This window comes from Xenorhabdus santafensis, from assembly GCF_033949405.1.
In the GTDB taxonomy this organism is placed as follows: Bacteria; Pseudomonadota; Gammaproteobacteria; order Enterobacterales; family Enterobacteriaceae; genus Xenorhabdus; species Xenorhabdus santafensis.
The window spans coordinates 1-57,671 of the sequence record NZ_VCDN01000025.1; the positions used below are offsets into that span (position 1 = coordinate 1).

Sequence of the window (57,671 nt, forward strand, 5' to 3'; positions counted from 1 at the left end):
TGTGACAGCCGGAGAGACGGCAAATTCTGAACAGACTATTCACTGAGTAGTTTTTCCAGAATGTTATATAAGTTTTGACCCTGTGCAGTCTCATAAAAACAGGCTTTATAAAGCAGACCAGTTGAATAAGCTAAATGAGGTAAAAATGGTGATAATTCAATCCCATGAAAATGGCGACATCTCAGTAGCAGTTGATGGATATCAGGCAACTTATGATAGGAATGGAAAGCTGAAAGAAAGTATTTGTCGCTCGAAATACGCCCCTGAAATACTTTTTATCCCCGCACCTTCAAAACAGAAAGTAGAACAGAAACAAGCAGGCATTACTGCTGAGAGTTTCAAAACCTTCGATATCAAGGCCGAGGTGACTTACGTAAATTCGTCGCTCAACATTGACCCAGCCAAGATAAGTGAAGCCAAGATAAAGGCTTCTGACGATCACATCCGCCAACTCATTCGCAAAGAGCTACAGCGGTTCGTCAATCGTGAGCGCCGGCTAGGCGGACTGTTCTCGAAGTGGTGATGCGATGCCGCCACGTATACCCAGAGCCTGCCGCAAGCTACGGAACTATCCCGGATGTAAAAGGGCAAATTTCTGCTTTTTGATGCTGTTCCTCTTGAAATCTCTCTCAATATTTTCTATTTAACCAGCGCAAATTAATTTTTTATGTACCAAGTTATGTATATTTTTCATTTGTACATATTTGTGTATATAGATGATTTTTATGTTATCAGTAAGCGACGGCTATCGATATTCCGGGGAATTAACAAGAAAAACAGCCATTCATTACCGGAGAATAACCTTTGACCGGGCAAATTCGTTTCCGACGAATTTGCCGCTCTCTAGTCATCTTGGCGCAACTTTGAAATCCATGGGGCATTAGTTTTTCGCTGGTTGTAAAATTGATGTCACTTCATTTTGCGAGATCAACTTAGCCCCTTTAGCCGCCATTTCTTCTAATGCGTGCTGACTATCATCAGCCTGAATATTGACACCACGGCAACCATCAACAATGACATAGGTTTCATAGCCCAGCATCAGAGCATCAAGTACTGTGAATTTGACGCAATAATCTGTTGCGATGCCCAATACCAGCAGCCGCTGTATATTCTGCTCTGTCAGCCATCCATGCAAACGTGTTTTACTTTGATGATCATTATCGAAGAATGCACTGTAGCTATCCAGTTGGGGGTTTTCTCCTTTGCGGAAAACTTCCTGAATGGCAGATTGATTCAACGCAGAATGAAACTCTGCGCCAAACTGGCCTTGGACACAATGCACCGGCCACCACACTTGGGGAATACCATTAAGTTCGCCCAATTCGCCAACTGGTTGCCCGGCGTTGGCTGCAAAACTCATGTGGTTTGCCGGATGCCAATCCTGACTTGCAATGATCGCGATATTGTTGTTCTGGCATAGGGCAATAACATCATTTGCGGCTTTGATAACGTCATCACTTTCTTTGACTGCCAACGCGCCCCCAGTACAGAAATCGTTCTGCAAATCGATAAGTATTAATGCGGTTTTCATCATATTCCTCGATGTATGCTTTTGCTTACACTTTGTTATTCATCGGAATAGCTCAGTTCTCCACGCAGATTTTGTTGCATCAGGTGGCGAATTTCTTCAGATGTATAAGATTGGCTCAGAAGATAATGTAATTTTGTCAAGGCGGCTTCGAATGTCATGTCATACCCGCTAATCACGCCTGACGCAGCCAGAGAATGACCGGTTGCGTAGCCCCCCATATTGACTCGACCAGAAATGCATTGTGTCAGATTAATGACGATGATCCCCCGTTCGGTTGCGTCTTTTAACGTTTTCAACAACGCGCTGCATTGAGGGGCGTTGCCGACACCATACGAACGTAAGATTAATGCCTTGACGGGTTGCATCAGGATGTTTTCAACCACTTGGCTGGATAACCCCGGATAAATTGTTACAACCCCAATGGGTTGTGATGTGATCGGGTTTACGGCAAATGCGTTATGGCTGGCTGGTATGGGTGTTGTTTTAAACGTTCGGATATTGATTCCGGCTTCCATTAAGGGTGAGCAGTTAGGGGATGAGAAAGCATCAAAACCATCAGCATGGGCTTTAATGGTTCTGTTTCCCCGGAATAATTTATTGTTGAAAAACAGGCTGACTTCATTGACAGGATAATTGGCCGCAAGATAGAGCGCGTTAAGCAGGTTTGTTTGTCCATCAGAACGCAGGGCTTCCAAAGGAATTTGTGACCCTGTCACAATGACGGGCTTGTTGAGGTTCTCAAACATAAATGATAGAGCTGAGGCTGTGAAAGCCATGGTATCTGTGCCGTGCAGGATAACAAATCCATCATAATTGTGATAATTCTGGTAAATATCATCCGCGATAATACCCCAATCGTCAGGACTCATATCAGAAGAATCAATCAAGGGATGATGTTCACGGATGGTAAACGTCGGCATTTCTGGACGGTGAAATTCGGGCATCTTGGCGAGTTGTTGCTGTAAGTGGCCGGAAACGGGAATGTAGCCATTGGGGGAGTGCTGCATCCCGATTGTACCGCCAGTGTAAACAACATAGATGGATTTTTTCTGCATATTAACCTGCGTATTACGTCTCAATAAATATTTTTAGCCGATTATATACCTGTCGTCTTTCAAGTTGCAGCTTTGTCTCTGTACTCCATCTTGAAATCCAATGGGGGTGGGCGATATATAGAATAAAAAAAGCCTGATGGTGAGATCAGGCTTCAAATTTATACAAGAATTTACCCGTTGTTCTTAACGAATGTCGGCGCAATTCAGGCAGAATGAATAAATGTTCTTTGGATCATTCATGTTGTTATAAAACACGGCTTGCTTTTTCATGTCTTGCGCCATTTGGGCAAACGGTGCAGGTAACATTGATTGCAATACATTCGGCAGCAATGCTTGGGCGGATGACGTCATTCCCAGCAACATTCTTTCTGTAAATGATAACTCAGGCTGCATCCAGTTCAGGGACGCATCTTTGATGCCCGCCAACTCTGCGGCTTTTTTAACGGCATCATCAAAATCACCAAGCTGATCGACCAAACCATGTTTTTTGGCATCTAAGCCACTCCAGACTCGACCTTGTGCGATTTGATCAACTTCTTCCAGTGACTTATTCCGAGATTTAGCAACCAGTCCGATGAATTTGCTGTAGCCATTTTCGATAGAGAGTTGCATCAGGTCAGAGAATATTGGGTTGATCCCTTTTGTTACCGAAATATCTGCCAGTGGCGTAGTTGAAATACCATCTGTATTTACGCCAAGATAATCCAACCCTTTCTCAATAGTCTGGATGACACCAAAAATACCAATAGAGCCTGTCAAGGTATCAGGATCGGCAATGATGTAATTTGCTGGAGTGGAAATCCAGTAACCTCCAGAGGCTGATGCGCCGCCCATCGAAACAACGATAGGCTTGGCATTTTTGCCATTATTTTCAGCGTCGCTGCGGATCGCAACCAGTTCACTGCGAATAGCCTCAGATGCAGTGACGCTACCACCAGGGCTGTTTACCCGCAATACGATAGCTTTTATGTTGGGATTTTGGCGGGCTTCACGTAATTGCTCCACCGTGCTATCGCTTCCTATGGAATCCGGTAATTGTTTACCATCTATAATCGAACCTTCAGCAACAATGACAGCAATGTTGCCATTCTGGTTATCTGAGTCCTGTATCGATTTTTGGGCAATATAGTCATAGATACTGATGTAGTTGAAATGCTTTTGTTCTGCATCCCAACCAAACTTCGCTTTCATTTTATTTTCAACTTCACTGCGTGACGCAATATGATCCACCAATTTATTTTGATAGGCATACACTGCAGAATCGCCACCGGCTTTGCGGAGTTTTTCAATAAGATTAGCTGCGCCGGGGAAAACCTGGTTGGCAGGAATTTTCCGATTGACGGCAACCGTATTTAAATAACTATTCCATATTTCATTAAGCCATAGGCTGTCAGCTTCACGTGCCGCATCCGACATATTGTTCCGCAGCATAGGCTCCACGGCAGATTTGTAAGTTCCGACACGGAAAATATGGGTAGAAACTTTCAGCGTGTCCAATAAAGATTTGTAATACAAATGGTTGGTTGAGAAACCATGAATATCAATCATCCCTTGTGGAGACAAATATATTTCATCAGCATAACTGGCTAACAAATATTGCGATTGGCTGTAAGCTTCACCAATGGCAAAAACGCGTTTGCCTGTTGCCTTGAATTCGTTGATAGCCTTACCGATATATTTCAAAGATGGTTGATCCGCCCCTATGAAATCGCTCAGCTTCAATACCATTCCGGTAATTTTGGGATCATTTTTGGCCCGGCGAATACTGTCAACCACATCAAATAGAGATGTTTCTTGATAATTATTGCTGGCAGGGCTGAAAAGGTTTTTGCCTACTTGCTCAAGTGGGTTTTTGACGGCTGTCTGATCAACGACAATGCCGGATAAATTAACATACAATGCCCCACTATATTTATCGCCAGATTTGATCTGTTGTTGATAAATAACTACGCCAGAAGCAATGACTATAATAAGTAGGAAAAAAATAATATTGGAAATCAGCTCACGGACAAAATTTAGCAGCTTCCAACACCATTTAAATAGAGCTGCTATAAAATTCCATAAAGTACGCATATCGTCTCCGGTTATGGGGTCAAGTTGAGGTATCCTAATCAGCTCGTTTGTAAATGTCAGCTGGAAATCATGCAAATGAACAGAAAAAATCGTTTCTATGCTTTCATTCATTAACGAATAAACAGAGAATGTGGTGCCGTGACAGATTATCTTACTCAGGAGAACATCATGAATGCTTTGGAACTTTTGTTAAATCGCCGTTCAGCATCACGTTTAGTGACACCGGCCCCCGCAGGAAATGAACTACAACATATTATAGCAGCAGGAATGAGGGCACCTGATCATGGGGCACTGCGTCCTTGGCATTTTGTTGTGATGCAGGGAGAAGGCATTGATAAGTTTAGTCAGCTTCTTGAGAAAGCAGCAATTGAAGGGGAACTGGGCAGCGAAGTGGCAGAAAAAGCGAAAAATGCACCTTATCGCGCCCCCATGATTATCACGGTGATTGCCAAGGTGGTTGAGCATCCGAAGGTTCCAGCATGGGAGCAGGTTGTGGCGGCTGGGTGTGCTGTTCAGGCCATGCAGATGGCGGCTGTTGCTCAGGGGTTTGGCGGAATATGGCGTTCTGGCTCATGGACAGACGATCCCGTTGTGCGTTCAGGCTTGGGATGTGAAGAGAATGACAAAATTGTCGGGTTCCTCTATTTAGGTACTCCAGAATTGAGAGCACCAACAAAAGTGGCAACTCCCGATTTGACGAACTTTGTCAGCTACTTCTAACTGGGTTACTGTTAACTGGAGAGTATGATGTCAACTGAAATCCGTCTGACTCAATATAGCCATGGTGCCGGATGTGGCTGCAAAATCTCCCCTAAAGTATTGGGAACGATCCTGCATAGTGAACAGGCAAAATTTCTCGATCCCAATTTACTGGTCGGCAATGAAACCCGTGATGACGCCGCTGTTTATGATATCGGTAATGGTACAGGCATCATTAGCACCACGGATTTTTTTATGCCGATCGTTGATGATCCGTTTGATTTTGGCCGTATTGCAGCAACTAATGCCATCAGTGATATCTACGCAATGGGTGGTAAACCTATTATGGCAATTGCTATTTTGGGGTGGCCTGTTGCCAAATTGTCTCCGGAAATTGCACAAAAAGTCATTGAAGGTGGCCGGGCGGTTTGTAAAGAAGCGGGTATTTCTCTTGCAGGCGGGCATTCGATTGATGCGCCGGAACCTATTTTCGGTCTGGCCGTGACTGGAATTATCGATATTGAGAAAGTGAAGCGCAATAATCAGGCAAAAGCAGGAAGTTCCCTGTACCTGACTAAACCCTTGGGGGTTGGTGTATTGACCACAGCCGAAAAGAAAGGCCTGCTTCACCCAGAACATCAAGGCGTTGCGAAAGAAACAATGTGCCGGTTGAATAAAGCCGGGGCTGATTTTGCGAGCATTCATGGTGTGACGGCAATGACGGATATAACAGGCTTTGGCCTGTTGGGGCATTTGAGTGAAATCTGCGAAGGTTCTGGGGTTCAGGCCACAGTCAAATTTTCACAGGTGCCAAGATTGCCGGATGTTGACTATTATATTGACAAAGGTTGCGTACCCGGTGGCACTGGACGCAACTTTGACAGTTATGGGCATTTGATTGGAGAAATGACAGATAGCCAACGTCAGCTCCTGTGTGACCCTCAAACTTCGGGTGGTTTATTGCTGGCGATTTTGCCAGAAGATGTAGAGAAGGCGAAAGCCATTGCACGAAACCACGACATTGATCTGATAGCTATTGGTGAGCTGAATGAACCACGCTCAGACAGGGCATTAATAGAAGTTGTTGAATAAATTCCATGCGTCTTTTTATTGCAGAAAAACCCAGCCTCGCGAGAGCTATTGCAGATGTTTTACCGAAACCTCATCGGCGTGGGGATGGGTTTATCGAATGCGGAAATAATCAGTTTGTGACCTGGTGTGTCGGCCATCTTTTGGAGCAAGCTGAACCAGATGCTTACGACAGTCGTTATGCTCGCTGGGTATTGGCTGATTTGCCGATTATTCCTGAAAAATGGCAGCTAAAACCACGGGAAGCCGTGGCGAAGCAATTGAATACCATTAAATCTTTGTTGGAAAGGGCAAGCGAAATTGTTCACGCCGGTGACCCTGATCGTGAAGGGCAATTGCTGGTGGATGAGGTGCTGGATTTTTTGGATCTGGAAGCCGGAAAAAAGCAGAATGTCCAACGTTGCCTCATCAACGACCTGAATCCACAGGCGGTAACGAAAGCGGTAGAGCGGTTAAGGAGTAATCGGGAGTTTATTCCGTTGTGCGTTTCCGCACTTGCCAGGGCCAGAGCAGATTGGCTGTACGGCATCAACATGACCCGTGCTTATACGTTGTTGGGAAAAAACGCGGGTTATCAGGGCGTCTTATCCGTTGGACGTGTCCAAACACCTGTTTTGGGGTTGGTTGTTCGCCGCGATGAAGAGATAGAAAATTTTGTGCCGAAAGATTTTTTTGAAGTCAAAGCACATATTGTTACACCAAATGAAGAACGGTTTACGGCAGTATGGCAGCCAAGTGAATCTTGCATTGATTTTCAGGATGAAGAAGGGCGGGTTATCCATCGAAATCTGGCTGAACATGTTGTCGCGCGCATTACTGAACAGCCTGCCAATGTCACTGCGTATCAGGACAAGCGGGAATCTGAAACAGCGCCTTTGCCGTTTTCGCTTTCTTCCTTGCAGATAGAAGCAGCCAAGCGCCATGGTTTAAGTGCTCAGGAAGTTCTTGATGTTTGCCAACGACTTTATGAAACCCATAAATTAATTACTTATCCGCGTTCTGATTGCCGTTATCTGCCAGAAGAGCACTTTGCAGGGCGCCATGCAGTTTTGAATGCCATTTCAGTTCATGCCTCCCATTTTCTTCCACAAAATGCCTTGGATATGGAAAGAAAAAATAGGAGTTGGGATGATAAGAAAGTTGATGCACACCATGCAATTGTCCCTACCGCACGTAGCAGTCAAGTCAGGCTGACGGAAAATGAAAGCCATGTTTATGGCTTGATTGCCAGACAATATCTGATGCAATTCTTTCCGGATGCAGTATTTCGTAAATGTACGATTGAACTTGATATTGCTGGTGGGAAATTTATCGCGAAAGCACGTTTTCTGGCGGAAGCAGGTTGGCGAACTTTGCTTGGCAACAAGGAACGGGACGAAGAGAATGAAGGGATGCCATTACCTGTGGTTGCCAAGGGCGATGAGCTTTGGTGTGAAAAGGGTGAAATAGTGGAAAGGCAGACCCAGCCACCAAGACATTTCACTGATGCAACATTATTGTCTGCAATGACGGGTATAGCCCGTTTTGTGCAGGATAAAGCCCTTAAGAAGGTGTTGCGGGCAACGGATGGCTTGGGAACAGAAGCAACCCGGGCAGGTATTATTGAGTTATTGTTCAAACGAGAGTTTTTGTACAAAAAAGGGCGTTATATACACGCCACACCTGCCGGTCGAGCTTTAATCCATGTGTTGCCGGATATGGCGGTATTGCCTGATATGACCGCGCATTGGGAATCTCGATTGACGCAAATCAGCGAAAAGCAATTTCGCTATCAGGATTTTATGCTGCCTCTTCACGATACTTTGCAACAATTAATCTGGCAGGCAAAACAGCATCGTAATTTGAAAGCGTTCAGGGATTTGCCTCCTGCCCCTGCGAAAGGGAAAAAAGGAAAACAGTCAAAACCGAATAAAAGCAAGGCAAAGGCTGATGCAGGTAAGAACAGCCAAAAATAAACAGGCATAAAAACGATAACACAGCACCATGATTGGTGGTGCTGTGTTTCAATTGACACTTATATAGTGATGACTAGATAGCAAATTTTGCCCAAACAGGGGCATGATCAGACGGTTTTTCCATGCTGCGGATATCGTAATCAATACCCGAAGCGACACATTTTTCAGCCAATAAACGGCTGGCAAGCAGCAAATCGATGCGCAAACCACGGTTATCATCGAATCCTTTTGAACGATAATCGAACCACGAAAATTGATCATTAATTTCAGGGTATTGTGCGCGGAAAGTATCAACCAGTCCCCAGTTTTTCAGGCGTTCCATCCATTCTCTTTCTTCAGGCAAGAAAGAACATTTTCCTGTTCTTAACCAGCGTTTCTGATTATTTTCCCCGATCCCTATGTCCAGATCGGTTGGGCTGATATTCATATCTCCCATAATGAGAACGTGGGATTCTTGAGAGTGATTATTTTCCAGATACGATTGTAGATCTTGATAAAACTTCTCTTTTGCCGGGAATTTAACCGGATGCTCGCGGCTTTCACCCTGGGGGAAATAACCATTGATGACGGTTAATAAACCGAAGGGGGTATCAATATCAGCCATAATAATGCGGCGTTGGGCATCATCATCATCGGTAGGGAAACCTTTACGAACATTTACCGGTTTTTGACGGGTCAACAGGGCAACGCCATAGTGTGATTTTTGACCATGATAGAAGACGTGATAGCCTAATTTGCTTACCTCTTCTAATGGAAACATTTCATCATGGACTTTGATTTCCTGTAATCCGATAACATCGGGTTGGTGTTGTTCGACGATGGCGGCGAGTTGATGGGGGCGTGCCCGCAACCCATTAATATTAAACGATACAAATTTCATATTGTTATAATCACCTTAAGAATATGCTATTTTTTAATGTTAACAGATATAAATAAAGATGTAACTATTTATTAATTAATAAATTTTTCCTTATAAGCTTGATATATGGCTATTTTACTCGTATCTGTCATACTGTATTAACTATAATATCTCAGTTATCCAAAATTTTAAGTGTCGAATCGTTTTTAAAATAATAAAAATCGCAAAAATAATACATAGTAAATTAATGGATATATAATAATCCACTAGTTATAATCTGTTATATTAAACATATGATATTATAATTTCACGATAGGTTTTTTATCCTTTGAATTTATTTTATGTCATGCGTTACAAAAATTAATTAATGAAAAAGTAGAAGAGTTAATCAATCTCTGATAGAAAATTGAACTTGTAGGCCTTGGTTATATTTACCAATGGTTTGCAATCACGATGGAATATTCATCATGATATAGATGGACTTATTTAGTCCATCTAAACCGCATTATTGCATCAGGGACTGGCATTTTATATAAATGCCATTTGAAAAAGATCTATTTTTATTGTACAAAATTATACCTTCATAATATCAAGCTTGATTTAGCGGTTACCTGATGAGAAGGCCATTTCAAGGAAATTATTTTAGCCACAAGTTACATAGGAACGGTGAATTATGTTTTTTTCTCGTAAATTAGAAGCATTCATGGCGGTGGTGGAAATGGGTTCTTTAAGCAAAGCGGCAAGAGTGATGAACCGTACGACTCCCCCAGTCGCTAAATCAATTAAAGACTTCGAAGCGACGTTAGGAAAGCGCTTATTTAAAAGGGAGAAGTTTGGGATGATTCTGACTAAAGACGGAGTGGAGTTATATAATGACCTGAAAGAACTCTATTTGAAAGAGAAGGAAATTACAAAGAAACACATTAGCGGGAGTATTTGTAATGTTGTAAATATATACCATGATTGGGGTAAGAAAAAGCATCTGATCTCTCTTTATAAAGCAGCGGACAGAAATAATGCTCAGGTAAATATATTACGCTTCAGTTATGATAACATTGATGAAATAGTTGATTATGAGGGCAATACGATAATTTTAAGTTCAGAAAAAATACTTAGTGACCGATTCAGTCTTGTACGGAAAATTGATGGACCAAATTTGGGGATCTGCTGCCGTAAAGAATTATTGGATGAGGTGAATGGAGATTTTACTCAATTGCTGAAAAAGAGAACGTGGTTATGTGATCCAGTACTCTATAAAAGTAATTTGGTAAAGAATTTAGAAGAAGAAATGGTAAAGAACGGAGAGAAAATTAATATTAGACAGATGGACAATATGGAATGCTGTCTTAATTTTATTCAGTCAGATGATTATATTTTCATTACAGATTCTCACTCCGGTGCTTTGGAAGAGGGAGAAAGCTTAGGTTTCATGCCAATTCCACGACCTGATGCCATTAATCAGTGTTATGTCTATAAATCAAAATCTCATTCAAGCGTGTTAAATCGTTTTATCGACTCTGTTAGCGATATGGAGTAACTGCTTGTATCTAGCGGAGCGAACTGTCAGATCCCTCAGCTCCGCTATTGGTAATTGTAAATGCATTATTTTCCAAAATGATGATTGATTCGACAATTTATGTAATCAGTAAGTTGTTTGCTCTTTTTGTAATGCATTGAAAGCTTGAAATGGATTTTTGATAGTGGTGAGGAAAGATGATTTATCATTTTGTTCCTCACCCTTAGCTGAAATTATATCCATAATTCGTTTCGTTATTTTTCTGTTCCTAATTCCCGTCTACCCGCATTGTTATTTTTGTATTAAATTCAATCCATAGCCAAAAATTCTTGTTTTTCTTCAAAAGGAAAATATTTTGATATGTTTTGTGGAGACAAGAAAGAACAATCCATTAGCAATGAATTAAATGAATAATAGTAAGAATGAACAGTCGTTGGGATAAACAATAGTAAAAGTAGTTAGAGACAGAAACAGTAATGACAGGGATATTGGTTTTTTAAATGGATTAAGGGATAAATCTTTGATGGTGGTGGGGGAAGGATTCGAACCTTCGAAGTCTGTGACGGCAGATTTACAGTCTGCTCCCTTTGGCCGCTCGGGAACCCCACCAGATATTTGAATTGTACGCTGTCGTTAGCAGCGGACGGCATAATACCAAATAAGCCGCCGCTGTAAAGTAGATAATTGCAAATATAGTATCGCTTGGCGTTTTTTTAATCCCAACGATCAAGTTACAGCCAAAAAAAGGCAATTTAAAAGATAATGGATATCACTGTTTATCAAAGAATAACAGTGCGGTTGCCATATACAAATACTCGTTGAGAGAAGACCCAATGCAACGCCTGGCTCAGAACATTTTTCTCAACATCCTGTCCTGCCCGCATCATTTCTTCAGCAGTATAAGTATGATCCACATTTATTACATCCTGAGTAATAATCGGGCCTTCATCCAAGTTGTCATTCACATAATGGGCTGTAGCCCCAATAATCTTCACTCCACGCTCATAAGCTTGATGGTAAGGACGGGCACCGATAAATGCCGGTAAGAATGAGTGGTGGATATTGATTATCTGATTCGGATAATGTTGAACAAATGCAGGCGTTAAGACGCGCATATATTTAGCGAGTACAACGTAATCAGGTTGATACTGATCAATCTGGGCCATCAATGCGTCGTCGTGCTGCTCACGCGTTAAGCCTTCATGGCTGACATGGTGGAATGGAATGCCGAATTGCTCCACTAACTGCTGTAATGTTGTATGGTTGCCAACAACGGCGGCAATTTCAACATCCAGCCCGCCATAAGCGCTTTTCACCAAGATATCGCCAATACAATGTGCTTCTTTTGTTACCATGATAACAATGCGGCGACGACCCGCTGTATTTAATTCCCGATTAGAGCCTGCCGGTAAAGCATCATCCAAGTCGGCTAAAAGCGTTTCATCATTGAAAATGCCTTCCAATTCCGTGCGCATAAAAAAACGGCCAGTACGATGATCAACAAATTCATTGTTTTGAACGATATTTAATTGATGTTTATAACAAATGTTTGTGATCTTGGCGATTAGCCCTTTGGCATCAGGGCAAATTGTGCGCAAGATTTTTTTTTGTATGTTTGTGTTTTGCATGGATTGCAAGATCCTTAAATTTCTTCACTGTGTGTGAATTATTATGTTTAATATTTTTACCCTTCGTCTTTCAAGTTGCCTCTTTGTTGGCTGTACTCATTCACCCCGGTCACCGTTTTTATAAACATACGGTTATCTATGCTCCCGGGGATGAATTCACTTGCCGCCGCGATGCAACTTGAAATTCATTGGGTATAGAAAGGTTTAACCACAGCACTTCTTGTATTTTTTGCCTGAACCGCATGGACAAGGGTCATTGCGACCTGTCTGAGGATGAATACCATCTATATAAAACCAATTTTGGTCAATACGCAAAAAACGTGAGCGCTCATGAATCAATTGCCTATCTTGCTTTCCCTGTTCAATAAAGCAAGCTGAAAATTCGACATAGGCTTCGTTATTATGATTACCCTGACTGGTTTTCAAAACATTTAATCCCAACCATTGTACACCCGCAAAACTTTGTTCTATTTCCGTGCGCCAATTTTCAGCCTGACAATCAGGATGCCAGGTTGAGATAAGATAATCTGCATTCTGTGTGACATACGCGCTATATCTGGAACGCATCAGAGTTTCGGCATCTGGGGCAGGATAGCGTTTTTCGATATAGGGACTACAGCAATGAATAAAAGGTGAATTACTGCCGCAGGGACACATTTTTGTCAAAATAACTCCAATTGTTTAAGGTGGTTGCTGTTAATATGAACGACATTGCAAAGATATGTAAGAGTATAAATTGTACGGGACTATTGGGATATCATCGCGTGATGATACTCGAATATGGGCAATGGTCGCAACGCTTGGTAAGGGGCTGCCGTTATGGAAAAGGTACTGAGAGGAAAGAGGATATTAGTTGTCGAAGATGAGCCATTTTTTTGCACTTCACTCGTGGATTACCTAAATTCTCTGGGAGCAATAACAATGTGTGCATCCAATGGACAGGCCGCTCTACAGAAAGTAGAGAGCGAGATAAAGCCTGAGCTGATCTTTTGCGACTTGAATATGCCTGTCATGAATGGCCTGGAATTTATTAGCCATATGACGACAAGAGGAATGACAATCCCTATCATTATTGTTTCTGCAACAAAAAAAATGATGGAAATAGATAGTGCGTTGCGTCTTGGCGCAAAAGATATTTTGTTAAAGCCGCTGACTAATTTCAATGAGATAAAGAGAATCGCATTGGATTATTTATATCCCAAATTGTTTTCTTCCGAAGCCACCGATCGAAACTGTTTATCCCAAGAATTAGCCAGATTAAAACAAAACACGGCAACTGTATGGCGTGTATTAAAACAGTTCCAGCCGCCTGTTTCTCAGGTTATTGCTAACTGCAGAGTAAATTATCGCCTGTTAAATGCGGTAGATAAAATGGGATTGATCTTCGATATTGCCGCGCTTTCTGAAAGGGAGGTCATGTTTTATTGCCTTGATATCAGTCATGCAAAAGATAGAGACGCTGCTTCTGCTCTGTTATTGAGAGTGGCTTTCAATAATTTATTGAGAAACAAAAAACTTCATAAAAAAAATGGTTTGCTTGATATGCAGAACATTATGAATTGGTTAAATCAGATATTGAATGACGCTAAGGGAGAAACGCCATTTTCATTGCTGCTGGGGTATTACGATACACAGAATAAGACCATTTTATTGTCGTCTGTTGGATTGAACGCACATATTAAATCGGGTAATTATCAAAAGCAGTTAGATAAAGGCAGCCCTTTTCGCCGATTGGAGGTTGTCCGTGCTAGCCATAACAACGAACGCAGTTCTTTTTGGCAATGCAGTGTATGGAATAACAGGAATCAAATAAAATTGATGTTTTCCCCCACTTCTTATCAATGATTCTATACTCAATGGATTTCAAGTTGCAGTTAACAAAGCTGCAACTTGAAAGAAAAAGGGTATATAACAATTATGTATCATTTTAGTGTGGTACTAAATATAGAGTTGCGGAAATGAGAATATAAGCCCGTGCTCTGTATATCTGGTTGAATTAGCTGGTATACTCGTGCGCGTTATTTTTATGGGTACGATTTTCTTTATACATACAATTTTTTCGAGAGTGAATGCTATTGTTTAAGCTGTTCTGACGTTTTGCAGTGACAACATGGCGTAGGAGACAATGTAATGCCGGCAGTAAACAAAAAAGTAAAAAAAGCTGTAATACCCGTTGCGGGTTTGGGAACTCGGATGTTACCCGCGACTAAAGCAATACCAAAAGAAATGCTTCCCCTAGTGGATAAACCGCTGATCCAATATGTCGTCAATGAATGTATTAAAGCGGGTATTAATGAAATTATTCTGGTTACTCATTCATCCAAGAATTCGATAGAAAACCATTTTGATACTAGCTTTGAGCTGGAAGCAATCCTGGAAAAAAGGGTTAAGCGCCAATTGCTGGATGAAATACAATCTATCTGCCCGAATCATGTAACGATCATGCAAACGCGTCAGGGAATTGCAAAAGGATTGGGGCATGCGGTTTTGTGTGCTAAGTCACTGATTGGTGATGAGCCATTCGCGGTTATTTTGCCAGACGTTATTTTGGATGAATACAGCTCTGACCTGTCAAAATACAATTTGAGTGAAATGTTATTGCGTTTTAATGAAAGCGGCATCAGCCAGATTCTGGTGGAGCCTGTGCCTGTAGAAAGCGTTTCGAATTATGGCATTGTTGATTGTCTAGGTGAAAATTTACACCCAGGTGATAGCAAACCTATTGCTCGAGTTGTTGAAAAACCAAAACCAGAAGAAGCTCCGTCAAATCTTTCTATCGTTGGCCGATATGTATTATCTGAAAAGATATGGCCATTATTGGCAAAAACAGCCCCAGGGGCGGGTGATGAAATACAATTAACCGACGCCATAGCCATGCTGATGGAAAAAGAGTCGGTTGAAGCTTATCACCTGCGCGGACGTAGTCACGATTGTGGCAACAAATTGGGCTATATGCAGGCATTTGTTGAATATGGCATGAAACATAAGGAATTGGGTAAATCATTCACGGATTGGATCGTGACCCTACAAAATCAGATTAAAGAATAATCCATTCGTAATTTAAGGTGTGATATGAAAGTTACTGTATTTGGTATTGGCTACGTAGGCTTAGTTCAGGCAACTGTGTTCGCGGAAGTTGGGCATGATGTACTTTGCGTTGATGTTGATGAAAACAAGGTTGAGAACCTGAAAAATGGTCAGATCCCTATTTTCGAACCGGGTCTGGTGCCTCTGGTAAAGAAAAATCATGCTGAAGGCCGTCTGAATTTTACAACGGATGCTAAAGCTGGTGTTGCTCATGGCAAATTACAGTTTATTGCAGTTGGAACACCTCCTGATGAAGATGGCTCAGCCGATCTTCAATATGTCACTGCGGTAGCCCGAACCATTGCAGAAAATATGGATAGTTACAAAGTTGTTGTGGACAAATCAACGGTACCGGTAGGGACGGCAGATAAGGTCAGGGCAGTGATGCAAAAAACTCTGTCCCAACGTAATGTCGAATTGCCGTTTGATGTTGTCTCCAATCCTGAATTTTTGAAGGAAGGGGCGGCAGTTGCTGATTGCATGCGTCCTGAGCGTATTATCATTGGATGTGATAACGAAGATGTGGTTGATGTGATGCGGGAACTGTATGAACCCTTTAATCGTAATCATGATCGTATGATAGTCATGGATATCCGCAGTGCTGAACTGACAAAATATGCAGCTAACTGTATGTTGGCGACAAAAATCAGTTTCATGAATGAAATTGCTAACTTGGCAGAAATGCTGGGTGCTGATATTGAAAATGTACGTCAGGGAATTGGTTCCGACTCGCGTATCGGATACCACTTCATTTATCCAGGATGTGGATACGGTGGCTCATGTTTCCCGAAAGATGTTCAGGCATTGATCCGGACTTCTGAACAAATCGGCTATACACCAAAAATTCTTCAGGCAGTCGAATTAGTTAACGAAAAACAAAAAAATAAATTGCCGACATTTGTTAAACGCCATTTTGGCAATGATCTATCAGGTAAAACATTCGCTATTTGGGGGTTATCCTTTAAACCTAATACGGATGATATGCGTGAAGCATCAAGCCGTGTATTGATGGAAACATTATGGGAATGCGGCGCTAAAGTTCAGGCATTTGACCCTGAAGCGATGCAGGAAGCTCAGCGTATTTATGGGCAGCGTGACGATTTATCTTTAATGGGAACAAAAGAGGCCGCTTTACAAGGGGCTGATGCTTTGATTATTTGTACAGAATGGCAAAATTTCAGAGCACCTGATTTTGATGTGATTAAGGATTCATTGAAAACTCCTGTAATCTTTGATGGGCGTAATCTTTATGATCCTGAGCGTTTACAATCGCGAGGGTTTACTTATTATGGTATTGGTCGAGGCGCTTCTATCAATCCAGTCATTTGAGTTACAGTATGAAATTTTTAGTTACAGGTACTGCTGGTTTTATTGGCTTTCATGTCAGCCAGCGGTTATTGAATATGGGGCATGAGGTTGTCGGTATAGATAACCTCAATGATTATTATGATGTTAATTTGAAGCAGGCGAGATTAAATTTATTACTCCCTTATTCAAATTTCAAATTTGAAAAATTAGATCTGGCTGACAGACTTGCTATACCTGAATTGTTTACCAGACACAAATTTCAGCGTGTTATCCATTTAGGTGCTCAGCCGGGTGTCCGTTATTCAATACAGAATCCTATGGCATATATTGATGCGAATATCATCGGTCACATCAATATTCTTGAAGGATGCCGTCATAATCATGTAGAACATTTATTATATGCATCTTCAAGTTCAGTATATGGTTTAAATAAGAAACAGCCATTTTCGACTGATGATTCTGTTGATCATCCTGTCTCTTTATATGCAGCGACGAAAAAAGCTGATGAGTTAATGTCTCACAGCTATTCACATCTTTATCAACTTCCTACCACAGGCTTGAGGTTTTTTACGGTATATGGGCCATGGGGGCGTCCTGATATGGCTTTATTTAAATTTACTAAAGCTATGTTAGAAGGCAAAGCAATAGATGTTTATAATTATGGCAATATGGTGAGGGATTTCACATATATTGATGACATTGTGGAATCTATAATCAGGTTGCAAAATATAATTCCTACTTCCAATAAAGAGTGGCTGGTTGAAGATGGGCAGGTATCAGCCAGCTCTGCACCATATCGTGTTTACAATATTGGTAATGGTCAACCGACAAAACTGGGGGACTTTATTGACGCGATAGAAGTTTCATTAGGGATTGAAGCTAAAAAGAATTATATGGAGATTCAGGATGGTGATGTGTTATCAACATGTGCCGATTCCAGCGCACTCTTCAATAAGATAGGCTTTTCACCCAATACTCCGGTAAAGGAAGGGGTAAAACAGTTTGTTGATTGGTATTTAGATTTTTATCAAAAAACCGGGCAATAAAAACAAGAAAAGGAGCTAAATGCTCCTTTTTTATAAGTCGATGTTAATAAATAACTAAGTTAGTGTTAAATTTTTTTAGCATGTTGGAAAATATGAAAACGTCTTAGACGCTAATATACCAGCATACATCTACATCAGCGCATAATTAACTTAGTTATATTAAATAACAAAACAAAAATACCCTGAGTAGGGTATTTTTGTTATTAAGTCGATAAAACAATTGATTAGATCAGGAAATCGTCCAGTGATTTGCCTTCTTCTTCAATTGCTTTTTTGATGACTGCTGGAGTACGGCCTTGGCCAGTCCAGGTTTTAGTTTCACCTTCATCAAGGTAAGAATATTTAGCTGGGCGTGCAGCACGTTTAGATTTACCAGTAGCTTTACCACTTAAAGCATCTACTAAATCGCTTAATTCAATACCGTCTTTTTCCAACATTTCACGGTATTCTTGAAGTTTACGTGAACGCTCTTCTATTTGAGCGCGAGCCTGACTTTCTTCATCACGACGTTCTTCAACAACAGTCGTAAGTTTTTCCAGCATTTCTTCTAAAGTAGTTAGTTCACATTCTCTTGCTTGCGCGCGCAAGGTACGGATGTTATTTAAGGATTTTAAATTTTCGCTCATTGTCCTGGTCTCAAATTATAATGATGATAGCTGATGTAGGGATAATAATAGAATGCTATTTTATTTTCTGCAATAGTGAATTTACTTTCTAAGGCTAAAACATGCCATTTTAAAATGCAATTTTTTTGATAATCGATATATTGCGTTTTAATCCGGCTATTGGATTTCCCATTTCAATAAGAGTTGGAAGGAAGATTACTGTAAAGTTAAGTAAGTGATAAACCAAAACGTATAAAACTAATTTATGGTCAATCTGTAAGGAATGTTAACTGTTCTTATAGAAATAAGTTAGAAAGCATGTATGGGATGAAAGTTTTTTTATGGGTAATCCATTAGTTATGATTATAGTGGAGTGAATTGAGCAAAAGTAAACCACTCTGATTATTAATATGCAAAGGATGGAAAAAATATAACTATTTTTTCGAAGTTAAGTTCGTTCATTTGTCATGCAAAATGCACTTGTGTCGTTGATTTTATATCCACAAACGTGATGATTATCATGAAAATAATCTTTTCTTATTCAGCCTAATTTGTTTCTGCTACTCCGCATTTAACAATAACAAAGCGTAATCTAAATCAGAGATTGTGGTAAACTCGCCGCAATATATCACCTGATTAATTTGACAAAAGGATAGACCGGCCAATGGCTCAGCTTTATTTTTATTATTCTGCCATGAATGCAGGGAAATCAACTTCTTTATTGCAATCTTCCTATAACTATAACGAAAGAGGAATGAGGACGCTGATCTTTACAGCAGAAATTGATACTCGATTCGGTAAAGGGAAGGTTTGTTCCCGTATTGGTTTATCAGCTGAAGCCTTGTTGTTTTCGCCAGAAACAAATATTGCCGAGCTTATCAGAAGTGAAAATGAATCGGAAAAAGTACATTGTGTTTTGATTGATGAGTGTCATTTTTTGACAAAAAAACATGTCGAACAGCTTTGTGAAATTGTCGATTATGATGATATCCCGGTTCTTTGTTATGGATTAAGGACAGACTTTCAGGGCGAATTATTTAGTGGAAGCCAATATCTTCTCGCCTGGTCAGATAAAGTGGTTGAGTTGAAGACTATCTGCCATTGTGGTCGGAAAGCCAGCCGTATGCTGCGTTTTGGGGGCGATGGTAACGTTGTTTACGAAGGTAGCCAGATTGATATCGGCGGCAATGAAAAATACGTTTCTGTGTGTCGTAAGCACTATACTGACGTTATTCGTGAGGTGAAGGCCAAAAAGGATTAATGCCCTTAATTTAAAATTAAGCAGGCATAAAATTATTGAATCAGTGAAATGGAATAATAAAAAGGCGTTGGGATTACCTAACGCCTTTTAAGTTACATCAGCTTATGATTTATTATTGTTTCTTATTATTCTTTTTATTTAGTTTAACCGCTTCTTGAGTTGAGGTTTGTTCTGTGTATTCGTGTCCATAGAAAGAATCCAGCAGCAATTGTTTCAATTCTGAAATTAATGGATAACGAGGGTTGGCACCGGTGCATTGATCGTCAAATGCATCTTCTGCGAGCTTATCTATTTTCGCCAAAAAATCAGCTTCCTGAACCCCTGTTTCACGAATGGATGTTGGGATACCTAATTGGGACTTCATTTCCTCTAACCAAGCCAGTAATTTTTCAATTTTTGCAGCGGTGCGATCGCCTGATGATGTTAAACCCAAATGATCTGCAATTTCGGCATAGCGACGCCGTGCTTGTGGGCGGTCATATTGGCTGAATGCAGTTTGTTTTGTTGGATTATCATTTGCGTTGTAGCGAATTACATTACAAATTAACAGAGCATTCGCTAAACCGTGTGGAATATGAAACTCGGAGCCAAGTTTATGGGCCATAGAATGACACACTCCCAGAAACGCGTTGGCAAAGGCGATACCTGCAATGGTTGCTGCATTATGGACACGTTCGCGGGCAACGGGATTTTTTGCACCTTCATGGTAACTGGCGGGCAGAAAATCTTTCAGTAATTTCAGCGCTTGCAGGGCCTGCCCATCAGAATATTCATTGGCCAATACTGAGACATAGGCTTCCAGTGCATGAGTTACTGCATCCAGGCCACCGAAGGCACACAATGATTTTGGCATATCCATCACCAGATTCGCATCGACTATTGCCATATCCGGTGTCAGGGCATAGTCAGCCAGAGGATATTTCTGCCCGGTTACGTCATCAGTGACAACGGCAAAAGGCGTCACTTCTGAACCTGTACCTGATGTAGTCGTAATGGCAACCATTTTTGCCTTAACGCCCATTTTCGGGAACTTATAAATGCGTTTGCGGATATCCATGAAACGCAAGGCCAACTCTTCAAAATGTGTTTCTGGATGCTCATACATAACCCACATGATTTTGGCTGCATCCATAGGAGAGCCGCCACCGAGGGCAATAACGACATCGGGCTTAAACAGGTGCATTTGTTCAGCCCCTTTACGAACAATACTTAAAGTTGGATCGGCTTCAACCTCAAAGAAAACTTCAGTTTCTATACCGTGGGATTTCAGGACATTGGTCACCTGATCGGCATAGCCATTATTAAATAAGAAGCGATCTGTCACAATGAAAGCACGTTTCGCGCCATCGGCAACGACTTCTTCCAAGGCGATGGGCAGAGAACCCCGTCGGAAATAGATTGATTTTGGCAGTTTATGCCACAGCATGTTTTCGGCTCTCTTAGCGACGGTTTTTGTATTGATCAAATGTTTTGGCCCCACATTTTCGGAAATAGAGTTTCCTCCCCAAGAGCCACATCCTAAAGTCAGGGAAGGGGATAGCTTGAAGTTATATAAATCCCCAATGCCGCCTTGAGAAGCTGGCGTGTTGATCAGAATGCGGGCTGTCTTCATTTTGTCGCCGAAATATTTAACACGTTCAGCTTGGTTGTCTTGCTCGGTGTAAAGGCATGAGGTATGTCCGATACCGCCCATTTCGACCAATTTTTCCGCTTTTTCTACGGCATCCTCGAAATTTTTGCCGCGATACATGGCAAGCAAAGGTGATAATTTTTCATGGGCAAAAGGTTCAGTTTCATCAACCAATGTGACTTCACCGATAAGAATTTTAGTATTATCAGGCACATTGATACCGGCCATTTCAGCAATTTTTGTCGCAGGTTGCCCGACAATGGCGGCATTCAAATTCCCATTTTTTAGAATAATATCTTGGACAGCCTTTAACTCTTTTCCTTGTAAAACGTACCCGCCGTGGGTTGAAAAACGTTCACGGACTTGTTCATAAACTGCATCGACCACAATCACTGACTGCTCTGAAGCACAAATCACGCCATTATCAAAAGTTTTTGACATCAATATGGAGGCTACAGCGCGTTTGATATCTGCGGATTCATCGATCACAACTGGCGTGTTGCCTGCGCCGACACCAATGGCGGGTTTTCCTGAACTATAGGCCGCCTTTACCATGCCGGGGCCGCCGGTAGCCAAAATAAGGTTAATGTCAGGGTGATGCATCAAGGCATTTGAAAGCTCAACAGAGGGTTCATCAATCCAGCCGATAATATCTTTTGGTGCCCCGGCTTCAATTGCGGCTTTCATAACAATTTCTGCCGCCTTGTTAGTGGCTTTTTTCGCACGGGGATGTGGTGAGAAAATAATGCCATTGCGAGTTTTAAGGCTGATGAGCGCTTTGAAAATTGCAGTTGATGTTGGATTTGTGGTTGGAACAATGCCGCAAATCAAGCCAATGGGTTCAGCAATGGTGATAGTCCCGAACGTATTGTCTTCGGATAATATTCCACAAGTCTTATCGTCTTTATAGGCGTTATAAATGTATTCAGAAGCAAAGTGGTTTTTGATTACCTTATCTTCCACAATGCCCATACCGGATTCAGAAACAGCTAATTTTGCTAATGGAATACGAGCATCTGCGGCGGCAAGAGCTGCCGCCCGAAAAATGCGATCAACTTGTTCTTGAGAATAATTAGCAAATTCGTGCTGGGCTTTTTTTACACGAGCAACTAATTCATTGAGTTCAGCTACCTGAGTTACAGCCATAAAAATTACTCCTGATAATAAAGGTTGAATTTTTTAAGGGAATTAGCTGTGAGAGATGACTTATTCATTAAATAATGTCATGAGACTTATTATTTATGAAAAACTGATTTAAGACTGCCAATTGCCTTAAAAAATTACTTAACATAATGATTTATAAAAATATAATTAATGACCTCAAGATGATTACTTGTGTTTAGCTTATCATTTACAGACTTTTGTATAGTGATTTAGATCATAAAAACAGCTCGCTGACACCATTCAGCTTGCCTTTTGATGAGAATAATTATCATTTGTTGGGTGAAATGACTTAAACATTGATTTAACTTAAACGAACAATTAATTAACTTTATTTTATTGATATTTTTCAAGGCGTGTGGGTATTTCTGACAGAAATTACAAAGTTAATTGATTTAACGTAACGAAAAAATTTCTATTTACTGTATTTTTTAGGTGTTTTATCAATTTTGTTTATTTAAGTTAAAAGGGGATGGGCTATGGATGAGTCATTACTGGGGGTTTCCGGATATATTAAATTTTTTATGGGATTATTTGCGTTAGTTAATCCAATCGGTGTTTTGCCTGTTTTTATCGGAATGACTCATTATCAAACAACAACCGGGCGAAATAATACCAATCTTATCGCAAATTTATCTGTTGCAATCATTCTATGTATTTCGCTACTGGTCGGTGATTCAATTCTCTATGTGTTTGGCATTTCTATTGATTCATTCCGTATTGCTGGTGGAATGTTAATCATCATGATTGCTGTGTCGATGATTAACGGTAAGTTGGGAGAGGATAAACAAAATAAACTGGAAAAATCAGAGACGGCAATAAGATCAAGCGTTGCTGTTGTCCCGCTTGCTTTGCCACTGATGGCTGGGCCGGGGGCAATTAGCTCCTGCATGGTTTGGAGTGCACGCTATCAGGGGTGGCAAAATTATCTGGGTTTAGCGCTGACTTGCGTATTATTTGCCTTTTGTTGCTGGTTGTTATTCCGCTCCGCATCTTTTTTGGTCAAATTTTTAGGGCAAACAGGTATCAATGTAATTACTCGAATTATGGGATTATTATTGATGTCGTTGGGTGTTGAATTTATCATCACAGGCACGAGAAGCTTGTTTCCCGGGTTACTGTAATATTGTATCGATAAAATAACTTATGTATTTATCGATATCGTTAATATGAAACGATGAAATTTCACACGTAAATAGAGTATTCATTGACCACTATTAACAAATGATCAATCGTTGCGCGATTAGTTGTTTCCGCCATATTCTGAATATTCTTTAAAATCTTTATTTATATTTTATTCCTCTTTGGGCTATAACTTCTTCAATACAATACTGTAATTTTTCACACCACCTCGCTTTTCATAATCTTACCCAGTTCATGTTCTATCTACATATTTTGTGATGGAGTTGGATTTTTACTCTGTGGTGATTGCTTTTTGTTAAAATAATGTTTATTTTCTTTTTCGGATACACATTATGATTATTATATTGTCAGAGTAAAATAAAACTTATTACTTTCAGTTTGTTACATTTGTCTCGCAAATGTATTTTACATAGTGTAAACAAAACAATTAACGCTTTAATAAATATATTGTAAAGGTGCTATAACAATTATTGTTTGAGCGTGTTTTTTGAACAAATTAGCAACTGTTTATTAGTTTGAAGAGTTAATTATTTTTGTTAATGGATTAAAAAAAATTCATTTTATTTTGGTGAGTTGGAGCAAAGAATGAAAACAAAAACAACAAAATTTAGAAAGTTGATTCCGAGTATCGTTTTATTGTCCTTCCCATCTATGCCCAGTTTTGCTGCTGTTATCCCACCTGGGGTTGTATTAGACGCAAAACAAGAAATAACCATTAACAATGGTGTTGAGGTCACTTCATTAGATCCACATAAAGTTGAAGGCCATCCTGAAACAAACATTCTCCGTAATTTGCTGGAAGGGTTGGTGACAACTGATGCAAATGGTCAAACGGTGCCTGGTGTAGCCGAAAGATGGGAAAATGAAGGTTATAAGGTATGGACGTTTTATTTACGCGAAGATGCTAAATGGAGCGACGGCAAGCCTGTAACCGCACAGGATTTTGTCTACAGTTGGCGTCGTCTTGCTGATCCAAATACCGGCTCTCCTTATACCAGTTATTTGCAGTATACCTACGTGCAGAATACGGATGATGTCCTGACAGGGAAAAAAACACCGGAGCAATTGGGCGTAAAAGCATTGGATGAACGCCGCTTCCAAGTCACGCTCAGCCAACCCGTTCCGTATCTGATTGATATGTTGTCCCATACAGCCTTGAAACCTGTCAGACAAGATGTGATTGAAAAATGGGGAATTAAATGGACATCTCCGGGAAACTTTATTGGTAATGGCTCTTATGTCTTAAAAGAGTGGGTTATCAATGAGCGCATTGTTTTAACCCGTAACTCTCATTATTGGAATGATAAAGAATCCATTATTGAAAAAGGCACTTTTCTGCCTGTCGTCTCTGGGATTAGTGATGTCAACCGTTACCGCAGCGGAGAAATTGATATTACAGACAGTGCCATTCCGCCAGAGCTGTATCAAAAAATGAAACGGGATATTCCCGATCAATTGCAAGTTTCGCCATTCCTATGCACATTTTATTATGAAATCAATAACAAAAACCCGTTGTTTAAAGATAAACGGGTTCGTGAAGCCATCAAGCTGAGTCTTGATAGAGATATCATTGCTGAAAGAATTATGGGACAGGGGCAAATTCCCGCTTATGGTTTTACACCGACCTATACGGGCACTGGTTTAACCATTCACCCTGAGTGGGCAAGTTGGACACAAGAACAACGTAATCAACGGGCAAAGGAATTATTGAAAGAAGCCGGCTTTGATGCCAAAAATCCGTTTAAATTTACGTTGCTGTACAACACTTCAGAACAAAATAAACAACAAGCCATTGCCGCTGCATCTATGTGGCAGAAAAATATTGGTGCAAAAGTTACCTTACAGAACCAAGAGTGGAAAACCTCTCTCCAAAACCGCCATGAAGGCCATTATGACGTCGCCAGAGCAACATGGTGTGGGGATTACAATGAGCCGTCTGCATTCCTGAATATGCTGTTGTCAACCAGCAGTAACAATACAGGTTTCTATCAAAGTAAGGCCTTTGATGATTTGATGAGTCAGGCCCTGGCCGCTAAAGACGATGCAACCCGTAAGGAATTTTATCAACAGGCTGAAGCCCAGCTTGATAAGGATTCAGGCATGATCCCTATCTATTACCGTGTCAGCGTGCGTTTAATTCGCCCCACGGTTGGTGGAGTGACAGGGAAAGATCCCCTTGATTTTGTCGATTTAAAAAATTTATATATCAAAAAGGCGGTGAATTAATCACCGTCATAAAGTATTGCTCTGCTGTAAACAAAATCGTTCTTTTGGATACGGATATAGCTATGCCCTATGGATTTCAAGATGCGTCGCGGCGGCAAGGGAATCAACCTCCGGGAGCATAGATAACTATGTGACCGGAGTGAATGAACGTAGCCAACGAAGAGGCAATTTGAAAGACGACGGGTATATTCCATTTAATGCATATATGAATATGACCTGAGTGGGTTAAATGATATCAATTAGGAGTAAAAAATAAGATGATAAACACAACAAAGAAAAAACTTGCTGCTGGGATTACGGTAGCTTTAGGGATGATGGTAGGGGCTCAGGCTTTTGCTGCGAAAGTACCTGCAGGTGTGCAACTCGCTGATGACGCCAAACAAGTGTTGGTGCGCAATAATGGCTCAGAGCCACAATCATTGGACCCACATAAAGTTGAAGGCGTACCCGAATCCGGTCTTGCTCGCGATTTATTTGAAACGTTGGTGATTAATGATCCTGACGGAAACATCATACCCGGCGTTGCTGAACGTTGGGAGCATCAACCAGATTTTAAAACTTGGACATTCCATCTACGCAAAGATGCAAAATGGTCAAACGGTGACCCTGTCACAGCTCAGGATTTTGTTTACAGTTGGCGTCGGATAACAGATCCAAATACCGCATCTCCTTACGCAAGTTTCATGCAATATGCTCATCTTCTTAATGTTGACGATATTATCAGAGGTAAAAAAAAGCCTGATACTCTGGGCATTAAGGCATTAGATGACCATACATTACAATTAACACTCAGTGAGTCAGTGCCTTATCTGGTCAGACTGTTTGTGCACCCAACAACATCTCCAGTTCATCGTGGAACAATTGAAAAATACGGTGACAAATGGACACAACCAAAGAATTTTGTGGGGAACGGCGCGTATAAACTTAAAGATTGGGTGATTAACGAACGAATTGTTCTCGAGCGCAGCCCAACATACTGGGATAATAAAAATACCATTATTAATCAGGTCACTTTTTTACCTATCTCATCTGAAGTCACGGATGTCAATCGCTACCGTGCTGGCGAAATTGACATGACATACCATAACCTGCCTATCGAATTGTTCCAAAAACTGAAAAAGGAAATTCCTGATCAGTTGAAAGTAAATCCTTATCTGTGCACTTATTTTTATGAAATAAACAATCAGAAACCACCATTTACTGATCTCCGTGTACGTACCGCACTGAAGCTAGGTATGGATCGCGATATCATTACCAATAAGGTGAAAAACCAAGGAGACTCAGTAGCTCATGGGTTCACTCCGCCATTTATTGCTGATTTTAAAGATGAGAAGCCAGATTGGGCATTTAAAATGAATCAGCAACAGCGTAACGAAGAAGCGAAAAGACTATTGGCAGAAGCCGGGTTCACCAAAGATAATCCTCTAAAAATTAAATTGCTGTATAACACATCTGACCTACACAAAAAAATGGCTATCGCAGCAGCATCTATTTGGAAAAACAATATTGGTATTGAAGTCGCCCTCGAAAACCAAGAATGGAAAACTTATCTTGATTCCCGCCATCAGGGAACTTACGACATAACCCGAGCAGGATGGTGCGCAGATTATAACGAATCCTCCAGTTTCCTGAATTCAATGCTATCAACTAGCAGCAATAACACCGCTCATTATAAGAGCAAAGAATTTGATGCTTTGATGAAAAAATCCCTACAAGTTGAAACGGATGAAGAGCGTATTGATGTCTATGCCAAAGCAAATGCTTTATTAGACAAAGATTCAGTGGTTGTTCCTCTCTTTTACTATGCGAATACGCGTGTAATAAAACCTTATGTTGGTGGTTATACCGGTAAAGATCCATTAGACAACTTCCACACTAAAGATATGTACATAATAAAACACTAGGAATGAGTTGGTGGCTCAACAATCGGGCCACCCAATGTCAGATTATTTAAAGGCCACGGTTTGGCTAAACAATAGGAACGGGCAATGCTAAAATTTATTTTACGTCGCTGCTTAGAGGCGATCCCGACACTTTTTATTCTCATCACAATTTCGTTTTTTATGATGCGGCTTGCGCCGGGTAGCCCATTTACCGGGGAAAGGAAGCTACCGCCAGAGGTCATGGCAAATATTGAAGCGAAATACCACCTAAATGACCCGATGTATAAACAATACTTCAATTACTTAATCCAGCTTTCTAAAGGGGATTTTGGTCCGTCATTCAAATACAAAGACTACAGCGTAAATGATTTGGTTGCAGAAGCTTTACCTGTTTCTGCTAAATTGGGGCTTGCAGCGTTTGTTATGGCAGTGATATTTGGTGTCAGTGCGGGCGTTATCGCGGCATTGAACCAGAATACCAAATGGGACTACACGGTCATGGGGTTTGCCATGACGGGGGTGGTTATCCCCAGCTTCGTCGTTGCTCCCTTGCTGGTTCTGATATTCGCCATTACTTTGAAATGGCTGCCGGGGGGAGGTTGGAACGGTGGGGCACCTAAATATATGCTTTTGCCGATGGTCGCACTTTCTCTCTCGTATATCGCCAGTATTTCCCGTATTACCCGCGGTTCAATGATCGAAATTTTACACTCCAACTTTATTCGTACCGCGCGAGCCAAGGGCTTGCCATTACGCCGGATTATTTTCCGCCATGCCCTTAAACCCGCCTTATTACCTGTAATCTCTTTTATGGGGCCTGCGTTTGTCGGCATCATTACGGGGTCAATGGTAATTGAAACTATTTTCGGTTTACCTGGGTTGGGGCAATTGTTTGTTAATGGAGCATTAAACCGTGACTACTCACTGGTTCTCAGCCTGACAATTCTCGTGGGCGGGTTGACCATTATGTTTAATGCCATTGTTGATGTGCTGTATGCCGTCATTGATCCGAAAATTCGTTACTAGACACTGGAGCACGCAATGTTACCGAATAAAAAAAATAGCGAAGCTCTGGAAAATTTCTCCGAGCAACTGGAAATTGAAGGCCGTAGTTTGTGGCAGGATGCACGTCGTCGTTTTATCCATAATAAGGCGGCAATTACGAGTCTATGTATTCTGTTTCTGATTACATTATTTGTGATCTTAGCTCCGATGCTGTCTCAATTTGCGTACGATGACACGGATTGGAATATGATGACGATGCCGCCGGATTTTGAATCCGGTCACTATTTTGGCACCGATTCATCAGGGCGTGATTTATTGGTGCGTGTTGCCATTGGTGGACGCATTTCTTTGATGGTCGGGATTGCCGCAGCCTTGATAGCTGTACTGTTCGGAACCCTGTATGGCGCGATGTCAGGCTATCTGGGTGGCAAAATCGATATGGTCATGATGCGTTTGTTGGAAATTCTCAACTCCTTCCCATTCATGTTTTTCGTTATTCTTCTGGTTACCTTTTTTGGCCAAAACATCCTGCTGATTTTCGTTGCGATAGGCATGGTATCGTGGCTGGATATGGCGCGTATTGTCCGTGGCCAAACACTGAGCCTAAAACGCAAGGAATTTATCGAAGCAGCGTTAGTGGGTGGTGTTTCTACCCGCCATATTGTTCTGCGCCATATTGTGCCAAACGTTTTGGGTGTTGTAGTGGTTTATGCCTCATTACTCGTACCAAGCATGATTTTGTTTGAATCTTTCTTGAGTTTCCTTGGATTGGGAACCCAAGAACCACTCAGCAGTTGGGGGGCTTTGTTAAGTGATGGAGCCAACTCAATGGAAGTGGCTCCGTGGTTGCTGTTGTTTCCGGCGGGCTTTCTGGTAATGACCCTATTTTGTTTTAACTTTATTGGCGACGGCCTGCGAGATGCCCTCGATCCGAAAGACCGTTAAGGAGAGCCTATGAACAGCGTAGAAACTTCAAAGAAAGCTGAATTGCTATTAAAAGTAAAAGACTTAAATGTGGCATTCAGCACTCCTGATGGCGATGTCACCGCCGTGAACAAACTGAATTTTGATTTACATGCGGGTGAAACACTGGGGATCGTGGGAGAATCTGGTTCCGGTAAATCTCAGACAGCATTCGCCTTGATGGGATTATTGGCCAGCAATGGTTCAGTCAGTGGTTCTGCCTATTTTAATGGAAGAGAAATTCTCAACCTGAAAGAAAAAGAGTTAAACCGGATGCGGGCTGAAGAAATATCGATGATATTTCAGGATCCGATGACTTCTCTTAACCCTTATATGCGAGTGGGTGAGCAACTTACAGAAGTATTGATGCTGCACAAGAATATGGGGAAAAGCGAAGCGTTTGAAGAGTCCATCCGCATGTTGGATGCAGTTAAAATGCCGGAAGCACGTAAACGCATGAATATGTATCCGCACGAATTTTCTGGCGGCATGCGCCAACGTGTCATGATTGCGATGGCTTTGTTATGCCAGCCTAAATTGCTGATCGCGGATGAACCGACAACCGCACTGGACGTAACCGTTCAGGCTCAGATTATGACATTGCTTAATGAGTTAAAACATGAATTCAATACAGCAATTATCATGATCACCCATGATTTGGGGGTTGTGGCCGGTATTTGTGACAAGGTACTGGTCATGTACGCAGGAAGAACGATGGAATACGGCACGGCGCGTGATGTATTTTACCATCCTTCTCATCCGTACAGCATTGGGCTTTTGAATGCCGTTCCGCGCTTGGATGGCGATGAAGAAACGTTGGTTACAATTCAAGGTAATCCACCTAACTTACTGCGTTTACCGAAAGGATGCCCATTCCAGCCTCGTTGCCAGTTTGCCATTGAGTGCTGTGCTCATGAAGAACCACAATTGGAACAATTTGGCCTTGGGCGCTTGCGTGCCTGCTTCAGACCCCAGGAGGAATTAGTATGAGCACAATAGCTGAAAAACGTGTTTTGTTGGAAGTCGATGATCTTAAAGTTTACTTTGATATCAAAGATGGCAAACAGTGGTTCTGGCAACCAGCGAAAACCTTGAAAGCAGTAGATGGCGTTACATTGAGACTATACGAAGGTGAAACGTTGGGTGTTGTGGGAGAATCCGGTTGCGGAAAATCCACATTTGCCAGAGCTATAATTGGTTTAGTCAAGGCGTCTGGAGGATCGGTCACTTGGCTTGGGCAGAATCTACTGGAAGTCAACGATAAACAGTGGAAGGATATTCGTAACGATATCCAGATGATTTTCCAGGATCCTCTGGCATCATTAAATCCGCGTATGACCATTGGCGATATTATTGCAGAGCCACTGAGAACATATCATCCCAAAATGAAGTCCGAGGAAATAAAAGAGAAAGTTAAAAAGATGATGATGCGGGTAGGGTTATTGCCTAACCTGATAAACCGTTACCCTCATGAATTTTCCGGCGGGCAGTGTCAACGTATCGGAATTGCGCGGGCTCTAATTCTTGAACCCAAATTAGTCATCTGTGACGAACCTGTTTCAGCGCTGGATGTTTCCATTCAGGCTCAGGTTGTTAACTTGTTGCAGGAATTGCAGCGAGAAATGGGGCTGTCTTTGATATTTATTGCCCATGATTTGTCAATCGTCAAACACATATCAGATCGCGTCTTGGTAATGTACTTGGGGAATGCGGTGGAATTGGGAACTTATGATGAGGTTTATCATAACCCATTACATCCTTATACACGTGCACTTATGTCGGCTGTGCCCATTCCAGATCCAGACAAAGAACGTAATAAACGTATTGAGTTACTCGAAGGAGAGTTGCCTTCGCCCATTAACCCACCATCAGGGTGTGTATTCCGCACTCGTTGCCCGCTGGCTGATGCTGAATGCGCCAAAACTCGTCCTTTGTTAGAAGGCAGCTTTAAACATGCCGTGTCTTGCCTGAAAGTTGACCCTCTATAAGCGTCTCTCATCGGGAAAATAAACGTGACATTGTCACAAGTATAAATTTAATCCCCCTTTATAAAATAAGGGGGATTTTTAATGTGCTCATTTTTCTTTCCATAGAATATGATAAATGGGATGAGATTTTTCCCGGCAAATCAATATACGGGCGAAGATATCGTCAATCTCGGCATCGTCAGACTCGGCCAAGCCAATGACAACTTCGGAAAAGAAATTCGGGTCTAAATCAAAATCAACATGTTTAAACCACACTTCAGAAAGTGCTAATAATTCTGCACCACCTCGCTCCTCGAATTGCAAATTAAATAATAGGCTGTCAGCCGGATCAAGGTTATCAAGTGCTTGCTCAAGGAAAATGTCATAGGCTTTTTCTAGCGCTTCATCTTCCGTCATTCGGTTGTTTAAATCCAATTGCATAGTATGTGTCGGTTGATTTTCCATAATGGGATTATCCAAAATTAATAACAAAGTGAAATCAGTAGTGACAAGTATTCAGCTGGTGCCACCAAAAAGAAAGGGAAGATTATATTCCAATTTGAATATTGCTGGAACGGTGCCGGGGATCAGACAGAGATCGACACTTATCCAGCAATCAGTTTAAAAGAGCTCGTGACTAGGTGACTTTTATCGAGGGTGCTGGAGTAACAGCATGACCCTAAAATCATTAAACGTATTCTTTACCGATTATCTTGCAAAAATTCAGTTTTTACATAAGTCATAACAGTGGACTGAAGAAATAGCAGACACGTTCGAGAACACGGTGCCAAACGGGCCGTTTGTCCCATTGATTGTTCACCAGTCGCGTTGAGCGCATAATGTAGTCTTGTTGGACTAGGGTTAAATCATTGCCAAAAAGCTCATCATCGATCACCACCGTAATTTCAAAATTAAGCCACAGGCTGCGCATATCTAAATTAACAGAGCCAACCATACTGAGTTGCCCATCAACCAAAACACTTTTGCTATGTAACAGACCATCTTCGAATAGGTAAATTTTTACGCCGGCTTCCAATAATTCGGTAAAAAATGCCCGGCTGGCCCATCGAACAAGAAATGAATTGTTCTGGCTTGGGATAACAATGCTGACATCTACGCCACGCATGGCTGCCGTACAGATAGCGTGCATTAAATCATCACTGGGGACAAAATAAGGCGTGGTAAGAATTAGCTGCTTGCGGGCGGAAAAAATAGCCGTCATCAGCGACTGCTGGATTAATTCATCAGGGAATCCCGGCCCGGAAGCGATGACTTGGGCAGTATGCCCGCTGGCCTGTTCGAAAGGCATAATAATGTTGTCAGGAGGCGGGGGAAGGTGGCGTTTCCCGGTTTCCATTTCCCAATCGAATGCATAAATAATCCCCAATATCGTGGTAACCGGGCCTTCCATCCTCACCATGATATCGACCCATTGCCCAACTCCAGCATTTTGCTTAAAAAAACGCGGGTCAACCATATTCATGCTGCCGGTATATGAAATATGATTATCGATCAGTATAATTTTCCTGTGTTGACGTAAATCCATGCGGCGCAGGAACAGGCGGAAAATATTCACTTTCAGCGATTCGACAAACTCAATCCCTGCTTTACGCATAATATCAGGGTAAGGGCTGCGGAAAAATTGCCAGCTTCCTGCTGAATCCACCATAATCCGGCACTTAACTCCGCGTTTGGCTGCACGCATCAGAGCATCAGTCACTTGATCAACCAATCCACCTGATTGCCATATATAAAAGACCATTTCAATATTGCATTTGGCGTTTTCAATATCATTGATAATGGCTTTCAATGAGTCATCATAGGAGGTCATTAATTGCATTTTATTGCCTTTAACGCCCTTGATTTTCTGGCGATGTTCGCATAATTGGAATAACGGCGTAGCGACTTCGCTATTTTTATTGGCAAAAATGAGAGTGGATTTTCGTAACTCTGCAAGCCACTTAACAACGGATGAGCGCATTTGTCTGGCTTGCTCAACCCTGCGTTTACCAAGGTGCAATTCACCAAATGACAAATAGGCGACAACGCCCACCAAAGGGATAATGTAAATAATAAGTACCCAAGTCATTGTGGAAGTCACTGGACGGCGCTTCATCAAAACTCGAATAGTGATCCCTGCAATAATCAGCCAATATAAGAAAATCGCCAGCCAGCTCAGTACAGAATAAAAGGTTGTCATATGTGGCAATCAATCCTGTTTATTTAAGTATTTAACACCGTTATTACCGCAATTTTCTAGAAATTTTAGCAAACTATCAACCTAATATAAGTTGGATTGCCAATTAGTTGACAACTTCAGTGGTGAGATGAAGAATATACCTTCGTCTTTCAAGTTGCCTCTTTGTTGGCCGTACTCATTCCCCCAGTCACCGTTTTTATAAAAATACGGTTATCTATGCTCTTGGGGGGCGTTTTACCGCCGCGATGCAACTCGATAATCCATTGAGTATAATGCACCAACCTCAATGAGAACATTAAGCTGGGATAATTGATGAAACATAGCAGAAATGAAGTCGGGCGCTGGAGAAAGATCCGGCAAAACATCAGCCGCCGTCGGCGCTGGCACGAAAGCCAATCACGGCGTAATTTTCGTATCTATAAGTTGCATAAGATCGATGCTTATAAACGTCGCAGATCACTTTTGTTTATCCAAAATTTAGAATGGATGTAAAAAAGTGTGCAGCATGATAAGTACCCGATAAATTAAGGTTATAGTTTAGTTAATAAACCAATATTTGAGAGATAAAAAAGGTACAGATGTTTTTGAATCATTATTGAATATGATAGTCATTTGCATTTAAACTAATGGCAATCTGAAAACTGACTATTATGCTGCTAATCAAGAATTCACTTATGCGTTGGATACCCTGGCCGATACTATTTTCTTTTTGTTTACATATTTCTATTGCTGCGGCGCTTTTTCAAGCGATTGAGTCCGTGAAGCAACAAGATCCTGCACCTATGTCTGTTGCCATGATTCAACTGGCTGCTGAGGTGCCTGCTTCGGTGGCTGCTATGCCTGAACCTGTGCCTGAGCCTCCGGCGCCAGAGCCAGAACCTATCGCTAAAATAGCCCTGCCTAAACCCGTAAAAAAACCGGAAGTGAAGAAAATCGTTAAAAAAGAATCTAAGCCGGTAGAGAAAAAAGTAGAAAAAGTGTCAGAACAGCCAGTGAAGCCTGTTTCTGATGAAACGTCTCAGGTAGCGAATAATCAGGGTGAGCCGAAACCATCTCATCTGGCCACGGATAAAGCATCTACAGCACCACGTGGGCCAAGGGCACTGAGCAGGCCACATCCTATTTACCCATCCAGAGCACAGCAATTAGGAACTGAAGGGGTGGTAAAAGTGGAGTTTGATATTGATGAAGACGGCCGAGTTAAAAACATCAAAATTCTTTCTGCAACGCCTAAAAATATCTTTGAACGTGAAGTGAAACAGGCCATGAGAAAATGGCGCTATGAGAAAACGGCAGCTACCGGGTATATAGCAACCATTGAGTTTAAAGTAACAGGTATTTCCCAAAGCTAATTAAACAAAGAGTCAAGGAACATGGTTTTATCCTTGACTCTATCAACGCATTCTGATCTTTTATTAAAATTCAAGTTCCCTCAAATTCATTCAATCCTGCTGTTATCTTATTTTCAAACGCAATAAATATTTTTGTTTAAGTAATGTTGAGGTGATTATGACTATTTCTATAGAGCTTATTTTACATGATGCTGTAGAGCACTCTCGTGAAAAATTCAAGGCAAAAGCAGGGAATAAATACTATTGTGACAAAAGTGTTCTTGATGAAAAAGATTCATATAAGCGTTTTATTCATAGTGGTGGAGTTAAAAAACGTGGTCAGGAAGAGTTTTTAAAATCCCGTGCTTTTATTTCTAATCTGGAAATTGAAGAAGAAAGGCGACAAGCTAGTTTTAATGAAATACTTGGAAATGATCTCTATAAACGATTCTATCAAGGCATCCTACATGGAGGCAAAATGAGTGAATCCAGCAAGAAAGATAGAGAAAGCATTAGGGCTGAATTTCGGCAAAGAGATCTAATTAACCAGTTGATTAATAAGGATGAAAACGAAATTAATGCTGAGCAATATAGAAAGATTTATGACTATACAGTTGAAAAACAAAATGAGCTTTTAGCAGGTAACTGCCCTGATTATTGTAATGCTGCATATCACTATTTAATACAGCAACGAGTTGATGATATTTTAAGTTTTTATAATGCGATGCATAACACGCCTAGTTATGTCTATGTCCAAATTATAGCCACACAGGGAAAATATGATCACGTATTTATATTGATTAATAGTTTTAATAATAAAAAAGGCCAGCCAATATTAGGACAACTATATCATGAACTTCCAAGAGGGGCTTGGGTATGCGATCCTTGGGCAAAAATTGTTTGCTGTGCTGAAGATTATAATGATAGATGGAAGAGCAAAATGAGCAAATGGCACCTTCTGGGAAAATGCCTGGTACTTTCATCTAATGATAGTAATCAATTTCCTTTAAAAAAAGATACATATCTTACTATTCAAAACAGTGTGAAAAAAATACTTAATCAGGCAATTATATCTCCTGACGGCAATATAACAGCCAGAGCATTGTGAATATCATGATTTCTTTTAATTTGTTCTATTTAATCATAAAAAAGGAGCGTCATAACAACGCTCCTTTGATTTTCGTGAGTCACTTTTCGAACAAATTATTATTCTGAATCACTGCCTTCCAGCTTGAAATGTCTTTTCCCTTCGGGCAAAGGGCGCGAAGAGTTATTCTCATCAACGGCGACATAAGTGAAAACCGCGTCAGTTGCACGATAACGCTGCCCAACGGGTTCAGATGCCACTTTTTTCACCCAAACCTCAATATGAATGGTGATTGATGAGTTGCCCGTTTTAAGGCAACGGGCATAACAGCATACGACGTCACCTACCGCAACTGGTTTCAGAAAACTGATGCCATTTACGCTAACAGTTACCACGCGTCCCAGTGCAATTTCTTTTGCCAAAATTGCGCCGCCAATATCCATTTGAGACATCAGCCAGCCACCGAAAATATCCCCATTGGCATTGGTATCAGCGGGCATGGCCAGTGTACGGAGAACCAATTCTCCGTTTGGTAAGGATTGTTGTTGTGTCATTAGAAAACTTGCTTTATTTGGTGAATACAACAATACCTGCCGAATTGCCGACAGGTATCCATCTGTGGGTCATTACATTATTCTTGTTCGCGAGGTAGATGGCGGTAGATATATACCACACTCAACACAGTAAAGACCAGCGTCAATGCAGTTAACCCGAATACTTTAAAGTTAACCCAAACTTCCTGAGGCAGCCAGAAAGCAACATAAATATTGACCAATGCACAGACTGCAAAAAAGATTGCCCAAGCTGTATTGAGCTTGTTCCAGATTAAATCAGGCAGCTCCAACTCCTTACCTAACATTTTCTGGATAAGTGGCTTTTTCATAACCCATTGACTGATGATCAAAACAAGCGCAAAAATGGCATAAATAACCGTTACCTTCCACTTAATGAACAAATCACTGTGGAAAGCCAGAGTCAGTGTCCCGAAGACTGCGACCATAGCAAAGGTAATTAAAGATGATTTTTCTACTTTGCGGTAGAGCAGATATGTAATGACAACTGCCAATCCGGTAGCAGCAATCAATGCGCCGGAAGCATAAAAAATGTCATACATCTTGTAAACGATGAAAAAAACGACTAATGGCAAAAAGTCTAAAAGTTGTTTCATAAATTGAACCCATAATGATGCCAATGATGGCATGTTTTTGAATCTGTGTCAGAGTGTATCAGATATCAGTGAAATGGTTTATTTTTCGGAAAAAACATTTTTCACTTGTTTCCCGTGTTAGGCTGATTTTGAACAGCAATGAGGCACTTGTGAGTTTCTAGTTCACACCGCATTATAGTAGGTTGTTTTTCACGAAAGGGCATAAAGGTCATGTTGTGGAAAAGGTTGCATCGCTGGATGCCAGGTTTGGAAAATCTTTGTCATTATCGTAAAGAATATTTTAGTCATGATATGCGGGCAGGGCTCTCTGTTGCTGCGGTTGCATTGCCGGTGGCGATTGCTTATGCGGAATTAATGGGCATTAGCGCCATTATTGGTTTGTATGCCTGTATTTTACCCATGTTTGCCTATGCATTGTTCGGGACTTCCCGCCAGCTGATTGTTGGGCCAGATGCAGCAACTTGCGCCGTTATTGCAGCGGCAGTCGCGCCACTGGCATTAGGAAATGAGCACGTTCGTTGGCAGCTTGCTATTGTAATGACATTAATGACAGGGTTTTGGTGCATTTTAGCCAGCCACTTCCGGCTGGGTGCTTTTGCCGATTTTCTGTCCCGCCCTATTTTGAAAGGTTTTATCAATGGGGTCGCCATTACCATTATGGCAGACCAGATTGCAAAAGTTTTTGGGATATCAGGTCTGCCGGCTGAGTTGATTGAGCGGTTGATTGAGTTCCCCTATAAATTCTTGGGTGCTCATTGGCCAACGGTGGGTATGTCAGCTCTTACCCTGCTGGTATTGCTCATTGTGGGATTTATCCGGCCCAATTGGCCGGCCCCACTGATGGCAATGATTGTATCGACTTATGTCAGTTGGCAATTTAAGCTTGACCAATATGGTATTCAGATTGTTGGTGATATGGGCAAGGGGCTGCCCATTGTTCCCATGCCGGAATTTGAATTGGGTGTCATACGTGATCTGGTTGTTCCCTCGATTAACCTTGCGGTAATTAGCTTTGTCAGCTTTATGATGACAGCCCGCAGCTTTGCCAGCAAAAATGGTTATCAGGTCGATTCTGACCTAGAACTCAGGGCATTGGGCATTGCCAATATCGCCGCATCATTATCGCAAGGTTTTGCTGTCAGTGCGGCCGGCAGCCGTACCGCAGTCAATGATGCACTTGGCGGAAAAACCCAAATGGTGTCAATAATCGCTGGTGGTACCATTCTGTTGGTGCTGTTATTTATGACCTCCTTTCTGACTCACATCCCTTTGTCGTCGCTGGGTGTGGTTTTAATATTTTCCTCATGGTCACTGCTGGGATTGAAAAACATCTGGGCGTATCGGAAACGTAATCGTCAGGCTTTTACGCTTTCTATCTTTACTCTCATCGCTGTTTTGCTGGTGGGTGTCATTGATGGTATTGGCTTTGCCGTTTTGCTCGGGTTGCTGCAATTCTTGCGCATTGTATTTCGTCCATCAGATCAATTGCTGGGAGTAAACGAACAAGGCATGGTGCGCTCCATTCACCAAGATAATGATATTAAACCCGTGGATGGCATCATGATGTACCGTTTTAACTCTCCATTGACCTATTTTAACGCCGGCTACTTCAAAAAACGGGTATTGCAGCATGTTGGCAGTGCCCCAGTTCGCCCGTTATGGTTGGTGGTGGATGCTACCGTCAGCTTTACCTATGATGATGTCAGTGTTTTTGCAGCATTAGATGAGTTGATTACTGAACTGAAAGAAAAAGGCATCACGCTTGTGCTGGCGGGACGCAGAACAGAACTGAACTATTGGATAAAGCAGAATAAACTCAGCCGCAGTGATGAAGATCTGATCATTGTGCCAGACCTCTATTTTGCTATTCGCTTGATACAAAGTAAGCAACAGGTTGCGGAAAAAGAGAGGGAAAAAGAGAAAGAAGGAATGAATTCGTAATTCACCCCCTGATACAGAAGTACGGGGGTGAATTATCTTATTTATATTGTGCTGTCTGGCGCTTTGTTTTGTGGTTTAACCAGCATGTACAGGCGGAATAAGTAAATCAACAGCAGTGCTGACAGTAAATTATTTAATATTGATGTGAGTACGTAAGGGGCTTTTGTCAGCAAGAGCTCCAGCATCAATTTCGTGGCAAGCCATAATAACATGGCAGGAATCAGCAGCCGAATGTTGCTGAATGCCAATTTCCAGCTATCCTGCATGGCAGAAAAGATGCCTTTGCCTTTTTCGAACAAGAAAATAGGGGCAAATGCAAATGCGATAGAAAAGAGTATCCCGGGCAATAACATCAAAACATAGCCAAGCTGAATCAACAGGGTACAGATAAACATCAGCAAAAACATTTTAGGCAACAGTGTGATTGATAATGTACTGGCGTGAATGGCATTGGTTTGCTGGCCATTGGAAACGGCATTAATGAGAACCAATACACTGGCAGCCAGTAAGGTATTGCCGAAAATGTTGGTAAATAAGATCCCGAATGCGGTGCGCAAAAACATCATTTGCTCGTCAGGTGTCAACTTTTCCACAAAATCTTTGACTCCTGCGTTGCCGGAATCTTTGAAGGCATCTTGTATCCCAATTAACAAACTGAGTTGTTCACCATTTGGCATCAGAAGATGCTCAAGCAGTGTTGTTACCAACGCGGCCAAGACAGCGAGTATGACAATATTCAACAGTTGGTTCTTCAAAAAGTTGATGCTGTCACGATACAGGGTATTTGCCGTGATGGGCATGAAAGTGGCTCCTATCAAATAAACAACGATAATGTTCAATTGTACCCTGTTAGGGGGATTATTGGATACCTCAGATTTACGTTCTTGTCGTGCTCTGTGAACCGGCATTGAAGGGCGGAGAAAAATTATCTTTGTTGGATATCAATATTGATATTTTTCCAAAATGATAAAAATATTAATTTTATGTTACAAGTTTATATGGCAGCTACAGATGCCAAATAAAATTTGGCAACAGAGTACTTCTGTTATTAAATAACCGTAATAACCAAAAATTGATATAAAAACATTAACGCAAATATATAATAAAATTAATACTAAGCTAATCTTGATTTGGATCAATTTAAAATATCCTTCAGGTGAAATAATAAAACCATAGATACCTTATTTTCTAAAAATCTTTAAAAGATGTGATCTGTCTTAGATCATAACAGTAAACAAACGGGTATATTTCTGACAGTTTTAAAACCACACAAATGGGATGGATAATGAAAAAGATTTCTGCGCTCGTATTGGCTGCGGCTACGTTAGCTCCGTCATTGGCTTTTGCTCATGAAGCGGGTGATTTCTTGTTCCGTGCAGGCACAGCAACGGTAAGACCAAATGCAGGTTCTGACAATGTATTAGGTTTGGGATCTTTTGATGTCAATAATAATACTCAGTTGGGTTTAACTTTTGGTTATATGATAACCGATAATATTGGCGTTGAATTATTGGCAGCGACGCCTTTCCAGCATAAAGTCAGTTTACCGGGTGCAGGTGAAATTGCTGAGGTTAAACATTTGCCGCCAACGTTAATGGCACAATATTATTTTGGTGCGACAGAGAATCAATTACGTCCTTATGTTGGTATGGGTATTAACTACACAACATTCTTCAGCGAAAAATTTAATAATAATGCTACAGTAAAAGCGGCTAATTTAAATAGTTTGGATCTGAAAGATTCTTGGGGATTCGCAGGTCAGGTTGGTATGGACTATAAATTAGATAAAAACTGGATGTTGAATACCTCGCTGTGGTGGATGAATATTGAAACTGATGTGAAATTCAAAGTGGGTGATGAGCAAAAGAAATATAAAACTCGTCTCGATCCATGGGTCTTTATGTTTAGTGTAGGTTACAGTTTCTAATTTTGTTTGAATGGAAGATTAAAGTTTAAACAAATGTAGGAAAGTAGTAAAAACAAGCGACGTGTGTGTTTGACATAAGAGAGAACCAATGGGGCGTAATCAGCCCCATTTTTCAATTGTAGGCACTACCTAAGTTTGATGGAGTTAATGACCGAGTTAACCCCTTTAATGTCCCGAGCCACCTGTATTGCGCGTTTAATCTCTTCGGGAGAATTAACAAACCCGCTTAGTTGTACACGCCCCTTAAAGGTTTCTACATTAATTTCATTGGATTTCAAACCCTTGGTTGCCAGTAATGCAGATTTTACTTTTGTGGTGATCACAGTATCGTCAATATAACCTCCTGTGCCTTCTGTTGTTGCCGTTGGGGCACATGCAGATATCGCCATTGCCATTATGATTGCAACGAAAAATGCAGAGACTTTTTTTAATGGTTTCATAATGATACTCCATTGATGTCAAGGAAATGTTTGTTTGGTAAAAGCGATCTTTTATTTTTCATAAGCTTGATTTTCATGAACTTGGGTTGTTATGAAATTTTGTGGAACTGCAAACATCAGTATTGTTGAGAACAATGGAAGCAGCAAACAGCGAGGTCATATTTATAATTTTCCCCGCCTGCTTGTGGAGGAAGTTTTATCCCCGCCATCTTTCAGATTGCCGTCTTGATATAGCTTGAAATCTGATGGGGATAGGTTCATTGAAGGGAATTATGGGCAGATTTTCATTGAGTGGCTTCCTTCATATTACGAACAAAAATCAGTAGCTTCTCTTGCATAACTGCGGGTTGATGCAAATTATCCTCAATTATTTTTACGATTGCAGAGCCTGAAATTGCCCCTTTGGCACCACTATTGAGGGCCTTTTTGACTTGCAGCGGCTCAGAAATACCAAAGCCTTGCAGGGCAGGGGCGGCATGATATTCCTTGAGCTTATTAATAATATGGTTCAATGGTAGAGTTGTTTGGTTTTCGCTTCCGGTAACACCCGCCCTTGAGAGCAAATATGTATATCCGCGCCCGAACGAGGCAATCTCACGCAGTAGCTCGTCATCTGCATTAGGGGGGCAAACAAATATCGGGGCAATGTCATATTTCATGGCCGCTGAACGGAAAGGAGAAGATTCAGATAGCGGCACATCGGCGACTAACACAGAATCTACTCCTGATTCTTTGCAACGACGGTAAAAATCATCGATCCCATTGTGGAAGACCAAATTGGCATAAACCAGCAGGCCAATGGGAATTTCAGGATGTTGTTTCCGAATTTTAGCCAATAACTCAAAACAGGTTACCGATGTCACCTTGGAGGATAACGCCCGCAAATTGGCATTTTGAATGGTGGGGCCATCGGCAAGGGGATCTGAAAACGGAAAACCCAATTCGAGAGCATCTGCACCACCGGAGATCAATGTATTAATAATTTCCAGTGACAGATCAGGATTTGGATCACCCAAGGTGACAAAAGGAACAAATGCGCCTTGATTTTGGTTTTCTAGTTTTTTGAACAGTTGCTCATAACGTTCCATCAGATTGTCTCCCGGGATTTTAAAATATCGTGAACGGTAAAGATGTCTTTGTCGCCACGGCCAGATAAATTGACAATTAACAACTGCTCCTTATCTGGAGCCTGATGGATCATTTTCAAAGCATAAGCCAGTGCATGGGATGATTCTAATGCAGGAATAATTCCTTCATTGCGGGACAGTTCCTGAAAAGCAGCAAGGGCTTCTTCATCGGTAATAGAGACATAATCAGCTCTGCCGATGCTGTTTAAATAAGCATGTTGAGGGCCTACGGACGGGAAATCCAATCCCGCGGAAATGGAATAAGATTCTTCAATCTGCCCGTCTTCTGTCTGCATAATTGGGGCTTTCATTCCAAAATAAATCCCTAATTTGCCATGTTGCAGTGGGGCACCATGTTCCCCGGTTTCGATACCGTGTCCGGCTGGTTCTACACCTATCAGGCGAACCTTATTTTCTGGAATAAAGTCAGCAAATAAACCTATGGCATTGGAGCCGCCACCAATACAGGCAATAACTGCATCGGGCAAGCGTCCTTCTTTTTCCAGAATTTGCGCTTTGGCTTCTTCACCAATCATGCGCTGGAATTCCCGTACCATCGTTGGATATGGATGGGGGCCGGCTGCCGTTCCTAACAGATAATGAGCTTTGTCATAGCAACCAGACCAGTCGCGCATGGCTTCATTGCACGCATCTTTCAACGTGGAAGAACCACTGTGAACCGGGATGACTTCTGCCCCCATCAAACGCATACGAAAAACATTGGGAGACTGGCGTTCAATATCCTTTGCACCCATATAAATACGGCATTTTAGGTTCAATAGTGCACATGCCAAGGCAGTTGCCACGCCATGCTGGCCCGCGCCCGTCTCGGCAATAATTTCAGTTTTTCCCATGCGCTTTGCCAACAACGCTTGTCCCAATACCTGATTGGTTTTGTGGGCACCGCCGTGGAGTAAATCTTCCCGTTTCAAGTACAGGCGCGTTTTGGTGCCTTTAGTGAGGTTTTGACACAATGTTAAGGCAGTAGGCCGGCCAGCATAGTTTTTCAATAAATCCAGAAAATCACGCTGAAATTCAGGATCTTGTTGTGCATCTATGAAGGCACTTTCTAGTTGATTGAGCGCAGGGATCAAAATCTGAGGAACAAATTGACCACCAAAATCGCCAAAGTAAGGATTCAATTTACTCATTATTCTATTCATCCACTTTCTGTCTGAAAAAATTAGTGATAACAGCGTAATTGTTGAAATAATTGTTTTATTTTGTGTTTGCTTTTGATGCCTGGAGAAACTTCGACACCAGAATTAAAATCTAACCCATAGCAGTTGAACGAGACTGCTTGCCGGCAGTTTTCAACATTCAGCCCTCCTGCCAATATACTGTTATGCTGGAGCTGAGGGGCAATTAATTGCCAATCAAATGGTTCACCTGTTCCACCGGAGCCATTATCCAGTAAGAAGTGATCAACATTGGGCATGTCGGAAATCGCTTCTGCCACCTTGGACTTATCAATCACTCTGGACATATCAATAGCTTTCCAGATTTCGCAATGTTCAGGCAATACAGGGCGTAATGTATTGATATAGTTTTCATCTTCACTTCCGTGTAATTGCACTGCACTTAACGCAAGTGTACGGGCAACCTCACTGACAAAATCAACCGGCTGATCTTGAAACACCCCCACATATTGCAATGAGGCTTCGTTAATAATTTGCTGTGCTTTTTGCAGGTTGATCTTGCGTGGTGACTTTTCAGCGAAAATCAAACCACCGTAAACGGCACCTTGTTGCAATGCAGATTTGGCGTCTTGGGGGCGGGTTAATCCACAGACTTTGTTATTGCCCAAGATCAAGCGACGTAGGGCCAGATCGATATTGGGTTGCGCCATTAAAGCACTGCCAATTAAAAAACCATGAGCATATTGGCTTAATTCACGGACTTGCTGGTGTTGATGGATGCCCGATTCGCTGATAATAATGGTGCCTTCAGGTAAACCAGCAGCCAGTTTGCGTGTACGAGCCAAATCGATGGATAAATCCCGCAGATCCCGGTTATTGATCCCAACAACTTTCGCCCCCAATGCAATTGCCCGTTGCCGTTCATCCTCATTACTGACTTCGGTCAGCACTCCCATATCAAGGCTGTGTGCCAACGCGGACAGTTCACGGTATGTATCATCATCGAGCACAGATAACATGAGTAAAATCGCATCAGCCTGATAGTAACGGGCAAGATAGACCTGATAGGCGTCAATAATAAAATCTTTGCACAAAACAGGTTGGTGCACGGCATCACTGACCACCTTGAGAAAATCATAACTCCCCTGAAAATATTTTTCATCGGTCAAAACAGAAATGGCGGCAGCGTAAGGTTGATATGTTTTAGCAATGCGAACAGGATCGAAATCCTGACGGATTAACCCCTTCGAAGGTGACGCTTTTTTGCATTCCAGAATGAAAACGCTCTTATCTTGGGTCAATGCCTGATAAAACTGGCGCTGGCTCGGCACAATGGAACCAATGAAATTTTCCAGCGGTTGTTCTGCCTTACGGGAGAGCAGGTATTCTGCTTTATCATCAACGATTCTCTGCAATACACTTTTCTGTGATGTATGGGTTTTCATGATTTAATCCTTGCCGCTAGTGCGGTCACTTTTTCATAGGGTTGACCGCTGTAAATAGTATCAAGTGCTAATTGTGTGTTTTCCCGTAGATTTTCTTGCCCGTGGATTTTCATCAAGAGAGCTACATTGGCCGCCACGGCATCAACATGGGCTTTTTGTCCACGCCCTTGCAATAACTTAGCCAACATATCGCGATTTTCTTCTGGAGTTCCACCTTTTAATGAAGAAGGATGATGATTCGGTAAGCCAAAATCGGCTGCCGTTAACTGATATTGGTTAATTTCACCATGATTCAGCTCTGCGATATGGACTGGAGCATGCAAAGCGACTTCATCCATTCCGCCACTGTGCACAACTGCTGCTCTTTGATATCCCAATGCCTGTAAAGTCCGGGCGATGGGTTCAACCAATTCAGGGCTGTAAACCCCGATCAGTGAGAGAGGTGGACGAGCTGGGTTAATTAATGGGCCAAGCACATTGAATAATGTCCGGGTTTTTAGTTGCTGGCGAACCTGCGCTGCATGACGAAAACCATTGTGATATTGAGGTGCGAACAGGAAGCAAACACCAATATCGTCCAGAGCATTGCGTGAGTCTTCGGCACAGGCATCCAGCACAATGCCAAATGCAGCCAGCACATCAGATGAACCGGAACGGCTGGAAATACTGCGATTCCCATGTTTTGCCACTTTAAGGCCACAAGCTGCGGCAACAAAGGCGCTGGCAGTTGAAATATTGATGCTATCGGAACCATCACCCCCAGTGCCGACGATATCGCAAAACAGGTAGTCAGGACGGGGAAAAGGCGCTGCATTTGCCAGAAATGCCTGAGCCGCACCCGCAATTTCTTGGGGTTGCTCACCACGCAGTTTTAAGCTAATCAATACAGCGGATAATTGAACATCGTTTAACTCGCCATGGATCATGGCGTCAAATAATCGCTGGCTTTCTTGTTGTGTCAGTGCTTGGGCACTGAATAGTTTGTCAAAAATCAACTGCATTTTCCCGTTCCTTCCTGTCTGATACTTTTAAGAGAGACCTTTAAGTTTTATGCTTTTGCGTTCTATATGATTAACGTCTTATTTTTGGTGGATTAAGTTTAACTTAGCGCCCAGATCAAAGTTTGCTCCAACAGCCTGGCACCCTGAGTCGTCAAAATGGATTCAGGGTGAAACTGGAATCCACAGACTTTGTGTTCTTCATGACGAACAGCCATCACCGTATCCGCACACGACGCCGAGATAGTCAAAGCATCGGGAACGCGTATGCTTGCAAGGGAGTGGTAACGTGCGACGAAAAAAGGATTTGGCAAGCCGGCAAACATGCTTTGTGCATCATGTGTCGTTGGCGTTGATTTGCCATGCAAAATTTCCGGGGCTATAGAAATCTCTCCGCCATAGGCTTCAATAATTGCCTGATGACCAAGGCAAATGCCGATAATTGGGATTTGCCCCATCGCCTGTTTGATAAGTGCGGGCATACAGCCAGCATCTGAGGGTTTTCCGGGGCCGGGTGATAACATCAACAGTGGTGAACTCATTTCATCAAGTTTGGCGATGATGGTATCAGTCGGCACGGTATTGCGATAAATAACAACGTGATGACCACAGGTACGCAATTGATCAACAAGGTTATAAGTAAAAGAGTCAACATTATCGAGCAGGAGAATATTAGCCATCAGAATGTCACCTCCATATTGTGGGCTTTAGCAATTGCGTGAATAACGGCTCTGGCTTTGCTGCGCGTTTCGTCTACTTCTGATTGAGGGATGGAATCCAATACGATCCCCGCGCCGGCTTGAACAGTAGCGCGCCCGTCTTCCACATAAGCGGAGCGGATCACGATACAAGTATCGAAATCACCTTTGCCGGTAAAATAGCCCACTGCGCCACCGTAACTGCCGCGTTGCTCACCTTCGCATTCTGCAATGAGTTGCATGGCGCGAACTTTGGGAGCGCCTGTCAATGTGCCCATATTCATGCAGGCTTGATAGGCGTGGAAAATATCCAAATCATGACGGAGTGTACCGACAACGCGGGAAACAAGGTGCATGACGAATGAATAGCGATCGACTTTGGTTAAATCAGCGACATAACGACTGCCAGGTTCACAAATCCGAGCCAAATCGTTACGGGCCAGATCAACCAACATCACATGTTCAGACATTTCTTTGGCATCGGTACGCATTTCCAATTCAATGCGGCTGTCAAGGTCGAAATCCAATTCTCCATCGGCATTGCGTCCACGGGGGCGTGTGCCGGCAATGGGATAGATTTCTATCTGGCGACTTTTGGCATCATATTTCAGTGCGCTTTCTGGTGAGGCTCCGAACAGGCCAAAATCCTTGTCTTGCATAAAAAACATATAGGGGCTTGGATTTTGTTTTTTCAACACGTGATAGGCATTTAGTGGAGCAGGGCACGGCAAGGTAAAACGCCGTGACGGAACAACTTGGAATACTTCCCCTTGACGGACTGATTGCTGTAGTTTTTGTACAATATTTGCGTATTGCTCATCGCTTAAGTTGCAGCCAACCGTGAAATCAGGCAACGAAACAGGCAAAAGTGGCGGAATGGAGCCTGCAATTGTCGAGACCAACATTGTCATACGTTCATTGAGGCGCTTTTTTTCTGGTTTGTTATCACCGAATAGAGAAGTTTGTAAATATGAATGCTCGTTTTGATGGTCGATCACGAGTAATGTTTCTGCAAGATAAAAACAGAAATCAGGACAATTCTGATGATTTTTGACTGCGGGCAATGGCTCAAATCCTGCCACTAAATCGTAAGCAAACATCCCGCCAACAAAAATCGCGTCAGGCGATGTTGAAAAAGATGACAATGCCGATAAGGCGCGTAATGCGTCAAAAACTGAACCAGACTTGAGTCGGTTGTCTTCATCCAAATTATGCTCAGCAGTAGGGAAATGTGCGTGCATAACTTGTGATTCGATATTTAATTGTGCTTTTTCCGCAAGTAAGGTTGCGAGTATAGGAAACAGATTTTGGCCATTGGGGGTAAGGGCTTCAAAAGTCACCTGATCCCCGTTGGCAGTAATCCGCATGGCACTATCGATGATCAAAATGCTTTTAATGTTATTTTTGCTTTGAATTTCAGCAGATTCGAGTAATAGCGTTGCTGGACGGTTATTGCAAAGTTGATGGAAAAGCAGTGTTGGATCTGTTTTGTAAACAGTATCCATTTGATTTATAGAGATATTGAATTCTTTACTATTCATATTTATACCCCGAGCTATCTGCATCCACAAAAACTGAAATGATAAAAAACGGTGATAAAAAAACCCGCTTCTTAGGGCGGGTTTCGGCACTTTTGCATTGGTATTTATGTGCGTGAGCCAACCACCCTGAATGGGAAGTTGTGCCACCAACGGCTGACCTGCCTAGTTTGCATAAATACGATCATCTTCGAGTGCCTCATTTGTTAAATGGTATTGAGTAGCAGGTACATGTAATCTTCGTACTAGTAGACTGGATCGATCTTTGGTTGTCAATAATTTTTTCTGTGTCCCAAAAAATGATAACAGGAGGCTAAAAGATGATAGTAGGAAATTATTAGAAAGTATTATTTGTAATAAGCAAAATGACAACTTTGCCAGCTCTTGTGATGGCAGAAAATACTTCATATGGGTATTAGTGCCTCTGTTACTGTAGCAGGAACCGCACGGCCGAACATGGAAATTTCATATAAAGTTCAGACTGACGAAATTACAGATATTAAAACAGGAAAAACCACTGCAGATAAGAAAGGGAATTGGAACTTTAATGTAATCGTCATATATCAGGACCACAGGATATAGTCGTTTCTGCATCATATTGTGGAAAGCCAACTCATTTTAAATTGGCTTATGCTGATCCTGAATAAGGGCATCTTATCTTTATTGTTGTCAGATAACATCACACCACTGAATAGGCGGGGAATAACAGCCGCGTAACATTATAGCTATCACCTGTGTTATTATGATCACTTTGTACTTGAGAACACTATAGAATAGATAAGTGCTCTCATTTCCCACCCGATAAAACAGGTACAGCATAATGACTGAAGCTGCCAGCGAAATGACAAGACGCTATGATTTACATAGCCATACGACCGCTTCAGATGGAGTGTTATCACCTGAACAGCTTGTAGACAGAGCCGTCGAGATGGGTATTCATGTGCTGGCAATTACCGATCATGATACGACGGATGGTATTCAACCTGCTTTAAATCATATCCAGCAAAATAATCTGCCAATGACATTAGTATCTGGTGCTGAAATTTCAACACTATGGGAGAATTTTGAAATCCATATTGTCGGTTTAAATATCGATATTAATTCGACTCCCTTAAGACAATTTTTGGAAAACCAAGTGAGCTTAAGGAACCAACGCGGCATTGAGATTGGGCACCGTTTAGCCAAGGCAGGCATTCCCGATGCTTGGAAAGGCGCATCCCGGCTCGCGAATGGCGGGCAAGTTACACGCGGGCATTTTGCCCGCTTTCTGGTTGAAACAGGGGTTGAACCAACAATCCAGAAAGTATTCAAAAAGTATCTGGCAAAGGGAAAAATCGGTTATGTGCCTCCACAATGGTGTACAATCGAGCAGGCAATTTCAACTATTCACCAAGCTGGTGGACAAGCGGTCATTGCCCATCCGGGCCGGTATGATTTGTCGACAAAATGGCTGAAACGGCTAATAGTTTGGTTTAAACAACATGGTGGTGATGCAATGGAAGTTGCACAGTGCCAGCAAGCACCTAATGAGAGACAACAACTTGGTCAATTGGCAAGTGAATATGGGTTGAAAGTATCATTAGGATCGGATTTTCACCAACCTTGTTCATGGATAGAACTCGGACGAAATTTGTGGTTACCCGGTGATGTTGTACCGATATGGCACGATTGGTCACGGTTAGGGGCTGCATGAGAATAGAGGTTATATTATGAGCCAGTTTTTTTATATCCACCCTGACAACCCACAATCTCGTCTTATTGACCAAAGTGTGGAAGCACTGAAAAAAGGTGGCGTTGTCATTTATCCGACTGATTCCGGTTATGCCATTGGTTGCTGTCTTGAGAATAAAGATGCAATGACCCGTATATGTCGTATTCGTCAATTGGAAGGGCGCCACAATTTTACGTTGATGTGTCGCGATCTTTCCGAAATTTCGACTTATGCCCACGTAGATAATCAAGCGTTCAGGTTGATTAAAAATAACACGCCCGGAAATTACACTTTTATTTTGCAGGCAACAAAAGAAGTTCCACGTCGTTTGATGAATGAAAAACGTAAAACTATCGGGTTGCGTGTTCCTTCCAATCCTATCGCTTTAGATTTGCTGGAAAAAATGGGCGAACCATTGATGTCATGCAGCCTGATTTTGCCCGGAAATGATTTTGCAGAATCTGATCCGGAAGAGATTAAAGATACGTTGGGTAAACAAGTTGATTTAATTATTCACGGTGGTTATCTTGGGCAGCAGCCGACAACGGTAGTAGATTTAACTGGGGATTCACCAGTAATTCTTCGCGAAGGCGAAGGTGATGTAACACCTTTTTTATAAGGTGAATGATTTATTTCTTAATTTAAATACGACGCCTGTGAAGGCGACAACAGAGGTTGCTCAATGAGCGATAAAACAGAAAAGTTACAAAAAGTTCTCGCGCGTTCTGGTCATGGTTCCCGTCGCGAAATCGAAGGATATATTCAACAAGGGCGCATTAGCATTGATGGCAAGACCGCAACGTTGGGCGATCGAATCGAAGTTAAACCCTCAGTTAAGATTCGTCTGGATGGGCGGATTTTAAATATCAAAGAACCACAGAAAGATATCTGCCGTGTTTTAGCCTATTACAAACCGGAAGGGGAATTGTGTACTCGTCACGATCCTGAAGGTCGTCCGACCGTGTTTGACCGCTTGCCAAGAATGCAGGGTGCACGCTGGATTGCAGTGGGGCGTCTGGATATCAATACTTGTGGATTGATGCTGTTTACAACGGATGGTGAATTAGCAAACCGTTTAATGCATCCAAGCCGCGAAGTTGAACGTGAATATGCTGTCCGTGTTTTTGGTGAGGTGGATAATGCAAAACTTCGCCAACTGACTCAGGGCGTTCAACTGGAAGATGGCCCGGCATCATTTAAAACTATCACGTTTAAAGGTGGTGAAGGGATTAACCAGTGGTACAACGTCACTTTGACGGAAGGCCGTAACCGTGAAGTCAGACGGTTATGGGAATCTGTCGGCGTGCAGGTTAGCCGCCTGATCCGCGTGCGTTATGGCGATATCAATTTGCCGAAAGGTTTGCCGCGTGCTGGTTGGAGTGAACTGGGGCTGGAACAAACCAATTATCTGCGCCAGTTAGTTGGCTTGGGTAATGAAATTGCGACGAAAGTGGCTGTTGAACGTGATCAACGCCGAATCAAAGCGAATCAAATCCGTCGTGCCGTGAAAAGACACGCGAAAGTAGCCTCCCGCCCTGCGGGAAAACGCCCTGCTAGTAGCTCTCGTCAAAATGCCGGAAGAAATACGACACCTAAAGGTCGTTAATTCTTATTCCGCTGTTTCAATCTACAACGCCATACAGGCTGAAACAGCGGGTTTATTTACCAATCAATGCCTTTTTGGGCTTTTATTCCTGCATCAAATGCATGTTTGACTGGGCGCATTTCTGTAATGGTATCGGCGTATTCCAGCAACTCCCGATGACACCCACGCCCGGTGATGATAACACTTTGGTGCGCAGGCCGCTGTTTGAGGGCTGCCAGAACATCTGTAAGCTCAAGATAACCATAACTGACCATATAGGTTAGTTCATCCAGAACAACAAGATGCAATGAAGGATCAGATAACATGGCTACCGCCTGCTTCCAGGCAATCTGGCAGGCTGCGGTGTCTGTTTCACGGTTTTGAGTTTCCCATGTAAATCCGGTTGCCATTACATGAAATTCAACACCATGCTGTAACAGCAAATTCCTTTCACCACTTTCCCATGTTCCTTTGATGAATTGGATAACACCAGCACGTTGCCCGTGCCCGATAGCACGAGTGACAGTACCAAATGCAGCGGTGGTTTTTCCTTTGCCATTTCCGGTAAATACAATAACGATCCCTCGTTCTTGCTGTGCGGCATCGATACGGGCGTCGACTTTTTCTTTCAGGCGCTGTTGTCTTTTTTGGTGCTGGTTGTTATCTCTTGTCATTATTCAGCAGGCCCCGCTTTTCGACCAGGTTGGGCATCAAAACTAATGCCGGAATCATGTTGGCTGTCATCACCCATCAAATAAAGATAAACGGGCATAATATCAGCGGGAGTCTTTAGTTTGCCTGAATTTTCATCTGGAAACGCACTGGCACGCATGCTGGTACGGGTTCCGCCGGGATTGATACAATTAATGCGCAAAGACGTATTCTGATATTCTTGCGCTAAAACCTGCATGAAACCTTCGGTGGCAAATTTAGATACGGCGTAAGCTCCCCAACCACTCCTGCCTTCTCGGCCAACGCTGGAGCTGGTAAAGACCAAAGAGCCTTTGGCGGATTTTAATAACAGAGGGATTAGAGCCTGAGTCAGCATAAACGTAGCATTAACATTTACCTGCATGACTTCATGCCAGAGTTGGGGAGGCTGTTCTATGACCGGGGCGACAACACCAAGCAGGCCTGCATTGTGCAGAACGCCATCTAAACGAGGATAACGTTGAGCCAATTCTGTGGCGAAAGTCTGGCATTCTTCTGCGGTCACAGTCAGAAGATCCATGGTGTAAATATCTGCGGGTAGACCACCGTTGGCTTCAATTTGTTGTTTGACGGCTTCTAACTTAGTGGTAGTTCGTCCCAGCAAAATAACCTGTGCACCGTGGCGGGCATAGGTCAGGGCTGCTTCCCGCCCGATACCGTCACCGGCACCAGTGACTAAAATAATTTTTTGTTGCAGCAGATCATCATTGGGGTGGTAATTGAACATCGAACACTTTTCCTGTGATTCTTGTATACCCGTCGTCTTTCAAGTTGCCTCTTTGTTGGCGGCACTCATTCACTCCGGTTACCGTTTTTATAAACATACAGTTATCTATGCTCCCGGAGGTTATGAGACGCATCTTGAAATCCATAGGGTATAAACCATTGGTTGCCATGTCGGGATGGCACTTGAAGACTGTAATCAGAACAAAACTTAAAGCTATCGTCAAATATCAGGGATCTTTGAAATAACAAATCAGGTTTTTTTGAAATAGCAAAATCACTCTTTGAGCTGAGGGCTGTAAACTGTTAGAGCGCCCCCTTCGGTTTTTGGTTAGAATGAAACATATTGTTCATCATAAGATAATAAAGGTGGATCTGTGGAATATTTGTCTCTATACGGATTGTTCTTAGCTAAAGCACTTACAGTGGTATTGGCTATCGTCGTTCTGGCGGTATTTTGTATCGGATTAGGAGTCCGTAAAACAATGCACAAAGGGGAGTTGAAACTCACTAACCTTGGTGAATTATACAAAGAAAAACAGCGCCAGATGCAGCAGGCTCGCATGAGCGAAGCAGAGCAAAAAATCTGGCAAAAGGCATTGAAAAAACAGGAAAAGGACGAAGCCAAACAGAAAAAAGCGGCTGCCAAGGCAGGTCAAACAGGATTGCAAAAACCGAGCCTTTATGTGCTGGATTTTAAAGGCAGTATGGATGCCCATGAGGTTGACTCTCTCCGTGAAGAAATCAGTGCCATACTGGCGGTGGCAGATAAAAAAGATGAAGTTTTGTTGCGCTTGGAAAGCCCTGGTGGAGTAGTGCATGGTTATGGGTTGGCTGCATCCCAGTTGGCACGCTTACACCAGAAAGAAATACGCCTGACAATTGCTGTGGATAAAGTCGCCGCAAGCGGTGGTTATATGATGGCTTGTGTGGCTGATCGCATTATTGCTGCGCCTTTTGCTATTATCGGCTCCATTGGTGTTGTGGCCCAGTTGCCAAATATTCATCGATTGCTGAAGAAAAATGATATTGATGTTGAGCTGCATACTGCTGGTGAATTCAAGCGCACCCTGACTGTTTTGGGCGAAAATACAGAGCAGGGACGGAAGAAATTCCAGGAAGATTTGAACGAAACGCATAAATTATTTAAATCATTTATTCACCAGCATCGTCCATCATTGGATGTGGAAAAAGTGGCTACGGGTGAATATTGGTATGGGACACAAGCAAAAGAATTTGGTTTGATTGATGATGTGGGCGTCAGTGATGATTTTCTGATCTCACAAATTGAGCATTGCGAAGTCATCGGCGTTAGTTATTCCCGCCGTAAACGTGTTGTCGATCGAGTCATGGGAAGCGCAATGGAAAACATCGATAAATTGTTTATGCGCTGGTGGCAAAGAGGGGAAAAGCCTCTGTTGTAATGATGTATAATGGCAATTAGCTGATATTGAATTAATTGCCATTATAATCGATTAAATTTAATGCGGGTAAATAGAGAACATTTTGTCACTTATTGCCTGCATTAGTATTGATGACAGAACCATTGTGGCAAGATTAATTACCTAATCTACTAAGTGATATTCAGCGGACAATATATGCGCTAAATGTTTAAACATATTAAACACTGCTGTGCTTTTAGCCGTCGGTAATCCATTCTCATCTAAAAAGTATTCACCACGGAATACCAACACTCCTCCTTTTTGTTCCACTCTTTCTGCCCGCATCCCTTGGATGAAATCTTCGTGTTTCCTAATGATTTCATTTGCTTTTTTTAGTAACTGTTCCCGTGTAATGGGCATGGTTTCAGTTTGCATTTATTGTGCTCCTTCCGAAAATAAGTTGTTGCGCATCGTTTTTTATCAGGTAGAGTGTGGGCTTTTCGTCATGCAGATGGAATATTTTGTTTACAACTGTTAAATCATATAATTGCATGGTTTGTGTTGGGATATAAAATACCTTAAATATTTCAAAGGGTTTTGCGCTGAAACAAAAGTACAAGATAAAAATTAGTTGATATCTTGCAAATCTATCGCAATATAAAAAGAGATTTTATTTTATATATCGCAACATAACTCCGTGATTTTCGCCATCTGAATAGAAGATAATTAGGTAAAGGTAACTATGGCTAAAGCTCTTGTTATAGTGGAGTCCCCGGCAAAAGCCAAAACAATCAATAAATATCTGGGGAATGACTACATTGTAAAATCCAGTGTGGGTCATATCCGTGATCTGCCGACAAGTGGGTCAGCAAGTCAAAAGAGTTCAAGCTCATCTACCGATAAGAATAAAAAGAAAGTAAAAAAAGATGAGAAAACAGCGCTGGTAAATCGTATGGGTGTCGATCCATATAATGGTTGGGAAGCAAACTATCAAATTCTACCCGGCAAAGAAAAAGTTGTTGCGGAATTGAAAACGTTGGCTGAAAAATCTGAACATGTTTATCTCGCAACGGATCTCGACCGCGAAGGAGAAGCCATTGCATGGCATTTGCGGGAAATTATTGGTGGGGATGATACTCGTTTCAGTCGAGTCGTGTTTAACGAGATTACCAAGAATGCAATCACTCACGCTTTCGATAAGCCGGGTGAACTGAATATTGACCGGGTCAATGCCCAGCAAGCGCGCCGTTTTATGGATCGCGTTGTAGGTTATATGGTTTCACCGCTATTGTGGAAAAAAGTGGCCAGAGGGTTATCTGCCGGACGGGTTCAATCTGTTGCAGTTCGCCTTGTGGTTGAAAGAGAGCGTGAAATCAAGGCGTTTGTGCCGGAAGAATATTGGCAACTCTATGCGGATTTAATGGCGAAGGGTGAGGTTGCTCTCCATATGGAAGTAACCCATGAAAAGGGAAAACCGTTCAAACCAGTTAATGAGCAGCAAACACTGGCTGCCGTATCTTTGCTTGAAAAGGCGAAATACAAAGTCATTGACCGTGAAGATCGCCCGACGTCCAGTAAACCGAGTGCACCTTTCATTACCTCAACATTGCAACAGGCGGCGAGTACGCGGCTTGGGTTTGGGGTCAAAAAGACCATGATGATGGCGCAACGTTTGTATGAAGCTGGTCATATCACTTATATGCGTACCGACTCAACTAATTTGAGCCAGGATGCGTTGGATATGGTTCGTGGTTATATCAGCGATAATTTCGGTGACAAATATTTGCCGAAAAGTGCCAATGTTTATAGCAGCAAAGAAAATTCTCAAGAAGCTCATGAAGCGATCCGGCCTTCTAATGTCGATGTGATGGCAGAACAGCTAAAAGACATGGAAGCCGATGCTCAAAAATTGTACCAGCTTATTTGGCGCCAATTCATCGCTTGTCAGATGATGCCCGCGAAATATGATTCTACGACACTGACTGTGCAAGCCGGTGAGTTCGAACTGCGTGCAAAAGGGCGCACTTTGCGCTTTGATGGTTGGACAAAAGTGATGCCAGCCTTGCGCAAGGGAGACGAAGATAAAACGTTGCCAGCCGTTGAAATTGGCACTGAACTTAATTTACAGCAGTTGCTTCCAAGTCAGCACTTTACAAAACCTCCGGCTCGTTTCAGTGAAGCCTCTTTGGTTAAAGAGCTTGAAAAGCGCGGCATTGGTCGTCCATCGACATATGCGTCAATTATTTCAACTATCCAAGATCGTGGTTATGTGCGTGTTGAAAACCGTCGCTTCTATGCAGAGAAAATGGGCGAAATCGTCAATGATCGTCTGGAAGAAAATTTCAACGAATTGATGAGCTATGATTTCACTGCGCGAATGGAAGACCAGCTTGATCATGTTGCCAATAATGAAGCGAACTGGAAAGGCGTGCTGGACGAGTTTTTCTCTAATTTCAGTGAACAGCTTGAAGTTGCCAACAAAGATCCGGATGAAGGTGGCATGCGGCCAAATCCGATGGTCATTACTTCGATTTCCTGTCCGACCTGCAATCGCGCCATGGGTATCCGTACAGCGACTACGGGCGTATTTCTCGGTTGCTCCGGCTATGCTCTGTCACCTAAAGAGCGGTGCAAGCAAACAATCAATCTGATCCCAGAAAATGAAATACTGAATATTCTGGAAGGAGAGGATGCGGAAACGAATGCATTGCGTGCCCGCCGGCGCTGTAAAAAATGCGGCACGGCAATGGATAGTTACTTGATTGATAACCAGCGCAAGTTGCATGTCTGCGGTAATAACCCTGCTTGTGATGGCTATGAAGTTGAAGAA

General features: G+C 42.1%; 50 protein-coding genes, 1 tRNA gene and 1 other annotated feature (1 of these 52 running past the window's edge). Of the genes, 27 read left to right on the forward strand and 24 right to left on the reverse strand.

What is annotated here, in order from left to right:
• Nucleotides 1-121 precede the first annotated feature (121 nt).
• Complete coding sequence (locus FE392_RS07450; RefSeq protein WP_319929600.1) at nt 122-523, forward strand: hypothetical protein; 402 nt, start codon at nt 122-124, stop codon at nt 521-523.
• 357 nt (nt 524-880) lie between these two features.
• Here the strand turns inward: FE392_RS07450 and pncA are convergent, their stop codons facing one another.
• The 3 genes from pncA to sppA all read right to left on the reverse strand — a co-directional run bounded on the left by pncA (nt 881) and on the right by sppA (nt 4,659).
• Complete coding sequence (gene pncA / locus FE392_RS07455; RefSeq protein WP_319929601.1) at nt 881-1,531, reverse strand: bifunctional nicotinamidase/pyrazinamidase; 651 nt, start codon at nt 1,529-1,531, stop codon at nt 881-883.
• Nucleotides 1,532-1,566: 35 nt separating this feature from the next.
• The gene (gene ansA, locus FE392_RS07460; protein ID WP_319929602.1) at nt 1,567-2,586 is read right to left on the reverse strand and encodes an asparaginase; all 1,020 of its coding nucleotides are present in this window, start codon (nt 2,584-2,586) and stop codon (nt 1,567-1,569) included.
• 183 nt (nt 2,587-2,769) lie between these two features.
• Complete coding sequence (sppA, locus tag FE392_RS07465) at nt 2,770-4,659, reverse strand: signal peptide peptidase SppA (protein ID WP_319929603.1); 1,890 nt, start codon at nt 4,657-4,659, stop codon at nt 2,770-2,772.
• Between the two features lie 168 nt (nt 4,660-4,827).
• Here sppA and FE392_RS07470 point away from each other — a divergent pair, with 168 nt between their 5' ends.
• Genes FE392_RS07470 through FE392_RS07480 form a run of 3 tightly spaced genes read left to right on the forward strand, consistent with a single transcriptional unit; the run spans nt 4,828 to nt 8,402 of the window.
• Nucleotides 4,828-5,379, forward strand: a complete 552-nt coding sequence (locus FE392_RS07470; protein WP_319929604.1) for an NAD(P)H nitroreductase — start codon at nt 4,828-4,830, stop codon at nt 5,377-5,379.
• Nucleotides 5,380-5,406: 27 nt separating this feature from the next.
• The gene (gene selD, locus FE392_RS07475) at nt 5,407-6,450 is read left to right on the forward strand and encodes a selenide, water dikinase SelD (RefSeq protein WP_439153471.1); all 1,044 of its coding nucleotides are present in this window, start codon (nt 5,407-5,409) and stop codon (nt 6,448-6,450) included.
• Between the two features lie 5 nt (nt 6,451-6,455).
• The gene (locus FE392_RS07480; RefSeq protein WP_319929606.1) at nt 6,456-8,402 is read left to right on the forward strand and encodes a DNA topoisomerase III; all 1,947 of its coding nucleotides are present in this window, start codon (nt 6,456-6,458) and stop codon (nt 8,400-8,402) included.
• A gap of 73 nt (nt 8,403-8,475) precedes the next feature.
• Here the strand turns inward: FE392_RS07480 and xthA are convergent, their stop codons facing one another.
• On the reverse strand, nt 8,476-9,282 hold the full coding sequence (gene xthA, locus FE392_RS07485) for an exodeoxyribonuclease III (protein WP_319929607.1): 807 nt from the start codon (nt 9,280-9,282) through the stop codon (nt 8,476-8,478).
• 652 nt (nt 9,283-9,934) lie between these two features.
• Between xthA and FE392_RS07490 the strand changes: the two genes are divergently transcribed.
• Entirely contained in the window at nt 9,935-10,798 is an 864-nt protein-coding gene (locus tag FE392_RS07490) for a helix-turn-helix domain-containing protein (RefSeq protein WP_319929608.1), read from the forward strand.
• 503 nt (nt 10,799-11,301) lie between these two features.
• Here FE392_RS07490 and FE392_RS07495 read toward each other — a convergent pair.
• The 3 genes from FE392_RS07495 to FE392_RS07505 form a co-directional block, all read right to left on the reverse strand.
• Nucleotides 11,302-11,386: transfer RNA gene (locus FE392_RS07495), tRNA-Tyr, on the reverse strand.
• A 170-nt stretch (nt 11,387-11,556) separates the two neighbouring features.
• Nucleotides 11,557-12,405 (reverse strand): formyltetrahydrofolate deformylase, encoded by an 849-nt coding sequence (purU, locus tag FE392_RS07500; RefSeq protein WP_319929609.1) that lies wholly within the window; start codon nt 12,403-12,405, stop codon nt 11,557-11,559.
• Nucleotides 12,406-12,609: 204 nt separating this feature from the next.
• Nucleotides 12,610-13,062: a YchJ family protein gene (locus FE392_RS07505; protein WP_319929662.1), complete on the reverse strand. Its 453-nt coding sequence runs from the start codon at nt 13,060-13,062 to the stop codon at nt 12,610-12,612.
• A gap of 162 nt (nt 13,063-13,224) precedes the next feature.
• Between FE392_RS07505 and rssB the strand changes: the two genes are divergently transcribed.
• The 4 genes from rssB to FE392_RS07525 all read left to right on the forward strand — a co-directional run bounded on the left by rssB (nt 13,225) and on the right by FE392_RS07525 (nt 17,846).
• Entirely contained in the window at nt 13,225-14,250 is a 1,026-nt protein-coding gene (rssB, locus tag FE392_RS07510) for a two-component system response regulator RssB (protein ID WP_319929610.1), read from the forward strand.
• Nucleotides 14,251-14,535: 285 nt separating this feature from the next.
• A complete protein-coding gene (galU, locus tag FE392_RS07515) occupies nt 14,536-15,453 on the forward strand; it encodes a UTP--glucose-1-phosphate uridylyltransferase GalU (protein WP_319929611.1) in 918 nt (305 codons plus the stop codon).
• Between the two features lie 24 nt (nt 15,454-15,477).
• The gene (locus FE392_RS07520; RefSeq protein ID WP_319929612.1) at nt 15,478-16,821 is read left to right on the forward strand and encodes a UDP-glucose dehydrogenase family protein; all 1,344 of its coding nucleotides are present in this window, start codon (nt 15,478-15,480) and stop codon (nt 16,819-16,821) included.
• An 8-nt stretch (nt 16,822-16,829) separates the two neighbouring features.
• Nucleotides 16,830-17,846 (forward strand): NAD-dependent epimerase, encoded by a 1,017-nt coding sequence (locus FE392_RS07525; protein WP_319929613.1) that lies wholly within the window; start codon nt 16,830-16,832, stop codon nt 17,844-17,846.
• 224 nt (nt 17,847-18,070) lie between these two features.
• Here FE392_RS07525 and hns read toward each other — a convergent pair whose 3' ends face one another.
• Entirely contained in the window at nt 18,071-18,472 is a 402-nt protein-coding gene (hns, locus tag FE392_RS07530; protein WP_319929614.1) for a histone-like nucleoid-structuring protein H-NS, read from the reverse strand.
• Between the two features lie 643 nt (nt 18,473-19,115).
• Here hns and FE392_RS07535 point away from each other — a divergent pair.
• Nucleotides 19,116-19,712: a thymidine kinase gene (locus tag FE392_RS07535; RefSeq protein ID WP_319929615.1), complete on the forward strand. Its 597-nt coding sequence runs from the start codon at nt 19,116-19,118 to the stop codon at nt 19,710-19,712.
• A gap of 112 nt (nt 19,713-19,824) precedes the next feature.
• On the opposite strand, the gene adhE is transcribed toward FE392_RS07535, so the two are convergent.
• Nucleotides 19,825-22,488, reverse strand: coding sequence for a bifunctional acetaldehyde-CoA/alcohol dehydrogenase (gene adhE, locus FE392_RS07540; RefSeq protein ID WP_319929616.1), 2,664 nt, complete (start codon nt 22,486-22,488; stop codon nt 19,825-19,827).
• A 494-nt stretch (nt 22,489-22,982) separates the two neighbouring features.
• Between adhE and FE392_RS07545 the strand changes: the two genes are divergently transcribed.
• From FE392_RS07545 to oppF, 7 genes are all read left to right on the forward strand, one after another.
• Complete coding sequence (locus tag FE392_RS07545) at nt 22,983-23,627, forward strand: YchE family NAAT transporter (RefSeq protein ID WP_319929617.1); 645 nt, start codon at nt 22,983-22,985, stop codon at nt 23,625-23,627.
• Nucleotides 23,628-24,231: 604 nt separating this feature from the next.
• Nucleotides 24,232-25,872 carry an ABC transporter substrate-binding protein gene (locus tag FE392_RS07550; RefSeq protein ID WP_319929618.1) on the forward strand — a complete coding sequence of 547 codons (1,641 nt, stop codon included), beginning with the start codon at nt 24,232-24,234 and terminating at the stop codon, nt 25,870-25,872.
• Nucleotides 25,873-26,129: 257 nt separating this feature from the next.
• Nucleotides 26,130-27,776: an oligopeptide ABC transporter substrate-binding protein OppA gene (gene oppA, locus FE392_RS07555; RefSeq protein ID WP_319929619.1), complete on the forward strand. Its 1,647-nt coding sequence runs from the start codon at nt 26,130-26,132 to the stop codon at nt 27,774-27,776.
• Nucleotides 27,777-27,860: 84 nt separating this feature from the next.
• Nucleotides 27,861-28,781, forward strand: a complete 921-nt coding sequence (oppB, locus tag FE392_RS07560; protein WP_319929620.1) for an oligopeptide ABC transporter permease OppB — start codon at nt 27,861-27,863, stop codon at nt 28,779-28,781.
• A gap of 15 nt (nt 28,782-28,796) precedes the next feature.
• On the forward strand, nt 28,797-29,705 hold the full coding sequence (gene oppC, locus FE392_RS07565) for an oligopeptide ABC transporter permease OppC (protein WP_319929621.1): 909 nt from the start codon (nt 28,797-28,799) through the stop codon (nt 29,703-29,705).
• Between the two features lie 9 nt (nt 29,706-29,714).
• Complete coding sequence (locus FE392_RS07570; RefSeq protein WP_319929622.1) at nt 29,715-30,713, forward strand: ABC transporter ATP-binding protein; 999 nt, start codon at nt 29,715-29,717, stop codon at nt 30,711-30,713.
• Nucleotides 30,710-31,711 (forward strand): murein tripeptide/oligopeptide ABC transporter ATP binding protein OppF, encoded by a 1,002-nt coding sequence (gene oppF / locus FE392_RS07575; protein WP_319929623.1) that lies wholly within the window; start codon nt 30,710-30,712, stop codon nt 31,709-31,711. The genes FE392_RS07570 and oppF overlap by 4 nt, the downstream gene beginning before the upstream one ends.
• Before the next feature lie 87 nt (nt 31,712-31,798).
• On the opposite strand, the gene FE392_RS07580 is transcribed toward oppF, so the two are convergent.
• Both FE392_RS07580 and cls read right to left on the reverse strand, forming a co-directional pair.
• On the reverse strand, nt 31,799-32,131 hold the full coding sequence (locus FE392_RS07580; protein ID WP_319929663.1) for an HI1450 family dsDNA-mimic protein: 333 nt from the start codon (nt 32,129-32,131) through the stop codon (nt 31,799-31,801).
• Between the two features lie 298 nt (nt 32,132-32,429).
• Nucleotides 32,430-33,890, reverse strand: coding sequence for a cardiolipin synthase (gene cls, locus FE392_RS07585; RefSeq protein WP_319929624.1), 1,461 nt, complete (start codon nt 33,888-33,890; stop codon nt 32,430-32,432).
• Between the two features lie 312 nt (nt 33,891-34,202).
• Between cls and FE392_RS07590 the strand changes: the two genes are divergently transcribed.
• The 3 genes from FE392_RS07590 to FE392_RS07600 all read left to right on the forward strand — a co-directional run bounded on the left by FE392_RS07590 (nt 34,203) and on the right by FE392_RS07600 (nt 36,329).
• Nucleotides 34,203-34,382, forward strand: coding sequence for a YciY family protein (locus FE392_RS07590; RefSeq protein WP_319929625.1), 180 nt, complete (start codon nt 34,203-34,205; stop codon nt 34,380-34,382).
• 182 nt (nt 34,383-34,564) lie between these two features.
• Nucleotides 34,565-35,242, forward strand: coding sequence for a TonB system transport protein TonB (tonB, locus tag FE392_RS07595; RefSeq protein ID WP_439153472.1), 678 nt, complete (start codon nt 34,565-34,567; stop codon nt 35,240-35,242).
• Between the two features lie 157 nt (nt 35,243-35,399).
• Complete coding sequence (locus FE392_RS07600) at nt 35,400-36,329, forward strand: hypothetical protein (RefSeq protein ID WP_319929627.1); 930 nt, start codon at nt 35,400-35,402, stop codon at nt 36,327-36,329.
• A gap of 98 nt (nt 36,330-36,427) precedes the next feature.
• Here FE392_RS07600 and yciA read toward each other — a convergent pair whose 3' ends face one another.
• Nucleotides 36,428-36,862 carry an acyl-CoA thioester hydrolase YciA gene (yciA, locus tag FE392_RS07605; protein ID WP_092508923.1) on the reverse strand — a complete coding sequence of 145 codons (435 nt, stop codon included), beginning with the start codon at nt 36,860-36,862 and terminating at the stop codon, nt 36,428-36,430.
• A gap of 77 nt (nt 36,863-36,939) precedes the next feature.
• Nucleotides 36,940-37,476, reverse strand: a complete 537-nt coding sequence (locus FE392_RS07610) for a septation protein A (protein ID WP_319929629.1) — start codon at nt 37,474-37,476, stop codon at nt 36,940-36,942.
• 210 nt (nt 37,477-37,686) lie between these two features.
• On the opposite strand from FE392_RS07610, the gene FE392_RS07615 reads away from it, so the two are divergent.
• The gene (locus FE392_RS07615) at nt 37,687-39,417 is read left to right on the forward strand and encodes a SulP family inorganic anion transporter (protein WP_319929630.1); all 1,731 of its coding nucleotides are present in this window, start codon (nt 37,687-37,689) and stop codon (nt 39,415-39,417) included.
• A gap of 41 nt (nt 39,418-39,458) precedes the next feature.
• On the opposite strand, the gene FE392_RS07620 is transcribed toward FE392_RS07615, so the two are convergent.
• Nucleotides 39,459-40,217 carry a YciC family protein gene (locus FE392_RS07620; RefSeq protein ID WP_319929631.1) on the reverse strand — a complete coding sequence of 253 codons (759 nt, stop codon included), beginning with the start codon at nt 40,215-40,217 and terminating at the stop codon, nt 39,459-39,461.
• Between the two features lie 485 nt (nt 40,218-40,702).
• Between FE392_RS07620 and ompW the strand changes: the two genes are divergently transcribed.
• Complete coding sequence (gene ompW / locus FE392_RS07625) at nt 40,703-41,344, forward strand: outer membrane protein OmpW (protein WP_319929632.1); 642 nt, start codon at nt 40,703-40,705, stop codon at nt 41,342-41,344.
• A gap of 125 nt (nt 41,345-41,469) precedes the next feature.
• On the opposite strand, the gene FE392_RS07630 is transcribed toward ompW, so the two are convergent.
• The 7 genes from FE392_RS07630 to FE392_RS07660 all read right to left on the reverse strand — a co-directional run bounded on the left by FE392_RS07630 (nt 41,470) and on the right by FE392_RS07660 (nt 48,732).
• The gene (locus tag FE392_RS07630; RefSeq protein WP_319929633.1) at nt 41,470-41,784 is read right to left on the reverse strand and encodes a BON domain-containing protein; all 315 of its coding nucleotides are present in this window, start codon (nt 41,782-41,784) and stop codon (nt 41,470-41,472) included.
• A 284-nt stretch (nt 41,785-42,068) separates the two neighbouring features.
• A complete protein-coding gene (trpA, locus tag FE392_RS07635; protein WP_319929634.1) occupies nt 42,069-42,872 on the reverse strand; it encodes a tryptophan synthase subunit alpha in 804 nt (267 codons plus the stop codon).
• Nucleotides 42,872-44,062: a tryptophan synthase subunit beta gene (gene trpB, locus FE392_RS07640; protein ID WP_319929635.1), complete on the reverse strand. Its 1,191-nt coding sequence runs from the start codon at nt 44,060-44,062 to the stop codon at nt 42,872-42,874. Before trpB ends, trpA begins: the two co-directional genes overlap by 1 nt.
• A gap of 32 nt (nt 44,063-44,094) precedes the next feature.
• The gene (trpCF, locus tag FE392_RS07645) at nt 44,095-45,495 is read right to left on the reverse strand and encodes a bifunctional indole-3-glycerol-phosphate synthase TrpC/phosphoribosylanthranilate isomerase TrpF (RefSeq protein ID WP_319929636.1); all 1,401 of its coding nucleotides are present in this window, start codon (nt 45,493-45,495) and stop codon (nt 44,095-44,097) included.
• The gene (trpD, locus tag FE392_RS07650; protein ID WP_319929637.1) at nt 45,492-46,496 is read right to left on the reverse strand and encodes an anthranilate phosphoribosyltransferase; all 1,005 of its coding nucleotides are present in this window, start codon (nt 46,494-46,496) and stop codon (nt 45,492-45,494) included. Before trpD ends, trpCF begins: the two co-directional genes overlap by 4 nt.
• Before the next feature lie 98 nt (nt 46,497-46,594).
• Nucleotides 46,595-47,173 carry a glutamine amidotransferase-related protein gene (locus FE392_RS07655; protein WP_319929638.1) on the reverse strand — a complete coding sequence of 193 codons (579 nt, stop codon included), beginning with the start codon at nt 47,171-47,173 and terminating at the stop codon, nt 46,595-46,597.
• The gene (locus tag FE392_RS07660; protein WP_319929639.1) at nt 47,173-48,732 is read right to left on the reverse strand and encodes an anthranilate synthase component 1; all 1,560 of its coding nucleotides are present in this window, start codon (nt 48,730-48,732) and stop codon (nt 47,173-47,175) included. The genes FE392_RS07655 and FE392_RS07660 overlap by 1 nt, the downstream gene beginning before the upstream one ends.
• 54 nt (nt 48,733-48,786) lie before the next feature.
• Nucleotides 48,787-48,887: a sequence feature (Trp leader region), on the reverse strand.
• 662 nt (nt 48,888-49,549) lie between these two features.
• On the opposite strand from FE392_RS07660, the gene rnm reads away from it, so the two are divergent.
• The 3 genes from rnm (at nt 49,550) to rluB (ending at nt 52,046) form a co-directional block, all read left to right on the forward strand.
• On the forward strand, nt 49,550-50,422 hold the full coding sequence (rnm, locus tag FE392_RS07665) for an RNase RNM (RefSeq protein ID WP_319929640.1): 873 nt from the start codon (nt 49,550-49,552) through the stop codon (nt 50,420-50,422).
• 16 nt (nt 50,423-50,438) lie between these two features.
• A complete protein-coding gene (locus FE392_RS07670) occupies nt 50,439-51,059 on the forward strand; it encodes an L-threonylcarbamoyladenylate synthase (RefSeq protein WP_319929641.1) in 621 nt (206 codons plus the stop codon).
• Nucleotides 51,060-51,122: 63 nt separating this feature from the next.
• Nucleotides 51,123-52,046 carry a 23S rRNA pseudouridine(2605) synthase RluB gene (gene rluB, locus FE392_RS07675; protein ID WP_319929642.1) on the forward strand — a complete coding sequence of 308 codons (924 nt, stop codon included), beginning with the start codon at nt 51,123-51,125 and terminating at the stop codon, nt 52,044-52,046.
• Nucleotides 52,047-52,102: 56 nt separating this feature from the next.
• On the opposite strand, the gene cobO is transcribed toward rluB, so the two are convergent.
• A complete protein-coding gene (cobO, locus tag FE392_RS07680; RefSeq protein ID WP_319929643.1) occupies nt 52,103-52,699 on the reverse strand; it encodes a cob(I)yrinic acid a,c-diamide adenosyltransferase in 597 nt (198 codons plus the stop codon).
• Nucleotides 52,699-53,463, reverse strand: a complete 765-nt coding sequence (locus FE392_RS07685) for a YciK family oxidoreductase (RefSeq protein ID WP_319929644.1) — start codon at nt 53,461-53,463, stop codon at nt 52,699-52,701. The genes cobO and FE392_RS07685 overlap by 1 nt, the downstream gene beginning before the upstream one ends.
• A 373-nt stretch (nt 53,464-53,836) precedes the next feature.
• On the opposite strand from FE392_RS07685, the gene sohB reads away from it, so the two are divergent.
• The gene (sohB, locus tag FE392_RS07690; protein WP_319929645.1) at nt 53,837-54,883 is read left to right on the forward strand and encodes a protease SohB; all 1,047 of its coding nucleotides are present in this window, start codon (nt 53,837-53,839) and stop codon (nt 54,881-54,883) included.
• A 141-nt stretch (nt 54,884-55,024) separates the two neighbouring features.
• On the opposite strand, the gene FE392_RS07695 is transcribed toward sohB, so the two are convergent.
• Entirely contained in the window at nt 55,025-55,276 is a 252-nt protein-coding gene (locus FE392_RS07695; protein ID WP_319929646.1) for a YciN family protein, read from the reverse strand.
• 307 nt (nt 55,277-55,583) lie between these two features.
• Here FE392_RS07695 and topA point away from each other — a divergent pair, with 307 nt between their 5' ends.
• A protein-coding gene (topA, locus tag FE392_RS07700) for a type I DNA topoisomerase (RefSeq protein ID WP_319929647.1) crosses the window boundary here: on the forward strand, nt 55,584-57,671 show its 5' portion. 510 nt of this gene lie beyond the right edge of the window; 2,088 of the gene's 2,598 nt are visible here — the first part of the coding sequence; it begins with the start codon at nt 55,584-55,586; its stop codon lies off the right edge, out of view.

Excerpts from the sequence above, each read along its gene's own strand:
- pncA (WP_319929601.1), bottom strand. The coding sequence starts at position 1,531 with ATGAAAACCGCATTAATACTTATCGATTTGCAGAACGATTTCTGTACT.
- ansA (WP_319929602.1), bottom strand. The coding sequence starts at position 2,586 with ATGCAGAAAAAATCCATCTATGTTGTTTACACTGGCGGTACAATCGGG.
- sppA (WP_319929603.1), bottom strand. The coding sequence starts at position 4,659 with ATGCGTACTTTATGGAATTTTATAGCAGCTCTATTTAAATGGTGTTGG.
- FE392_RS07470 (WP_319929604.1), top strand. The coding sequence starts at position 4,828 with ATGAATGCTTTGGAACTTTTGTTAAATCGCCGTTCAGCATCACGTTTA.
- selD (WP_439153471.1), top strand. The coding sequence starts at position 5,407 with ATGTCAACTGAAATCCGTCTGACTCAATATAGCCATGGTGCCGGATGT.
- FE392_RS07480 (WP_319929606.1), top strand. The coding sequence starts at position 6,456 with ATGCGTCTTTTTATTGCAGAAAAACCCAGCCTCGCGAGAGCTATTGCA.
- xthA (WP_319929607.1), bottom strand. The coding sequence starts at position 9,282 with ATGAAATTTGTATCGTTTAATATTAATGGGTTGCGGGCACGCCCCCAT.
- FE392_RS07490 (WP_319929608.1), top strand. The coding sequence starts at position 9,935 with ATGTTTTTTTCTCGTAAATTAGAAGCATTCATGGCGGTGGTGGAAATG.
- purU (WP_319929609.1), bottom strand. The coding sequence starts at position 12,405 with ATGCAAAACACAAACATACAAAAAAAAATCTTGCGCACAATTTGCCCT.
- FE392_RS07505 (WP_319929662.1), bottom strand. The coding sequence starts at position 13,062 with ATGTGTCCCTGCGGCAGTAATTCACCTTTTATTCATTGCTGTAGTCCC.
- rssB (WP_319929610.1), top strand. The coding sequence starts at position 13,225 with ATGGAAAAGGTACTGAGAGGAAAGAGGATATTAGTTGTCGAAGATGAG.
- galU (WP_319929611.1), top strand. The coding sequence starts at position 14,536 with ATGCCGGCAGTAAACAAAAAAGTAAAAAAAGCTGTAATACCCGTTGCG.
- FE392_RS07520 (WP_319929612.1), top strand. The coding sequence starts at position 15,478 with ATGAAAGTTACTGTATTTGGTATTGGCTACGTAGGCTTAGTTCAGGCA.
- FE392_RS07525 (WP_319929613.1), top strand. The coding sequence starts at position 16,830 with ATGAAATTTTTAGTTACAGGTACTGCTGGTTTTATTGGCTTTCATGTC.
- hns (WP_319929614.1), bottom strand. The coding sequence starts at position 18,472 with ATGAGCGAAAATTTAAAATCCTTAAATAACATCCGTACCTTGCGCGCG.
- FE392_RS07535 (WP_319929615.1), top strand. The coding sequence starts at position 19,116 with ATGGCTCAGCTTTATTTTTATTATTCTGCCATGAATGCAGGGAAATCA.
- adhE (WP_319929616.1), bottom strand. The coding sequence starts at position 22,488 with ATGGCTGTAACTCAGGTAGCTGAACTCAATGAATTAGTTGCTCGTGTA.
- FE392_RS07545 (WP_319929617.1), top strand. The coding sequence starts at position 22,983 with ATGGATGAGTCATTACTGGGGGTTTCCGGATATATTAAATTTTTTATG.
- FE392_RS07550 (WP_319929618.1), top strand. The coding sequence starts at position 24,232 with ATGAAAACAAAAACAACAAAATTTAGAAAGTTGATTCCGAGTATCGTT.
- oppA (WP_319929619.1), top strand. The coding sequence starts at position 26,130 with ATGATAAACACAACAAAGAAAAAACTTGCTGCTGGGATTACGGTAGCT.
- oppB (WP_319929620.1), top strand. The coding sequence starts at position 27,861 with ATGCTAAAATTTATTTTACGTCGCTGCTTAGAGGCGATCCCGACACTT.
- oppC (WP_319929621.1), top strand. The coding sequence starts at position 28,797 with ATGTTACCGAATAAAAAAAATAGCGAAGCTCTGGAAAATTTCTCCGAG.
- FE392_RS07570 (WP_319929622.1), top strand. The coding sequence starts at position 29,715 with ATGAACAGCGTAGAAACTTCAAAGAAAGCTGAATTGCTATTAAAAGTA.
- oppF (WP_319929623.1), top strand. The coding sequence starts at position 30,710 with ATGAGCACAATAGCTGAAAAACGTGTTTTGTTGGAAGTCGATGATCTT.
- FE392_RS07580 (WP_319929663.1), bottom strand. The coding sequence starts at position 32,131 with ATGCAATTGGATTTAAACAACCGAATGACGGAAGATGAAGCGCTAGAA.
- cls (WP_319929624.1), bottom strand. The coding sequence starts at position 33,890 with ATGACAACCTTTTATTCTGTACTGAGCTGGCTGGCGATTTTCTTATAT.
- FE392_RS07590 (WP_319929625.1), top strand. The coding sequence starts at position 34,203 with ATGAAACATAGCAGAAATGAAGTCGGGCGCTGGAGAAAGATCCGGCAA.
- tonB (WP_439153472.1), top strand. The coding sequence starts at position 34,565 with ATGCGTTGGATACCCTGGCCGATACTATTTTCTTTTTGTTTACATATT.
- FE392_RS07600 (WP_319929627.1), top strand. The coding sequence starts at position 35,400 with ATGACTATTTCTATAGAGCTTATTTTACATGATGCTGTAGAGCACTCT.
- yciA (WP_092508923.1), bottom strand. The coding sequence starts at position 36,862 with ATGACACAACAACAATCCTTACCAAACGGAGAATTGGTTCTCCGTACA.
- FE392_RS07610 (WP_319929629.1), bottom strand. The coding sequence starts at position 37,476 with ATGAAACAACTTTTAGACTTTTTGCCATTAGTCGTTTTTTTCATCGTT.
- FE392_RS07615 (WP_319929630.1), top strand. The coding sequence starts at position 37,687 with ATGTTGTGGAAAAGGTTGCATCGCTGGATGCCAGGTTTGGAAAATCTT.
- FE392_RS07620 (WP_319929631.1), bottom strand. The coding sequence starts at position 40,217 with ATGCCCATCACGGCAAATACCCTGTATCGTGACAGCATCAACTTTTTG.
- ompW (WP_319929632.1), top strand. The coding sequence starts at position 40,703 with ATGAAAAAGATTTCTGCGCTCGTATTGGCTGCGGCTACGTTAGCTCCG.
- FE392_RS07630 (WP_319929633.1), bottom strand. The coding sequence starts at position 41,784 with ATGAAACCATTAAAAAAAGTCTCTGCATTTTTCGTTGCAATCATAATG.
- trpA (WP_319929634.1), bottom strand. The coding sequence starts at position 42,872 with ATGGAACGTTATGAGCAACTGTTCAAAAAACTAGAAAACCAAAATCAA.
- trpB (WP_319929635.1), bottom strand. The coding sequence starts at position 44,062 with ATGAGTAAATTGAATCCTTACTTTGGCGATTTTGGTGGTCAATTTGTT.
- trpCF (WP_319929636.1), bottom strand. The coding sequence starts at position 45,495 with ATGAAAACCCATACATCACAGAAAAGTGTATTGCAGAGAATCGTTGAT.
- trpD (WP_319929637.1), bottom strand. The coding sequence starts at position 46,496 with ATGCAGTTGATTTTTGACAAACTATTCAGTGCCCAAGCACTGACACAA.
- FE392_RS07655 (WP_319929638.1), bottom strand. The coding sequence starts at position 47,173 with ATGGCTAATATTCTCCTGCTCGATAATGTTGACTCTTTTACTTATAAC.
- FE392_RS07660 (WP_319929639.1), bottom strand. The coding sequence starts at position 48,732 with ATGAATAGTAAAGAATTCAATATCTCTATAAATCAAATGGATACTGTT.
- rnm (WP_319929640.1), top strand. The coding sequence starts at position 49,550 with ATGACTGAAGCTGCCAGCGAAATGACAAGACGCTATGATTTACATAGC.
- FE392_RS07670 (WP_319929641.1), top strand. The coding sequence starts at position 50,439 with ATGAGCCAGTTTTTTTATATCCACCCTGACAACCCACAATCTCGTCTT.
- rluB (WP_319929642.1), top strand. The coding sequence starts at position 51,123 with ATGAGCGATAAAACAGAAAAGTTACAAAAAGTTCTCGCGCGTTCTGGT.
- cobO (WP_319929643.1), bottom strand. The coding sequence starts at position 52,699 with ATGACAAGAGATAACAACCAGCACCAAAAAAGACAACAGCGCCTGAAA.
- FE392_RS07685 (WP_319929644.1), bottom strand. The coding sequence starts at position 53,463 with ATGTTCAATTACCACCCCAATGATGATCTGCTGCAACAAAAAATTATT.
- FE392_RS07695 (WP_319929646.1), bottom strand. The coding sequence starts at position 55,276 with ATGCAAACTGAAACCATGCCCATTACACGGGAACAGTTACTAAAAAAA.